Source organism: Limnobacter sp. G6BE5S, assembly GCF_058448965.1.
The window spans coordinates 285,746-343,084 of the sequence record NZ_JBZFLM010000004.1; the positions used below are offsets into that span (position 1 = coordinate 285,746).

Genomic DNA, 57,339 nt, shown 5'->3' on the forward strand with positions numbered 1-57,339 from the left:
GAACACTGGACTTGAAAAAACAAGGCACAGCGGTGTTTGTAGATGCTGCACGCTTCTTCTCGCTGGTGTTTGGTATTGATGAAGTCAATACGCGCCGCAGGTTTGAGGCAGTGGCCAAGCGTTTAAGTGTGGAAGAACAACGCCGGGACGCCTGGGTTAGTGCCTTTGAGTTTTTGCAAATGATGCGCCTTCGCATACAACTTGATGAAGGCGTGGCCGTTCCCAATTTGCCGGATCAACCCAACGTGGTGAACTACGATGTGCTGGATAACATTGACCGCCGCATACTGAAAGAGTGTTTCCGGGTGGGGCGCCGTTTGCAGCAGCGAATTGAAATGGAGCACATGCGTTGAGCACCACATTGCAGGGCCAATTGTTGCCCGCTCAAGGCTGGGCCAGCTACATAAAAACCCGCCTGGTTCAAACGCTGGATTTCTCCAGCCCTAACCCCGATCGATGGGTGGTGGTTGACGTAGAGTCATCGGGTTTGAACCCGAAAAAAGATCGTTTGATCTCAATTGCAGCCACAGCGATTGCTTTTGACTCGCAACGCCGCCCAAGAATTTCCTTGACCGATACTTTTGAGGTGGTGATAAAACAGCCCCCTGAAATTGTCGACATGATTGAATTTGAGGCCATCGACAAAAACAATATTTTGATTCACGGCATTGGCATTGGTGCGCAGCAAAGCGGTGTGAAGGCCGAGGTGGCTTTGTCTGAATTTCTTTGCTATGTCGGCAACTCGCCGATCATTGCATTTCATAGCTGGTTTGATGAAATCCTGATCAACAAAGCCATGCGCAAAGTGCTGGGCCGGGCAACCCACCGGCACTGGCTTGATCTTGAACATTTGGCCGCGGTGCTGCACAAGGAAAACCATCAACTACCGCTGGATGTCTGGATGCAGCGTTATGGCATTGAATGCGAACAACGCCACCAAGCCGCAGCCGATGTGTTGGCCACTGCGCAACTGCTCATGAAGTTGTGGCCCATGTTACAAAAACGAAAGGCCACTGACTGGAAAGAACTGAAAACCATTGTTGGTGGCCTGAAGACCCTGCCAGGCCGCAATCTACCCACATAATTGCCGGGCAGGGCTTGTCCGGTTTGGTCAATCCCTTGTTTTACGCTATTCTGCCGGGCTGAACATTTTGATTTGAAGTTGTCTGGCCATGCATGATTTTTCCAGTTACACGCTGATTATTGATGCCCGCTCGCCGCGCGAGTACGAGGAAGATCACATTCCTGGTGCAGTCAACATGCCCGTGGTGAACAACGACGAGTATGCAGAGGTCGGCACCCTTCACCGCAGCGACAAAATGGGCGCATACAGCATTGGCGTGCGTTATTCCTTGGCCAATATTGCACGGCACTTGACCGAAGACCTGCCCAAATACCCCAAAGACGGTAAGGTGCTGGTGTACTGCTTCCGTGGAGGCAAGCGGAGCAAACTGTGGATTGATGCGCTTGAAACCATTGGTTACGACGTACAAAAGCTCACTGGCGGCTGGAAAGCCTATCGACGCTGGGTGAATGAGCAGCTTGAAACAGCGCCCACGAAGTTTGACTACCACGTACTGAGTGGGCCAACCGGTTGTGGAAAAACCCGCCTGTTGTACGCCTTGCACGAAGCGGGTTGCCAAGTGGTGGATCTGGAAGCGATTGCCAGGCACCGTGGTTCGATTATTGGTGCCATTCCCGATACGCCGCAGCCCTCGCAAAAGTATTTTGATACCTTGCTGCTTGAGGAACTTGCCAAGCTGGATCCTTCCAAACCTGTGTGGGTAGAAGCTGAAAGCAAAAAGATCGGCAACGTTCAAATTCCTGCTTCCATGCTCGATTCCATGCGCAAGGGTAAAACCGTTCGTGTGCATGCGGACATGCAGCAGCGGGTTGAACTGTGGCGCCAGGATTACAAACACTTTGAAGAAGACCCGGAAGGCATGCTGGAACGCCTGCGTTTTATCCGTAGCCTGGTGGGTGGAAAAGAATTCGAAGAGTGGGGAAAACTGGCGGCTGACCGACAAATGCCGGAGCTGTTTGAGCGTTTGATGCGCAACCATTACGACCCGGCATACCGCCGCTCAATATTGCGCGAATATCCCAATATTGATGAGTCACCCCTGATTGACTTGAGCGACTTGTCGCCAGCCGGTTTGCTGCAAGTTGCGAAAAACATTCGAGCGCAATACGAGCATTGACTGAGCAATGCTCGAACACTGATTTTTTAGATCACCAGCAATGCCATTTTGCGACGTATGCCTTCCGGAATCGGCGTGGGTGTATTGTTGGCTTTGTTCACAAACACATGAATGAAGTAGCCCTGGGCGCACAATTCACCTTCGGCATTGAAAAGCCCCAATTCATAACGCACTGAACTGTTGCCCAACTTGCCCACACGCAGGCCTGCCATAACGGGTTCAGGGTAGGCCAGTGGCTTTAGGTATTTGCACTGGCTTTCCACCACAAAACCCACCACTTCGCCGTTGTGAATGTCCAGGCCACCTTCTTCAATCAGGTAGCGGTTCACCACGCTGTCAAAGTAGCTGTAATACACCACGTTGTTCACATGGCCGTAAATGTCGTTGTCGTGCCAACGGGTTTGAACCAGTTGCTGTAAGGGGTATTGAGCCAGTGTGGTCATGGTCGTTGTTGGTATTGTTTAGTAGGCTGCCTGGTATATGGCCAAGGCCTGGGCCTCGTTCACATCGCGTGGGTTGTTACTCAGCAAGCGGGTTTGCAGCATGGCGGCGCTGGCCATCACCGGCAAATCTTTTTCGGCAATGCCCACTTCGCGCAAGCCAACCGGCAAACCAGTGGAGGGCGACAGGGTTGCCGTGTAGTCAATGAAGGCCTGCGCCAGTTGTGCCTGGTTGTCACCATGGTGTCCCAGCTTCAACACCTGCGCCAATTCAGCATATTGCTGCTCGGCTGCGGGCAAGTTAAAGCGCAACACATGGGGCAACACCAGTGAATTGCTCAAGCCATGCGGCACATGAAATATGCCGCCCACTGGATAAGCCAAGGCATGCACTGCGCCCACGGGGGCGTTTGCAAAAGCCTGGCCCGCCATGCAAGAACCCAGCATCATCGCCTGGCGCGCCTCGCGGTTACTGGGGTCTTTGCACACGGTGTGAAGGTTCGCAGCCAGCAGGCGCAGCGCCTCACAGGCCAGAAAGTCCGCATAGGGATTTTTCAGACGTTTGCTGGTGTAGGCCTCAATGGCATGCACCATGGCGTCAATCCCGGTGGCTGCGGTGACATGTTGTGGCAGGCTAAGTGTCCAGTCCGCATCCAGAATGGCCAGGTCGCCGTACAGCACAGGCGAAACTACGCCCATTTTTGTATCCACACCCGTGGTTACAATTGAAATTGGAGTCACTTCACTGCCAGTTCCTGCCGTGGTGGGCACCAGCACCAGTGGCAACCGGTCGCTGTGTACATTACCCACGCCGTACATGGTGGTCAGTTCTTGCTTGCCGCGCGCCAACACAGCGATCAGCTTGGCCACATCCAGCGTAGAGCCACCACCAATGGCAACTACCACATCTGCATTGAAATCTTTTGCCAGTTGGGTCACACGGTGTACCAAGGCCTCGGGCGGGTCGGGTTCCACATCGTTGCAACTGTGCACGGCGTGGCCTGCTGACGCCAAATTGTCGCAAATGGTTTTGAACGCAGCAGTACCGGAAATAAAAGGATCCACCAGCATGAAGACCCGTGCGGTTTTTAGTCCGTGCTGCGTCAACAATGGGGCCAGCATGTCTGCCATTCGTACAGAGCTGCCCGATTCGCACACAATACGGTTGACGGTTCTAAATTCAAATGGGGCCATGCCGGTGTCTCCTCGCTGTTTTTTTGTATTTTAGCCTTTGCGCTTGGGGGTCCAGGCCCAAATGGCGCGAACAAAGATCGGTTCTTTGCTTTCGCCATCGGTAATGGTGACCGCCACATCCACTTCACCGCGTTCCTCGGTTTGCATCATGGTGATTTGTTCCTGCGTCAGCATGGCTTCGGCGCGCATATCGCCCGCTGCCCGTTTGCGGTAATCCACCTCCATGCGCTTGATCACGGGTATGGCATTGGCAGGTACGTTCAAGCCGACCAAAGCACCTGTGGCTGATTCAGCAATCATGATCATGGCCACAGCATGCACCGTACCAATGTGGTTTTGTACATAGGGGCGGTTTTTAATCACCACAATCGAATGGTTGGGCTCAATCCACTCAAACTTCAAACCACTGGTTTTGAAGTACTTCACGGCGCGCCCAAACAGCAGGGTAAATGCGCGGGTTTTTAAAGGTGTGGGCAGTTTGTCCACTTGCGCATACACTTTTTGCAGCATCGATTTTTCAGTCATTTTTTTGTTCTGCCTTTACAGGGTTACAGCCAGGCGAGTGGCTTGGTTAATTGCTCGTTTGGCGTCCAGTTCGGCAGCCACTGATGAACCGCCCACCAAATGCACGGGCACGCCCAAGGCCTCGATCGGTTCTACCAGTTCACGCAAGGGGTCCTGGCCAGCACACACAATAATGTTGTCCACTTCCAGAATTTGGGGGCCATGCGCACCCATCACATGCAAACCACGGTCGTCAATTTTCAGGTACTCAACACCCTGCATAAAGTGAACGCGGCGGCTTTTCAAGCTGGCCTTGTGCACCCAGCCCGATGTTTTGCCAAGGCGTTTGCCCAAGGGTTCGTCCTTGCGCTGACATAGCCACACCTCACGTGCAGGCTTGGGTGGTTCTGGCTGCACGCCATCAATACCACCTGCGTTCTTGGGGTCAAAGGTAATGCCCCATTCTTTTTTCCAGCTTTCCAGGTCCAGTGTGGGGGAAGGGTGGGCAAAGTCGTGCGTCAGGTATTCCGACACATCAAACCCAATGCCACCAGCTCCAATCACCGCCACTTTCTGGCCCACTTCTTTTTTGTGGAGCAGCACGTCGATGTAGCTCATCACCTTGGGGTGATCAATGCCTTCAATACCGGGCGTGCGGGGTTTAATACCAGTGGCCAGAATGACTTCTTCAAACTGTTCTTTTGAAATCAGCGCGGCGTCTACCCGCGTGTTCAAGCGAACGTCCACGTTCTTCAGTTCCAGTTGACGCTTGAAATAGCTGATGGTCTCAAAAAACTCTTCTTTGCCCGGAATTTGTTTGGCCATGTTGAACTGGCCACCAATTTCACTCGCTTTGTCGAACAGGCTGACGTGGTGTCCACGACGGGCCAGTTCAGTGGCCGCTGCCAGTCCTGCCGGGCCTGCACCCACCACGGCAATTTTCTTTTTGCGCTCGATCGGTTTGTCCACAATTTCAAGTTCATGGCAGGCGCGCGGGTTCACCAAACAAGAGGCACGCTTCAGGCTGAAGGTGTGGTCAAGGCAAGCCTGGTTACAGGCAATGCAGATATTGATTTCGTCGGCGCGGCCTTCTTTGGCCTTGATCGCAAAATCGGGGTCAGCCAACAGGGGGCGAGCCATCGACACCATGTCGCATGCGCCGTCGGCCAACAGTTGCTCCGCCACGTCCGGTTTGTTGATGCGGTTGGACGCAATCACGGGAATACGCAATTCCTTCCTCAGGCGCGCAGTCAGTTCAGCAAACGCCGCACGGGGTACAGACGTAACAATGGTGGGTACACGGGCCTCATGCCAGCCAATTCCGGTGTTCAGCAAGTTGGCTCCAGCGTCTTGCACAGCCTTGGCGATGTAACTGACGTCTTCCCAGGTGTTGCCACCTTCGACCAGGTCAAGCAGGGAATGGCGATAAATAATGATGAATTTCTCGCCCACGGTTTCGCGAATGCGGCGAACAATTTCAACCGACAAACGCGCACGGTTTTCAACTGAACCGCCCCAGCGGTCGGTTCGGTGGTTGGTTCGCTTGCAAATAAACTGGTTCAGAAAATAGCCCTCAGAACCCATCACTTCCACACCGTCGTAACCGGCTTCCTGTGCAATTTTTGCCGAACGTGCAAATGCCGCAATGGTTCGGCGAATGCCGAAGTCGCCAATTTCGCGGGGTTTGAACGGGTTAATTGATGACTTCACATTCGAAGCCGAGACGCTGAGCGGGTGATAGGCATAACGACCGGCGTGCAATAGTTGCATCACGATTTTGCCGTCGTGCTTGTGCACGGCTTCGGTCACTTTCTTGTGGTGTTTGATGGCACCGCTGCTGCTCAATTTTGAGGCAAAAGGATACAGCCAACCTTCCAGATTCGGAGAAAACCCGCCGGTCACGATCAAGGCAGTGCCGCCTTTGGCGCGCGCTTCAAAGTAGGCAGCAAATTTGTCGAATTCCTTGTATTTGTCTTCAAGGCCGGTGTGCATCGAACCCATCATGATGCGGTTACGCAATGTGGTAAAGCCAAGGTCGAGCGGAGAATTCAAATGGGGGAATGCGTCAGACACGTTACCGTCTCCTTAAAAATCGGTAGTTTTTTGTAATGTATTTACTTATGTTACTTAAAAGTAATTTTTATTGTTGGAGTCAGCACTCAAAATAGCACGATCGGTCAATTTTTTGCGTGTTTTATTCATGAAGAAATTACTGCGCCGCAATATTCAGGGGAACCTGTATCCCCGCGCTTTGTCCTAAACTGGTGTTTTACCCAGCAAGCGCTTTCCCCATGCAGTCTTTTCAATATTGGGCGCGGCAATCACGCCGTGCATCGTTCCGCATTTTGTTCGTGGCCTTGGTCTTGGCTGTGGCCGCGATATCCTCCGTGGGGGTGTTTTCAGCCCGCATCGAGGCGGCTTTGGTGCGCGACGCCAGCCAAATGTTGGGCGGAGACCTGGTCATTGAATCCAAACGCAATGTGGATGCCGCACCTTGGCTTTCCGTGCTGGATAAGCCGGAATACGCCAGTTTGAAGCAGGCGCAAAGCGTGGTGTTTCCCAGCGTGGTCCCTTCCGAGCGGGTTGATCTGCTGGTGTCTCTGAAAGCAGTGAACAACACTTATCCGCTGCGTGGACAAATGACAGTGCGCAACGCACAGGGGCAGGATGAAAAAGTGGCCAGTGGTCCGCCACAAGGCGAGCTTTGGGTAGACCAAGGCGTATTGGGTTCGCTGGATGTTCAATTGGGTGATGAAATTCAGGTGGGCGAAATTACACGCCCGGTAACGCGCGTCATTCTGGTAGAGCCTGACCGCGGCGGTGGTTTTGTTAATTTTGCCCCCCGCGTGATGATGAATACCGCCGACCTGGGCGAATCGAAGTTGCTGGGCCTTGGCTCGCGCGCCACCTGGCGAATTTATTTCACGGGCGCTCAACCCCTGGTTGACCAACTGATCACTGAACTCACTCCCCAGTTAACCCCTGTCGAGGAAATTGAAACCCTTGAAAACGGGCGTCCGGAGATCAGCAATACTTTAGAACGCGCCAATGATTTTCTGGCCATGGCCGCGCTGATCGGCACCATGGTGGCCTGCGTGGGCATTGCGCTTGTTGCGCATTTGTTTGCCAAAGAGCAGGCCAGCGAACTGGCCGTGCTGAAAAGCCTGGGTTACACGCCCAAACGCCTGTTGCGCATGTGGGTCATCGGCATGGGCCTGTTAACCCTGGGTGCAGGTGTGCTGGGTGTGGCCTTGGGGTGGGCGGCCCACTGGGGCTTGCTGGCCTTGCTGGCCGAACTGGTGGGGGTTGATTTGCCACTGGCCGGTTTGTATTACCTGCCTATGGGTATTTTGCTGTCAGCACTGCTGTTGTTCGGTTTTGCTGCGGTGCCAACCTGGTATGCCTTGCGTGCACCGGCAGTGGCAGTAATTCGTCATCAAACGCTTAAAAGCAGTGGCGGGCAATTGGTGTTGTCTGTGCTGTTTGGCGTGCTCACGGCAATTGCTGTGTGTTTGCTGATTGTGAACAATGTGGTGTTGGCCCTGTTGCTGTTCGCCGGCTTTGTTGGCACCTCCCTTGTGTTTGCCTTGTTGTTTTGGGGCCTGCTCAAGGCCTTGGCTTATTTCGGGCGGGGCAGGTCGTCCAAAGGTTCCAATATTGCGGTGTTTCAAAGCATGTCCAAACGTGCCAGCACACTGGTGTTGCAGGGTGTAAGCCTTGCGTTGGGCCTTGCCGCATTGTTGATGCTGGCTGTGGTGCAGGGTGATCTCATTGACCGCTGGCAAGAAGCCGTGCCCGAAGACGCACCCAATCGTTTTGTGTTCAATATTCAACCTGATCAAGTTGAGGGCGTGCAACAAACCCTGAATACGGCAAGCCAGAATCCCGTAAACCTGTATCCCATGGTGCGTGGCCGTTTAAGCGCCATCAATGGAGAAATCATTACTGCGGAAACTTTTGCTGATGAACGTGCCCGCAATACCGTGGAACGTGAACTGAACCTGAGTTTTGCCGATACATTGCCCACGCACAACACCCTTGCAGAAGGCGCATGGTTTGACGAAACGCAGGCCAAGGCCGAGGTTTCAGTAGAAGATGGTGTGGCCGTGCGCTTGGGGCTCGCCATGGGCGACAAGCTGACTTTCGACATTGCAGGCACACCGCTCACGGTTGAAATTACCAGTATTCGCGAACTGCGTTGGGATTCCATGGAAGTGAACTTCTTCATGGTGTTTCCGACCGAAGTGCTGGAAAGTTTCCCGCAAACCTGGATTACCTCGGTCAGTTTGCAACAAGACAAAGCCATTCCTGTGTCGCGTGAGTTGGTGCGCAGTTACCCCAACTTGACCGTGCTGGACACTGAACTGGTGATCACCCAGCTTCGCAAAATTCTGGGGCAGGTGGGGCAGGCTGTTCAATTTGTATTTCTGTTCACTGTGGCAGCAGGTGGCTTGGTGGTGGTGGCCTGCGTCATGACAGGTGCACGGGTGCGCACCCGCGAAGCCGCGATTTACCGCGCCATGGGTGCTTCTACTGCACAACTTCAGCGTGCCGCATGGCTCGAGCTTTCTGTGCTGGGTGCTTTGGCTGGCTTGGTGGCTGCAATAGCCGCCCAGGGGTTGGGCTGGGGCGTGGCGCATTTTGTGTTCGAGTTTGAATATTTCCTGTCGCCCATGCACATTGTTGCTGGGGTGGTGGCAGGTGCTGCGGTGTCGGTGGTTTTTGGTGCATGGTCAGTGAACAAGGTGTGCCGCGCACCGGTGATGCAAACCTTGAGGCAAGCCACCGCGTAAAGCATGTTACATGCCGGTACAATGTGGGTAGATTATCCGCATTACCCAGACCCAAATTCAGGCCGGCATGTCCATGAGCAACAACGATTCAAGCAGCACCAGCACCAACACAAGCGACGACGCGCAACCCAAGCCGCCCATTCTTTACTTCGGCGACACGCCAGAAGACCAACAGGTGGGGGTGCGCAAGCTGGTTGATCTGTTTTACGACGAAATGGATCAAAACCCCGATTTCGAGCGCATTCGCAAGCTGCACCCGGTTCATCTGAATCATTCACGCGAAAAGTTTTACCTGTTCCTGTCGGGCTGGTTGGGTGGTCCCGACTTGTATTCGCCCCAGTTTGGTCATCCGCGTTTGCGCATGCGCCACATGCCCTTTCCCATTTCCAGTGAGGACCGTGACCAATGGCTGTTGTGCATGGTCAATGCCTTGCGTGCCATGCAACTGCCCGAGAAAGTCATTGAAGGGTTGATGTTGTCATTTTTCCGCACAGCCGACTGGATGCGTAACAAACCCGATCCCGAGGGCAGCGCCAAGGGTTTGAACACCATTTCAATCAAGGGCGAGTAAGCATGGAGGCTTCACTGATATGGGCAGTTCTGGGGCTGTTGCTTGTGGTCCTGATCGGTCTTTTCCTGGTGTACCGAAAAATGTCAGCCGACAATTCGGCCGAGCTTGCCCAATTTCAACAACAGGTGTTGAGCAATCTTGATGAGCTCATGGATGCGCAGGCCCAGCAGCGTTTCGTCTCGGAAGAGTTGGGCAAGCAACTGCGTCTTGTTAATCAAGACATGGAAACACGGCAAGGAAAACAGTCTGAACTGCTACAGCAAACTTTTGCCCAAGCGCGCACCGAGAGTCAGCAGGCCGCACATGGTTTGCAGCAAATTATTGTGGGTCAATTCACGCAGGGCAATCAAATTCAATCTGAGAAACTGAACCAGTTTTCTGAAACCCTGCACCGCACCAACACCCTGATTCAAGATCAGCTTACGCAAATTCGTTTGTCGGTTGAACAAAAGCTCAAAGACATTCAAGACGACAATGCCAGCAAGCTGGAATTGATGCGTAAAACGGTGGATGAAAAACTGCACGCCACATTGGAAACCCGCTTGGGCGAATCGTTCAAGCAGGTCAGCGAGCGGCTTGAACAGGTTTACAAAGGTTTGGGTGAAATGCAAACCCTGGCCACAGGTGTGGGCGATTTAAAGCGCGTTTTAACCAATGTGAAAACCCGTGGCACCTGGGGCGAAGTGCAGTTGCAGGCATTGCTTGAGCAAATGCTGACACCGTCGCAGTTCGGCCGCAATATTAAACCTGTACCGGGCAGCAACAACATTGTTGAATTCGCAGTGCGCCTGCCGGGCAAGGAAGATGACCAACCCGTGTGGTTGCCCATCGACTCCAAGTTCCCCAAAGAGCAATACGAGCGCCTGCTTGAATGTTTTGACCGGGCAGATGCCGATGGCGTGGCCACCGCATCCAAAGCATTGGACATGGCCATACGCGCCGAAGCCAAAACAATTGCAGAAAAATACCTGGCCCCGCCTTACACCACCGATTTCGGCATTCTGTTTTTGCCCACCGAGGGTTTGTATGCTGAAGTGGTGAAGCGCCCAGGCCTGGTCGATGACCTGCAGCGTTTGCACCGGGTTACCGTTGCTGGCCCAATCACTTTGACCACGTTGTTGAATGCATTCCAGCTGGGCTTTAAAACGCTGGCATTGGAAAAACGTTCAAGCGAGGTGTGGACAGTGCTTAGCGCCGTCAAAACTGAGTTCAGTAAATTTGGCGATATTCTTGCCAAAACGCGCGATACCCTGGAAAAAGCCGCTAAAAATATTGAGGGCGCAGAAGTTCGTTCACGCGCCATGCAACGCAAATTGAAAGGCGTTGATGAGTTGCCCGAGAAAGATGCCCTGAGTGTTTTGGGGTTCAACGACTGCAAGGTGGACCCGCTGGATGATGACGATGCGCCCGCAAACACCTGACACCTTACCCCGCGTGGCATTGGTGGCCACAGGTGGCACCATTGCCGGTGCTTTGACCGAAGGATCGGAAACCTGGGCTTATGAATCAGCCCAACGCAGCGGTGAAAGCCTTGTAGTTGACATGCCCGATTTGTTGCGCCGCGCACAGTGGCATTTTGAGCAACCTTACAGCATTGGTAGTCAAAACCTGCAGCTGTCGCACATGTTGCAACTGCGTTCAGTTCTCTTGCGCTTGCTTCAATCGCCCTCGGTAGACGCGGTCATGGTGACGCATGGCACCGATACCATGGAAGACATGCTGTACTTCCTCCACCTTACATTGCCCACTTCAGCCTTTAGTAAACCTTTGCTGTTCACCGGCGCCATGTTGCCTGCCGATGCCGAACAAGCCGATGGTCCAGAAAACTTGCGTGGTGCACTGGCTTTTATCGAGCAATGTTTGATGGGTCGCCAGCCAAACAGCACCATGCCGTTTGGCTTGTTCATGCAGGGCTTGTTTACGCCTGCGGCATGCGTGGAGAAGCAAAGTACAGCGGGTTTCGATGCCTTCGACGGACCTTATTCTGTGGTGCCTGATTCAAATTGCCTGAACAGCCAGGAGGCGATGAGTTCGCCCTTGGATTCAGGGGCGCAAGGTCAGTTTTCAAAACTATTTGATGACGATGCAACCGGGCACCCCCTGTTCGAAGCCATGGAAGTCCCTGTGGTGTACTGCGTGCCTGGAAACGGTCCTTTGCGTCAATTAAATGACCTTTTGAGTCGCAAGCCTGCCTCTGTAATTGTTGCTGCACCGGGCCATGGCAACATTCCTGACGATTGTGTTTCAGTGTTACGCCGTTTGTTGCTCAATGGGGTCAGTGTGGTACGTGCAAGCCGAGTGGCCGAAGGTGGCGTGGAACAGGGTGGCGAATTCAGCGCTTTGGATGGTTTCAGGGGAGGCGGCAATACAGGCAATGCCGCAGTATTTTCTGAGTCGGGAAGTTTGAGCTTGAGCAAGTGTGCAATGTACGAGCGGCTGCGAGTGTTGGCCCGCAGCCTGATGGCCTAGCGATTATTGAATTATTCGACCTTGGCCTGTGCAAGATTCAAACCCTTTTTACCTTGGGTTTGCGCGGTGGTAAAAGGCATGTTTTGTTCACGAATAATTTGCCAAATGCCTTTGTCTTCTTTCCAGGTCAGTACTTTTTTTGAGCGTTCCTGATACGACTTCGCCTGATAATCCTGAACAAAACTGATTTCATATTCATCGGGTTTGTCGAAACTGGGAATGACTTGCAAGTCTGAAATTTCGATGTCGATTCCTTGCGCTTTCGAAATTCGATCACGCCGGTGACTTACCCAAGCTTCGTAGCTTCCTTCTTCAGGTTTGAAGTTGGGTGCATAGAACGCAATGTAGCTGTTCAGGTCTTTGTTTTCCCATGCTGAGGCCCACGCTTTCGTTTTGTCGATCAGGCTTTTTGATACTTCCGCAGGGTCACCAAATGCCGCCACTTGTTGAGTGGGGCCACCGTCGTTGAGCTGAGCCAACTGAATCGGGGGCAGGCTATTGCTGGCATCGACTGACTTCAGCGCCTCGTCGAATCCAATATTGGGCAAATCAAAATCTTCAAGATTAATCAAACTGGCCGGGCAGCCTTCTGCTTCCGCACCGCTCTGTGTTTGTTCTTTGTAGAACAAGACATTGCGTTTGGTGGGTTCGTCAGCGTTGACCAGCTCATCAACTGCAAACAGCGTGGTGAGTTGTCCTGTGGCCGCCAGCAGTTTCAGTTTTGAAATGCTTAAGTCCGCTTCAATATTGATCAGGGCGCGTTGCGCCTGATAGTACTCATTTTCCGCGCTCAGCAAATCGAGCAGGCTACGCCGCCCCACGGCGAATTGCTGCTCGTATGCGGCACGTGCTTTGGTAATTGCCGCTGCCTGCTCACGAAAGTAATTCAGTTTTTTTTGCGAACTGACCACGTCGAACAAGGAGGTTTGTGTTGACTGGCGAATGGCGCGGCAAATAATCAGCTTGTCGTCCAGGCTGCGAAGTCGTCGTTTGATCGCGGCATTTCGGGAGGCGTTGTCGGCACCGCCGCGGTACAGGTTAATTGTTGCCAGCAAGTCAATGGATGAAATTTGCCGCTCATCGAAGGTAGACAAGTAATTGCTGTACACATCTGTTTTCGCGCGCAGATCAAGGCGTGGGTGAAAGCCTTCGCTGGCTGCTGTCACTTCCTGCTTGGCGGTGGTAATTGCCGCGTTAGAGGCTTTCAGCAAGGGGTGGTTGTTCAGGGCGAACACCAGGCGTTCTTTGTTCTCGACTTCAAAGTTAGCGTTAACAACATATTCCCCTGCTTGATTCACAGGCCAAACCGTGTCTGTAATTCGCTGGTAATTTGCCATCGACGAAAATGTGTTCGCTTTCTCGGTCGCCAGGTTGCCCAAGGCCAAGGTGTATCGGCTGCGTGCCTGCTCAAGATCGGATTGACGGCTAACTCCGCTTTTCACTTTCTCTTCAATGCGGTTCATCAGGTCCTGGTGGTATTTCAGATTGTTTTCTGAAAGTAGAGTAAGGGCCTGAAACCGGGAAACGTCCACATGAGCACTGGACGCTTCAAAGGCCACCTGATTGGCCTTGTTGATGTATCGGTAATAACTTTGCATGGCCCCGGAATGGGCGGCCATGTAGCGGGCCTGAGAGGCAAACCCGTTGTAAAGGTTTTGGCGTGCCTCAATTCCATAGGAATTTGCGTTGTAGGTGCGTGTGTCCGAGTTCTCAATGCTGGTGCGTTCCCGACCTGCCGAACCCCGCGCATCGACCGTGGGCAGCAGGGTGCCAAAGACCACGTTTGCTTCCTCCATTTGTGCCTCAAGCGCATGCACATCGGCGTCTAGTGTGGGGCTGTTTTGCAAACCCCTGATTACGCTTTGTTGCAAGGGATTGGGCGTTTCTACGGCAGGAGTGGCCTGATTTTCCTGGGACCATGCAGCGGGCACGCTGAAAGTGAGCAGGGCGAGAAACATTGCTGCAGGCAAGGTTCTCAATGTGGTGTTTGGCGTGTGGCTTGTGTTCATGTTGGCTCGTTCGTTAAATTGCATCAGCACACCGCAACTGCGTCTTCGGCGGGTACACAGGATGAAGAGTCAAAGTCACTGGCGCTGAAACTTGAAGCCCATCCTGCTTTGCTTTGGGTGTGTTCGTTGGCTTGTTCCTGGGCATGCTCCAGATAAGCCTGCACTTTTTCTTGAGTGGCTTGTGCGACGGCATCGACCGAATATTCTTCGGAGGAGTATTCATAGTCGTGCATCTTGGTGTCGCCCGTGTCAGCGGCGTTTTCTGTGTAGTCTGTGGGGCAGTCACTGTCACTGACGGGTGTGTCAATTGACTCAACATTCATGTACACATGGGCGGTGTCGGTCAGGCAACCGTCGTCACCAATGGTGTAGCTGATAACGTCTTCACCACAAAATCCCTCGTTGGGCGTGTAGTGCAATTTGCCGTCCCTGATTTCAACTGTTCCGTTTTCTGCGCTCGCTTCGGTGATTTTCAATTCGCCACAGCCCAGGTCGTTGTCGAGCACGTCGACAATGACTGGGCAATCTACCTTGGTACTCGAACAGTCATTCACCGCATCTACTTCGGGGCAATCCGGATCGGTCTTGCATTCTTCCTGCTCATCTACTGGGGGGCAGGTGGGCGGTGCGGGGCATTCGCAGTCTTCCTCTTCGTCGACGGGTGGGTCTACGGGCGGCGGTTCTTCATTTTCATCCACGGGTGTTGGGGGTGGCATGTCTTTGCATTCCACACTGGCAGGACCTTCTTTTTCAACCACGCGGACCGTGTCGGTACCGTTTTCGCCCACTTCGCCATCCATGCTGGGTAGTGGGTCCTGGCTGACGCGTTCCACAACATAGCCTTCGCTCAATTTCGGAAGGTCTTCTGGCACATCGTTGTCTTGGGCTTCTACGGTAATGTATTTGCGAACAACATCTTTGTCAGGTGGGGTACCCGCATCGAAAGGCACAATTTCACCGGTTTTCGGTTTGATCAGCCATTCGGTTGGTCCTTCCAGGGGGCGAACCATTTCAGGGGCGGTAATCTGTCCATCGGTAAATGGCCCCAGTTGTACAACCACCTCGGTTTGCGGCTTGCGTTTCAGGGCAGGGCGCGGTTTTCTGGCCAGTCCCAGTGTACTTGGGTCGCATTCTTGGGCATTCACAACGGGCTTCTCGCTCATACGGGTCCTCGGATTCGATGTCATTGATAAGTGATCGAGTCGCGAGTTTGGTTCCAAATCCACTGTGTGCCAAACAGGTGATTGGGTCAGGATGGGCGAGAGTTAACTCTATGGAGTTATTTTGTAAGGTTGGCTTTGCTTCACTGTTCAGTGAAGGCTTGGATCGAACCCCGTAAAACCGGCTTGGTGAGGTAGGACAACACCGTTCGGTCTTCGGTCTCAATGCTCACATTGGCAACCATGCCAGGCATTAAACGGATTTTTTCGTGCACCTGCTGGCGTTGCACCGTGACTTTTACACTGAAGTAAGGTCGGCCAAATTCGTCAAGTAAACTGTCTGCGGAGATACTCTCCACGGTCCCTTCAAGTGCGCCGTAAATGGCATAGTCATAGGCGGTTACACGAATATTGGCATGTTGTTCGGGGCGAATAAATGCAATGTCTTTCGGATTAATTCGAGTCTCGAAAACCAATTGTTCATCAATCGGTACAATTTCGATCACTTCCTTTCCTGCAGGTACAACGGCCCCGCGGGTATTGTACAAAATGCGCTGTACAAGTCCGTCTACTGGGGTTTTCAATGTGGCCTGGTTTACCCGGTCGGAAAGTTCGATCTGGTTTTGCTCCAGACTGGCCAGTCGCGCTTTGACCTCGGACAGTTCAGTGCGCGCTTCATTGATTTGTTTCAAGCGAATTTCTTCAATTTTTTGGCGAGCTTCACGAATCGCGGAATGAAGCCGATTAGTCTGGGCATTGGCGCCTTCAAAGTCGCCTTTGGCTTTGGCCACATCGCGTTCAAGACGAAGCACTTCGATTGGTGACACCGCGCCACTTTTTAGAAGAGGCCGCATGCTGCCCAATTCTTGTTCGGATATTTCCAGATTGCGTTTGGCCGCAGTGGCATTACTTTGGGCTTCATCAAGCTCGCGTTGACGTTGATCAAGTTGCTGCTCATAAATTTGTGTCTGCGCAGCCCACTCTTGCAATTTGGTTTGCAGCAGCTTGGATTCTTGCATGTATAAATCGGGAAATTGTTGAACCAAAGCCGCAGGCAGATTCAGTGCGGTTTTGTTAAGTTGGGCCATTAACCTGGCTTCCCGAAATTGAAACGAGGCATCGATCGCCTCCTTTTCCTTCAGGCTTGATGAAAAGCGGGTGATGTCGATTTGCACCAGTTTGTCACCGGCTTTCACCAATTGGCCTTCGCGTACGAACACTTGGTTGATCACCCCGCCGTCCACGGTTTGAATCACTTGCAAGCGCTGCGAAGGCACTACCCGTGCTTCGCCATGCGCGGCCTGGGGCACTGTTGCAATCGCAGACCAGGCGAGCAAGGCCAGCAAGGTGAGCGCACAGCAGTGCACCAGTCGCCTGGTGATCACTTGTTGTTGTTGCCACAGCCGTGATTGTTCAAGCGCGGCTGTAGCAGGCATGTGGTTCGGCTCACTTTTCCCCGCAAACCAATGAATAATCCCCTTTATTGTGTTTTGAATACTCATTGTTTAATCTGCCTTTCTTGTTTGCGCTGCGTGGCAAGTGCGTTGGCGGCGTGCAGTACTTCAGGTTTTTCCCCTTGTGTGTGTATTTGCCCGTTGTGCATCAGAACCAAGCTGTTTGCGCAAGAAAGTAGCCCCAGTTTGTGCGTGGTAAACACCAGAATAGTTTGTTCCGGTAGTTGTTGCAGGTGTTGCATTAGCTGGTTTTCCATGTGTTGATCCAGACACACGGTGGGTTCGTCGAGAAGCACCAATTGCGGCTGACCAGCCAGTGCCCTGCACAGCGACACGGCCTGTTTTTGCCCAGAGGACAAATTGTTGCCTTGGCTTTCAATCACCATGTGAATTCCGTCGGGGTGCTGGTCTACCCATTCTTTCAGGCCCAGTTGCCGTAAAACTTTCCAGCAGTCTGCGGTGCCAATGTTTGGGCGCATGAAGCGAATGTTGTCGAGCAAACTACCCTTGATCAACACCGGAGGTTGGCTGGCATAGCCCACTTTGGATTGAAATTCACTGGCGTGAATATGGTCGACAGACAGTTTGTTGACCGCCAGTTGACCCAGGTCGCATTTCAGCTGTTGTGCCAGTAGTTTCAGCAGGGAGGTTTTTCCTGAACCTGTGGTGCCAATAACTCCGAGTCGGTCACCAGCATGGAGGTTCAAGCTCACGGCGCGAAGTATGAAGTCAAAGGGTTGTGCTGTAGTGTTGTTGCGCCCAGGCTTGAGCACACTGGCTGATTCAAGCGCAATGGCATCCACGCGTTCAAGCGCGTGACGTTGTGTTTTGGCTTGATTTTGCTGGCCTAAAAACTGGTCAAGTTCTTCGAAACTGGATTGGGCTGAATGCGTTTGCACCAAGTGCGCTTGCAGTTTTTGAATGGGGGCAAAGCAGCGCATGGTCAACATCGACACTGCGATCAATCCACCCACTGTGAGTTGTTTCTCAACAATGAAGTAAACCCCCAGCGAAATTGTAAGCACCCAACTGCTTTGCTGTAGCAGGTGTATGCGTTGGTTGACTGAAAAGAGCTGATCGCGCACAGCATTGCCGCTTAATCGCGACTTAAGTTGTAGTTTGTTGAGCAATTGGCTGTGAGCCTGTTGCACGCCATGGGCTTGAATGTTGTCCAGGCAGGCCAGTGAATCCAGCCATTGACTTTGAGTTTCGCGGCTTTGCCGCATCTGGATTTGCCCTAGCCGGGACATTGTTCTGTGCGAGGTTGCTACGAATAACAGTGTTAATCCAATAACGCCACCAGCGATCAATAAAAACGCTGGGTGAATCAGCGCGATTACTGCCAAAAACAGCACCAGAAAAGGCAAGTCAATCAAGGCCAGCAGGAATACACCTGTGATCAATTCTCGCAGTTGTTCAAACGAGCGAAGATGCTGTAGCAGCAAAGTGGGTTCTGTTTTGTGAATGGGTACATTCAGGAGTGCTTTTGACAGGTGTGTGGTGCAGCGGGCGTCAATTGATGTCGCGGCAATTTCCATCAGGCGGTGGCGGGCATGCTTTAACGCATGTTCAAACCCCAGGCAGAGGAATACACCCATCAGCAATGCAATCATTGATGCGTAGGCTTGGTTGGGAATGATCCGGTCGTACACCTGAAGCGAAAACAGTGGGCCAGCCAAGGCCAACAAGTTAATTAGCAGTGATGCGTAGATCACTGGCTTGAAGCTTCCGTTCTCGAAATTCAGCGCTTCGCGTAACCATGGGCTGTCGCGAAGTTGTTGCCAAAAGTGGAACAGGCCTGAGGGAGTGTGGTTGGTGTTGGCGTGGACGCTGTCGGGTTTGATCGAGTCAATTTGAAGCGCCCATTTCAAGGCGGTTTGCTCAGGATGACGTGCAATCAATTCTTCAAGCCGACCGCACTGGCCGTTGTGCAACATGGCCAGGGTGAATGGGCCCAGGTGTTTGATTTCCCCGGGCGACACCTCGTGAAATAGTTGCCGGGAAATATTGCAGGCGGAAAGATAGCCCAACACGTGATTCAGTTCAGCGTCGTCGCCAGACTCAAGCAGCTCGGATTGCAGTGCCCACTGGCTGGGCAGAAACTCCAGCCCTAACTCTTCCAGCACACTGCACAGGGTGTGTTGTAACGGTTTGATGGGGCGGGGGTCTTGGAGCATGTCAGGGGCCTGAATTCAAGAGCGCCCATGGTAGCGCCTGAACTTACCCCTGAAAATCACTCACTTGGTTCACTCCCCCGGGTGGGGTTCATTGGGAACTTAAATCAAGCCTTCAAACGGCAGGGCCAGCACCGAGTCGCCTGCTTTTAAGTCACCTTGATCATGGGCCAACACCAGCAAGCAATCGGATTCAGACATGCTGCGCAAAATACCGGAACCTTGTGCACCTGTAAGGTGTGCAATTGGAGAGCCTTGAGTCATCTCGAGTCGGGCGCGTTGATATTCGGTACGCCCCGGGCGCTTGCGCACGTTCTGCGCAAGTTTTGCGGTGACCATGGGAATTGGTAAGGTATTTGCGTGAGCCAATTTGAACAAGGCGTCACGAACAAATGCGTAAAAGGTGACCATGACCGCCACCGGGTTGCCAGGTAAACCAAACAGATATGCTGAATCACCTGTGTTTTTGTTGTGCACTTGACCAAAAGCCATGGGGCGACCGGGGCGCATGGCAATTTTCCAGAAATTCACGCTGCCCAGTTTTTCCATCACGTGTTTTGTGTAGTCGGCTTCGCCGACAGAAACACCGCCCGAAGTCACGATAACATCTGCCTGTTCCATGGCTTGAAGCATGGCTTGCTCAAGCGCTTCAGGTGAATCATGCACAACGCCCATATCCAGTAATTCAACGAATCGCAGGCGTGTCAGCATGCCCCACAATGTGTAGCGGTTGCTGTCATACACGCAGCCTTCATCCAGGGGTTGACCCAAAGATCGGAGTTCGTCGCCAGTGGAAAAAAAAGCCACCCGCAGTTTTCTGCGTACGGCAATTTCCGCGATACCCAACGAGGCAATTAAACCCAAGTCTGCTGGGCGCAGCACCTTACCGGCGGGCAGGGCAGGCTTCCCGATGGTCAGGTCTTCCCCCGCCAATCTGCGGTTGTCCCCGGCTTTGACGGCACCTGGCGGAAAGCTGATGGTGTCGCCACTGACGGTGGCATTTTCTTGAATCAGCACTGTGTCGCAATTCTCGGGCATTACTGCGCCAGTCATGATGCGCACGCATTCACCCTTGCCGCAATTGCCGTTGAAGGCTTTTCCGGCGTAAGCAGTGCCGACCATTTTCAGATTGGTAATGCCTGCAGCTTGAATACAGTGCCCGCTGAAAGCATAGCCGTCCATCGCGGAATTGTCGTGTGCTGGCACATTGATGGGTGACAGCAAGTCTGTTGCCAACACCTGGTCGAGCGCCTCTCGAATGGCTACGGTGCGTGTCCCGGTAATAGGCTGAAGAAGCGCCAGTATTTTCAGCCTTGCTTCATCGACCGTTTGAAAATCAGTTTCCATGCTTTGTTCTGCTACTCAGGATTTCTGCTCAAGCTCTTTAAGTTCGTCAAGGGTATTGACGTTGTGAAAAGCAGCCTCGTCGTCAAACTCGACTGCTTCATGAGGAATGTTGGCGTACCATGCGTCAATTTTTCGCCCACCCTTGCGTAAAAACTCTTCCATGCTGGGTAGCAACTCGGTGCGCATCATACAAAACACCGGGTGGTGTCGACCCTTGGTCGCGGCCACTGTCAACATCAATCCCACATTCTTTTCAAACGGTGCGCCCAGCTTTTCCACCAAATCCATTGGGAACATTGGCACATCACAAGGTACCGTGACCAAAAAAGGCACAGTGGCATAGCCAAGGGCGGTTTGCATACCTGCCAAAGGCCCTGCGAAATCGGGTTGTTGATCGCAGATGACAGGAATGCCAAACCCTTCGTATACACCGATATTTCTGTTGGCGTTAATGGTCATGCTGCCGACCTGTCCATTCAAACGCATCATTGCATGAAGCGCCAGCGGTGCGTTTTTGAAATTTCGAAGTCCTTTGTCAATGCCACCCATGCGACGGCCCATTCCGCCTGCCAGGATAACGCCAGTGATGTCATCAAGTGAAATACTCATGCGAATTGTGTGTTGGTTAAAGTGTTGAATCGATGCGTGCCACTGTAGAGCAGGTAGTGCTTGCCCTGACAGCGACCCAGCATAGTGATGTTCAGTTTTTGGGCGATTTCATAGCCCATTTGCGTCAGCCCGGATCGAGACACCAACACCGGTATGCCCATTTGGGCGCACTTGATCACCATTTCGGAGGTTAAGCGCCCGGTGGTGTAAAAAATTTTGTCTTCGCCAGTCATGCCGTGCAACCACATTTGACCGGCAATGGCATCCACTGCGTTGTGTCTGCCCACGTCTTCAACAAACAGCAATATCTCTCCGCGATTCTCGCCGCTGTTGGAACAAAGCGCACAACCGTGCACCGCACCTGCCTGTTTGTATATGGATTCGTGTTTCCTCACCTGGTCCATCACACCGTACAGCACGTCTTGCGACAAGTTGTAGGCATTGCTTAAATGTACCTTGTCCAGATCTTCCATCAAGTCGCCAAATACAGTGCCTTGACCGCATCCGGAAGTGGTTGTTTTCTTCTCCAGTTTTTGGGCTTTTTCTGTGGTTTCCCAAATTGTCTGGCCAGTGGTCTTCAGCACGGTAGAAGTAACTGCAACGCTTTCTGTTTCCCAATCCACGTGAATGGCTGAAATTTCCGATGGGTCGGAAACCAGTCGTTGATTGCGCAGCCAACCCAACGCCAAGGCCTCGGGTTGCGCGCCCAGAGTCATGATGGTCAGCAGTTCTTTTTTGTCGAAGTACAGGGTAAGCGGGTGCTCTCCGGAAATTTGAACGGGTACCTGTTCGCCACGTTCGTTGATTGCGGTAATTTCAACGGTGCTGGGAATGCTTGCATGGGTGGTTTGTATGTGTGCTGCCATAACTTGCTTCAATCAATTCCTCAGCCGCCGATGTAAGACATTTCGATTCTGTCTTTTGGCTGCGTGGTGTTTTCAGTTCGAATTTCGCTGTAGCGATCGGCCCGCACAGCCCACAGGTTTCTGATTGCATGATTCAGTTGTTCGCCAATTGCTTCAGGCAATGCGTTTGAACGAATCAGCGGTTTTAAATCATGTCCCTTGCTTGCAAACAGGCAGGTGTAAAGTTTGCCCTCGGTCGACAGGCGAATGCGTGTGCAATCTTTGCAGAAGGCCTGGGTTACCGACGAAATAACGCCAATTTCCCCGTTTCCATCGCTGTACTTCCAGCGTTCTGCAACTTCGCCGGTGTAATTCGCATCCAGCATTTGCAATGGGGATACCTGCTGGGAAATCATGTTCACGATGCGTGCTGAAGGCACCACCTCGTCCATTTTCCAGCCATTGCTGCTGCCTACATCCATGTACTCAATAAAGCGCAGAATGTGCGGTGTGCCCTTGAAGTGTTTGGCCATTGGTAGGACCTGGTCATCGTTCATGCCGCCTTTCACAACCATGTTTACTTTGATCGGCCCCAGGCCAGCCTCGTAAGCAGCCTCAATACCATCCAGTACCTCATTGACCGAAAAGTCGACATCATTCATTGCTTTGAACACGGCATCATCGATCGCATCCAGGCTAACAGTGACGCGGTTCAGTCCAGCCTCTTTCAATATTCTGGACTTTTTTCGAAGCAGGGTGCCATTGGTTGTCAGCGTAATTTCAACAGGCTTGCCGTTGGGTGTTTGCAAGCGGGCCAGCTTCTCGATCAGTATTTCGATGTTTTTGCGCAGCAACGGTTCACCGCCAGTCAGGCGGATTTTTTCTACACCCAAGGCCACGAATTGACGGGCCACCTGTTCGATTTCCTCGAAGCTGAGCAAGTCTTTATGCGGTAAAAACTGGTAATCCTTGTCGAAGATCGACTTTGGCATGCAGTACACGCAACGGAAATTACAGCGGTCAGTGACAGAAATGCGCAAGTCATGAAGCCTGCGATTGAAATGATCTTTTGCGGGTACTTCACTGCTTGCGGGCGCGCTGAAATTCAATGGAATTACGCGCGAATTGTCCTGGACCAGTTGAATAACTCGGTCTGTCATCGTTCAATCCCTCGCCCCATGGGGCAAACTCCTATTGTGATACTTGTGGTGTATCTTCTAATCTAATAACCATGAATTGTGCCCGTACTGGCGGGCACCGGCAACTCGCAGAGGTGTTTTTTGAGTGCAAATTTTTTGGTGCTGGGTGAACTGGCGATCAAAGTAAAAATCGGAAAAGTAATGCAACAGTCGCCCTGGCAGCCTTTTCGCTGGCAGGTTCTTGACATGTGTCCGGCGGAAGTACCCTTGGAACAAGGTGATGAAGAACTGGTGCAAACCCTTAAAGTTGAGGTGTACCAAGACCAATTGCAAGGCTATTTTTTAAACCTTGATACTGAAGTGCCCTATGTTTTCTTTTGCGTACGTTATCCCGAAGACAACAAGACCTTGAGACCATCGGTTTTTGAAGCAACGTTAAGTTATGACGAAGCCGCGCGCTGGATGGACTCGAATGAGGAAGTCCAAACGCTTCCATTGCCCGGCCCCGTGGCAAGTTGGCTTGCTGAGTTGGTGCAGGCGAGGTATCAACCCGAGCCCAAGCAGCGCCGGCGCCCACAGTCTTTTGTGAAACCTGGGGAGCGTAGTTAAAGCGATGAGTGATAATTTTCTAAGCAGGTGGTCAAAGCGAAAACTGGAGGCCAAAGAGCAGGAAAAACAACTTGAAAACCTCTCGGAGCCAATCCAAGGCGGCAGTGAGCTGAGCATTAAACAGCCCCCTGCTGAGTTGAATCGCGATTCCAGTGGCGATTCTGCGGTGGCGGTCTCGAAAGAGCCCCAAGTCGATATTCCTTTGCCCACCGAAGCCGATTTAACAAAAGTGGAGCAGGGCGGTGATATCAAGGCGTTTATGGTGGACAAAGTATCCGCAGAGTTGAAAAACAAGGCCTTCAAAGCTCTGTTTTCCCGCCCGGAATTCAATGTCATGGACGGTTTGGATATTTACATTGATGACTACAGCAAGTTCACTCCGTTGAGTCAGGAGGACATTGGCAAGATGACGTTGTCAAAGCAATTGTTGAGTCGCCCAGACCTTGAGTTACCGAAAATAGGTGACATAAAAGAGGGTTTGAATGCCTTGCCTGGGTCGGTTGATGAGTTGCCGGAAGTTCCAGCGCCTGTGCTAGACAAACCGGAAAACGAAGCACAGACCGGTGAAGAAAATACACAAACCGAGGGCGACCCGAGGGTAATCCCTAATGAATCGCAAGCCATTGATTCACAAGAACAGTTAACAGAACGATCGTTCGAAAATCTTCCAAAAAAATGATCTTCATTTGGTACATTTTGTCGTATCGATTGTCCATGTCGATACAGACAAAATGCACCACATGCCTTCCTTGTATACAAGCCCCTTCTCCTAGTCCAATGATTTTAAATAAGAAAAATTACGGGGTGGGTGTGGCACAAGTTTTGCAATTAATTGCCAAATAACCAAAATAGAAGTTTTAGATGACCAACTCGGATGTGTTTGTGTGTGGTTGCCAGGGAAGCGGCGAGACAGTTGACAAGGCGTTGAAAAACGTCAGCGTCGACGGAGTACGGTTTTTGTCCGCTCAGCGTGCTTGTCGCGATGGTATTTCCAAGATTCTTGATTCAAAAAACCGGTCCAGCGGTGCGCGTTGTTTCGTAGGGTGTACTCAGGAACAGGCGGTGTTCGAATCTGTTTCAGACACATCTTCAAACACCCAAACAATTGAATTCGTAAATTTGCGCGGATTGCTGAGAGGTCAGCCCGGCCCGCAGTCCTCTCCCGAGGCAGCCGCAGCCGTTGCGGCACTCGCCGCCTACGAAACTGAATTTCAGGTAGAACCCGTCCCGGCCGTGCTGTTCAAATCGCAAGGCCGCATTGCTGTTGTTTCGCAAACCGACAAGCAGCTTCACCATGCCCAAACGCTGGCCAACAACCTCACCGTTGATTTGTTGGTTGTTGATGCCTCTGGCGTTGTGTTGCCAGCCAAGCGTGATTTGAATGTGCTGGCATTGGCTGTTGATTCAGCCGAGGGTTACTTGGGTTCGTTCACCTTGAATACCCGAAAAACAAACCCTGTGGACATGGAAATGTGCACACGCTGCGGCGCTTGTGTTGATGCATGCCCAACAAAGTCGATCTCCAAAGACTCCTTTGCGATTGACCTCGGCAGTTGCGATCAAAGCGGTGCATGTATCAAGGCGTGTGGCGAGTTCAAAGCCATTTCTTTTTCCGACATGAATTTGGTTTCAGCGCGCGAATACGACATGGTCATTGACTGCACCATGCCGGGCTTGTTTGCTGATCGCCAAGCGCCTTTGGGTTATTGGCATGTGGGCGACAGCGAGCAACTCATGCTCGAAGCCATGCTGGACGCAGTTCAAACTGTGGGTGAATTCGAGAAGCCCAAGTTTTTTGATTACAAGTCGGGCATTTGCGCGCACAGCCGTTCGAACAAAGAGGGCTGCAGCAACTGTATCGACGCCTGCAGTACCAAGGCAATTCGATCTGCCGGTGAAAAAATTGAGGTAAATCCGCATCTTTGTCTAGGTTGTGGTGCCTGTACTACAGTGTGCCCAACCGGCGCAATTCAATTTGCATTGAGCCCCGCAACTGCGCAGGGGCGCGCGATTAAAACGGCTGTGAAAGCGTTTCGTGCAAATGGTGGAAAAAAGTTGGAATTGGTGTTTCACGGCCCAGACTTTGAACACAACTGGCTTGAGTCAGCCAAAAAAATGGCGGCAATCAATGCCGGCAAGTCCGCTTCCTCAGATTTTAGTTTGTTGCCCATCGAATTGAATCACAGTGCAAGTGCGGGCCCAGACTTGTGGTTGTCGGCCCTGGCTTTTGGTGTAGACAGAATTACGATTGTGCAATCTGCGCTGGAAGGGGCCCATTATGGTGAGCCGCTTGGCGCACAAGTAGGTTGGGTAAATACGCTGCTCGAAGCCATGGGTTTGCAGCGCCGTGTCCGCCTTCTTGCTGTTGGGCAAACCGAGCAGTTGTTCCAGCCGTCGAATTTGGTCGCTTCCGGTGTGCAAGCTGCCAGCTTCGAGCTGTCTTCCAACAAGCGAACCCGCATGGAGTTCGCTGTGGATCATCTGGCAGAGCACGCTCAAAAGCATGCTCAGCTCGATTTTGAAGAACCAATAGCATTGCCCGCTTCCGCACCCTTTGGTGCCGTGTTGGTTAACAAAGACAAATGCACGCTTTGCATGAGCTGCACCAGCGCTTGTCCAGCTTCAGCACTGATCGACAATCCCGAATTGCCTCAGCTCCGCTTCATTGAGCGGAACTGTGTTCAGTGTGGATTGTGTGTTGAAACTTGTCCCGAAAATGCAATGGAATTGGTGCCACAGCTGTTGCTTGGCCCGGCAGCTCGCGAAAAGCGTGTGTTGAACGAATCGCAGCCATTCCACTGCATCAGCTGTGGAAAAGCGTTTGGCACCAAGCACATGATCGAGAACATGTTTGCAAAACTGAGTGCGCACAGCATGTTTGAACGAAATGCAAACCGGCTGAAAATGTGCGCCGATTGCCGCGTAACTGACATGTATAGCGCCAAAGATGAAATGACCATATTTGAGGTGAAAAAATGACCACCCAGGTTCAACAGGATGACAACCTGATCGCCGGCGAAGACTGGGCTCGCGCCGATTTTTATGGCCTGTTGTCCCAATTGTTTTCCGGCAAGGTAAACGATGAGTTTCTGGCCCGTTTCCGTGAAATTGATCGCGGCACGCTCGACATTACAACACCGTTGGGCTTCGAGTTTTCCGAGCTCATTCGCGTGGTGGAGCAATTCGACAGCAAGAAAATCAATCAGGAATTTGTCGACAACTTCATTGGCGTGGGTCGCCCCGAAGTGATGTTGTATGGCTCGTATTACATGGCTGGTTTTTTGAACGAAAAGCCCTTGATTGCCTTGCGCGATGACCTGGCAAAGTTTGGACTGACCCGCGACGAAGCTTTGGTGGAAACCGAAGACCACATCGCTTTTCTGTGCGAAGTGATGCGTTATTTGATTTTGGCGGACGAGCCACCTGTGTCGTTTGCAGAGCAGCGTGCGTTCTTCCAGGCCCACATGGCGAGCTGGTATGGCCGCATGGCCGACGACATAGAGGCAGCCAGCAATACCGATTTTTACAAAACTGTGGGTCGTTTGGCTCGCGTGTTCTTTGATGTTGAAACACAGTCTTTCGATTTTGAAAGTGCCGTTTGATTGGAGGTGATGAGATGACCAAGAAAATGATAAGTCAAGACAAACCCAAGCTTGCACGACGCCAGTTCCTGGTGGGTGCCGGTGTGGGTGTCGCTGCTGCCGGTGCTGCACTGGTGGTAAGTAAACAACCTGAAGTGGCCGAACAAGTCGCTGCCGCAGGCACAGAAAAGAAATCGAAGGGTTACCAGCTCTCTGAGCATGTGAAAACCTATTACAGAACCTTGCTGGTGTAACTCAAGGAGACCAGGATGTTAAAGAGAAGAGACGACAAGACAGTGGCCAAAGTGATCCCAAATCACAACCACAGCCTGCTCAATAAAATTGGGTCGCGCTTGGGTGCCACAATGGACCGCCGCGCTTTCCTGAAGCGCTCCGGAATTGGCGTGGGTGCGGGTGCCGTTGCGGGCAGCCTGCCGTTTGGTATGGTCAAACGCGCTGAAGCGGCTGCTGAAGGCAGCACAGCTGGCGGCGCAATTGAAATCAAACGCACAATTTGTACGCACTGCTCAGTGGGTTGCGCCACCGATGCGGTAGTGCAGAATGGCGTGTGGATCCGCCAAAATCCGGTGTTCGACAGCCCCATTAACCTGGGTGCGCACTGTGCCAAGGGTGCGGCGCTTCGTGAGCACGGCCACGGTGAGTACCGTTTGAAATACCCCATGAAATTGGTGGACGGCAAGTACCAGAAAATTTCCTGGGACGAAGCGCTCGACGGTATCGCCAAGAAAATGCTGGCACTGCGTGAAGAAAACGGTCCTGATTCCGTATTCATCATCGGCTCTTCAAAGCACAACAACGAACAGTCTTACTTGCTGCGCAAGTGGGTATCGATGTGGGGCAGCAACAACTGTGATCACCAGGCGCGTATTTGCCACTCCACCACGGTGGCTGGCGTTGCGAACACTTGGGGTTATGGTGCAATGACCAACTCCTACAACGACATGCAGAACACCAAGTGCGCCTTGTACATCGGCTCCAATGCAGCTGAAGCGCACCCCGTGTCTGTGTTGCACATGCTGCATGCCAAGGAAACAGGCGCGAAAATGATCGTGGTTGACCCACGTTTCACACGCACTGCTGCGCGCGCAGACGAATACGTGCGTATTCGCTCTGGCTCAGACATTCCTTTCCTGTTTGGCTTGTTGCACCACATCTTCAAAAACGGCTGGGAAGACAAGAAGTACATCAACGACCGTGTCTACGGCATGGACCAGATCAAGGCTGAAGTGTTGGCCAACTGGACTCCTGATAAAGTTGAAGAAGCCTGTGGTGTGGGCGAAGCGCAAATGTACAAAGTGGCTGAGATGTTTGCCAAGAACCGCCCCAGTACTATTGTGTGGTGTATGGGTCAAACCCAGCACACCATTGGTAACGCCATGGTTCGCGCATCTTGTATTTTGCAACTTGCTTTGGGCAACATTGGTGTGTCTGGTGGCGGTGCCAACATTTTCCGTGGACACGACAACGTACAAGGCGCGACCGACGTAGGTCCAAACCCAGATTCACTGCCAGGCTACTACGGCGTTGCCGAAGGCTCCTGGAAACACTGGTGCCGCGTATGGGGTGTGGATTACGAATACATCAAGAGCCGCTATGCAGAGGGCATGACCACCAAAGCCGGTATGACCGTGTCGCGTTGGGTAGACGGTGTACTTGAAAACCCCGAGTTGATTGATCAGAAATCCGGCAACCTTCGCGGCCTGTTCTTCTGGGGGCATGCACCGAACTCACAAACCCGTGGTTTGGACATGAAGAAAGCCATGGACAAGCTCGACTTGCTCGTGGTTGTTGATCCTTATCCTTCAGCAACCGCCTCCATGGCAGCGATGCCCGGCGACCCTGCTGGCCTGAACCCCAACCGCGAAGTGTACTTGCTGCCTGCAGCCACACAATTCGAGTGTGCCGGTTCCTGCACAGCCTCCAACCGTTCACTGCAGTGGCGCGAGAAGGTGATCGAGCCCATGTTCGATAGCCGCACTGACCACATGATCATGCAGCAATTGGCAGAGAAGCTTGGGTTCGCAGACGAGTTCAGCCGCAGCTTCACACTGGTAAAGGGCAAGGGCGGCATGATGGAGCCAGAAATGGAATCCGTCTTGAAAGAGATCAACAGAGGCACATGGACCATCGGCTACACCGGTCAAAGTCCAGAGCGTTTGAAGCTGCACATGAAAAACATGCACACCTTCAACGTTCGCACATTGAAAGCCGAAGGTGGCCCATGTGATGGTGATTACTTCGGTTTGCCTTGGCCTTGCTACGGCACAGCCGACATCAAACACCCCGGTTCACCCAACCTGTACTCGACAGAAAAATCGGTCATGGACGGTGGCGGTAACTTCCGCGCCAACTTCGGTGTTGAAAAAGACGGTGTCAACCTGTTGGCCGAGGCTGGATCACACCCAGTGGGTGCTGAAATTACAACCGGTCACCCCGAGTTTACAGCCGACCTACTCAAGCAGTTGGGTTGGTGGGACGACCTTACCGAGGCAGAAAAAACCGAAGCCGAAGGCAAAAACTGGAAAACCGACCTGTCCGGCGGTATTCAGCGCGTGGCCATGAAGCACGGTTGCCATCCATTCGGTAACGCCAAGGCCCGTGCTGTGGTGTGGAACTTCCCGGATCCAGTGCCCAAGCACCGCGAGCCGCTGTACTCCACCAGACCCGATTTGGTTGCCAAGTACCCAACACACGACGACAAGGCAGCCTTCTGGCGCTTGCCGACCCTGTACAAGTCTGTTCAGGAAAAGAATGCCGACATTGGCAAGTCTTTCCCCTTGATCATGACTTCAGGTCGTTTGGTGGAATACGAAGGTGGTGGTGAAGAAACTCGTTCCAACCCATGGCTGGCTGAACTTCAACAAAACATGTTTGTTGAAATCAACCCCAAGGCAGCGAACGACCGTGGCATCAAACACGGCGATCAGGTTCGCGTGACTACACCAACCGGTGCGAAGATCCAGGTGCAAGCCTTGGTTACACGCCGTGTAGGCGCAGACACTGTGTTTCTGCCATTCCACTTCTCTGGACACTGGGAAGGCAAAGACCTTCTGCAGTACTACCCGGAAGGTGCGGCACCCGTTGTACGTGGAGAGGCGGTAAACACTGCGACAACCTACGGTTACGACGTGGTTACCATGATGCAGGAAACAAAGACCACCGTTTGCCAGATCGAAAAGCTGGTTTAAGCACTAATGCAAAGGAGATAACAAAATGGCACGAATGAAGTTTCTGTGTGATGCCGAGCGTTGCATTGAGTGCAATGGCTGCGTCACCGCATGTAAAAACGAACACGAGGTGGCTTGGGGTATCAACCGCCGCCGCGTGGTTACCATCAACGACGGCGAACCCGGAGAGCGTTCAATCTCCGTAGCCTGTATGCACTGTTCAGACGCGCCTTGTCAGGCCGTATGCCCAGTGAACTGCTTCTACAAGACCGATGAAGGTGTTGTGTTGCACGACAAGGACCTGTGTATTGGTTGCGGTTATTGCTTCTACGCCTGTCCATTCGGTGCACCACAATTCCCTCAGGAAGGTGCATTTGGTCAGCGTGGCAAGATGGACAAGTGCACATTCTGTGCAGGCGGTCCTGAAGAAGACGCTTCCGAAGCCGAGTTCGAGAAGTATGGTCGCAATCGCTTGGCCGAAGGCAAGCTGCCACTGTGCGCCGAAATGTGTTCAACCAAAGCCTTGTTGGCTGGTGACGGTGACGTAGTCTCCGACATCTTCCGCAATCGTGTGGTTGTTCGCGGCAAAGGCGCTGAAGTGTGGGGCTGGAGTTCTGCTTATGGCCAACCTGCCAAGGAGGGCGCGTAATTATGGCGCTTCGTAGCAAGTTGATCCTTTCCGGGGCCTTTGCGGGCCTGGTTTTGGCCACTGGTTGCTCACCCCTGGAAGATGCCAACGAAGGCAAGGGGTATGCAGGCAAGGCCGACACACCGGCTTATGTGACTGGCGGCGGTGAATTCACCGCCGGTGGTTTCAAAGCGGGTGACAAGGAAAGCTGGGCAGACAACCTGAACGTCCGAGCCAAAGCACAGAACGAATACGTTCGTACTGGCGATTCGGCAAAGGCCAAATAAGGAGAGTCAATCATGACACATTCAACCATTCGGGCTGCTGCAAAGCCAGGCATGAGCAAGGCGATGTTGGCCTTGTTCACCGCGCTGGTTTTCGCGGTGTGCTCACTGTGGTCAATGGGGGCCATGGCGCAAGATGCATCTGAACGCGCGCAAGCGCAAGTCCAGAAGCAGCAAACGCAGCCCCTGAACAACTCACCGGTTTGGTCCGACGTGGCGTCGGGTGATTCATTCACCACAGTCACCAAAGGCCGTGAAACCGGTGTGTTGATCAACAAAAGCGGTGAAACATGGCGCCAAATGCGCAATGACTGGATTTCCTACTATGGCGGCTGGGCCGTTGCAGTGGTTTTTCTGTTGATTGTTGGTGCTCACTTGGTCAAAGGTCCTGTAAAGCTGCCTGAGCCACGTACCGGTAAGTTGATTGAGCGTTTTACTTCGGCAGAACGTGTGGCCCACTGGACCATGGCATTCAGTTTCGTTGCCTTGGCGCTTACGGGCTTGTTGTTAATGTTTGGCAAGTATGTGTTGGCACCGTGGATGGGCTTAACGCTCAATTCATGGCTCGCCTCCATGAGCATTGTGATTCACAACTTTGTGGGTCCATTGTTTGCGGTCAGCATCATTGTGTTTTTCATCATGTACGTGAAAGACAATTTGCCAGAGAAAAACGACATTGAATGGCTCAAGAAGGGTGGTGGTTTGTTCGGTCATGCACCGGCAGGCCGCTTCAACATGGGCGAGAAGATCTGGTTCTGGGGTGGTGTCACGGTGCTTGGCCTCGTGGTGTCTGCAACTGGCCTTATTCTCGACTTCCCGAACTTTGACCAGGAACGTCTGTTGATGCAACAGTCTCATGTGATTCACGCCAGCGCTGCGCTGTTGTTCATCATCATGTCGATGGGGCATATTTATGTCGGTTCTATCGGTATGGAAGGTGCGCTTGAGGCCATGCGCGACGGCTATGTGGATGAAACATGGGCCAAGGCTCATCATGATGCCTGGTACGACGACATCAAGTCTGGCAAAATATCGCCAGTGCGCTCCAAAGAAGGTGCAACAGCCATGGGTTCTCAGGTGATGGCCCAGTAAAGGGAAATCAGTTCGATACGGTATGGCAAAAACCCACTCAGCAATGAGTGGGTTTTTTTATGGTTACCGGCATTGTGTATCAATAAAAAAACCCGATGGACTCTCATCCATCGGGTTTTTTACTCGGGTCATGGCTGACCTGAGAACTGCTTTAGTTTGAACCACTTCTGAATTCAGGTTTTGTTTCAACCAAAACCAGATTCTCGGAGGCAATCTGAACAACCGGCTTTCGCTCGCGTGGTGCTCGAACCGGCTTTGGTGTGGCTGCCAGATTCGACTGTACAAGCGACCATTTTTCATGGTCCGTTTCAACCCACAACATACCGGCGCTGCTCAACATTTGTTCCAGCTCAACCTTGTTCAGCTTTGCTGTTGGCTTTGCTGTCGGCTTTACCGTTGGTTCAACAACTGGTTTGGTTTCCAGCTCTGCCACAGGTTCTGCCACAGGTTCTGCCACAGGTTCTGCCACAGGTTCTGCCACGGGTTCTGCCACGGGTTCTGCCACGGGTTGAATGTTCGACACAGCTGCAGTATCCGCTGGGCTTTCAACAGGAGCTTGTACTGTCTCGGCCTTGGCCACAGTCTCTTGTTCCGTTGTCTCAGGCTTTGCTTCTTCCGCCGGTTGGGCTACTGCGGCGATCACTGATTGAACAGCTTGTACGTCTGCACCCAAAGCATTGGACTCATCGGGATTGTTTTCAGTAGAACCCATTTGTGTTGGTTCTGCAGGCAAACCCATTTCAGAAACATTCACGCCTGTTGCTGCAACCTGCTCAGTAGATTCTTCAGCGGTTTCTTCAGGGGTTTCTGAAGATTGCTCAGTGCCTGCGTTGTCACGGGCTGCCCCATCACGGTTGCCACCACGACCACGGCGGCGACGACGACGGCGTGGCTCATCGCCACCCACTTCCTCATCACTCCCATAAGACATGGTTTCGGCAATCTTGTTGGCCAACTCCTCGTCATCCGCTGCATCAGCGGCCTGGAAGGCGTCTTCTGATTGCATTGCCGCTTGATCCACGGCCACGCCAGTTTCACCTTCACCAGCGCCACGTCCACCACGTCCACGACGACGGCGGCGGCGTCCACCTGTGCGCTCGTTTTGTTCAGCGGATGATTCTGAAGCATCACCAGCAACAGCTTCCACCGCTGCCAAAGGCTTCACTTCAAGTACCTCTGCACCTGCCGTGCGTTCATCGCGCGGTTTGCCACGGCCACCACGGTTCTGTTGGCCAGAGCGTGTTTGCTGCGCATCAGCGGCTTTCACTTCGTCGCCAGTTGCTGTGCCTGTAGCCTCATCGTCACGACCACGGCCACCACGTCGGCGATTTCTTCCACCGCGACCATTGCGCTGATCATTTCGATCACCTTGAGACCGATTTTGTCCACGGCCACCACGATCATTGCTCTTCTGCTCGATGACCACTGCAGGTGCTTCAGCTGTGGTGTCACGTTTAAACCAAGCAATAATTCGTTGAATCAAGGAAGGCCCCGCAGGTGCAGCAACTGCAACAGCCCGTTCAGCTTTGGGCTTACGTTCCTGATGGGGAGGTGCGGGCTGGGTAGGAATTACTCCCTTGATCACCGCTTCCTGACGTTTAACCGCTTCGCCTTCAACTTTCTTCTCATAGTAGTTTGGCTCTTCCTTGGAAGTTGCCAATTCAAAACTCTGACGCGGATCTTCAAGACGCTCGTCATCATGGCGCAAGCGTGTTATTTCGTAATGCGGTGTTTCCAAATGTTTGTTTGGAATCAAGAGCACATTTACCTTCAAACGCGCTTCCAGCTTGTAGATTTCAGAGCGTTTTTCGTTCAGGAGGAATGTTGCCACGTCCACGGGAACCTGTACGTGCACACTGGCCGTACCTTCCTTCATAGCTTCCTCTTGCAGAATGCGCAATACATGCAGTGCTGTACTTTCTGTATCGCGAATCACGCCAGTGCCGTTACAACGCGGGCAAGTGGTGTGGGAACCTTCGTTCAGGGCAGGGCGAATGCGCTGGCGGCTCAATTCCATCAGGCCAAAACGGCTGATTTTGCCCATTTGCACGCGTGCACGGTCAAAATGCAGGCTGTCTTTAACCCTGTTTTCAACTTCTTTCTGGTTGCCGGTTTTTTCCATGTCGATAAAATCGATCACGATCAAGCCACCCAGATCGCGCAGGCGCAGCTGGCGAGCCACTTCTTCAGCAGCCTCCAGGTTGGTGCGCAAGGCGGTGTCTTCAATGTCAGTGCCGCGAGTCGAGCGGGCTGAGTTCACATCGATCGACACCAAAGCTTCGGTGTGGTCAATGACAATCGCGCCGCCAGAGGGCAGGGGAACCATGCGGCTGTAGGCCGTTTCAATCTGGTGTTCAATCTGGAACCGGCTGAACAGCGGAATGTCGTCGCGGTAGCGTTTCACCAAATTCATCATGTCAGGCATGACATGCTGCATGAATTGCTTGGCCTGGTCGTAGATTTCATCGGTATCGATGAGCACTTCGCCAATATCGGGGCTGAAGTAATCGCGAATGGCGCGAATCACCAAGCTGCTTTCCTGGTAAATCAGGAATGCGCCATTGGCTGATTTACCCGCGCCGTCGATTGCTGTCCACAGTTGCAACAGGTAGTTAAGGTCCCACTGCAACTCCTCAACCGAGCGACCAATACCCGCAGTACGCGCAATGATGCTCATGCCTTTGGGGTATTCAAGCTTGTCGAGTGCCTCGCGTAATTCCTGGCGCTCTTCACCCTCGATACGGCGTGAAACACCACCACCACGCGGATTGTTGGGCATTAACACCAAATAGCGGCCAGCCAGAGAAATAAAGGTGGTCAGGGCTGCGCCCTTGTTGCCACGTTCTTCCTTCTCGACCTGAACGAACAGTTCCTGGCCTTCTTTGACGACGTCTTGGATCCGGGCTTTGCCAGCTTCAACGCCTTCTTTGAAATACTGTCGGGAAATTTCCTTGAATGGCAGAAAACCGTGACGATCTTCGCCGTAATTGACAAAACAGGCTTCAAGACTGGGTTCTACGCGGGTAATGATGCCTTTGTAGATATTGCTCTTCCGTTGTTCACGGCCGGCTGTTTCAATGTCAATGTCGATAAGTTTTTGGCCGTCGACAATTGCGACCCGCAACTCTTCTGAATGAGTTGCGTTAAATAACATGCGCTTCATGCACACTCCAATGGCACCGCAGTGCGAAAAGAGATGCTGAAAAAGCGGAAGGAACAAAGAGATTCAAAAACGAATACAACAAAGCGCCGCTCGGCTTTAACCAAGAGCGGCGATTATACTAAGGCATTGATATTTAATAATAAATATTGGTTCAAATTTCACCTGCGTAAGGTGGGCCCGCGTCGTTTTTGTTAGTACCCAGCGCTTCTTGTGTGCGCTGGTGCGTAAAATTCTTTGTTTCCAGCTTAAGGCGGGCATTCAGCCGCGCGCCTCTTTTTCAGCCATCATTGCCACCATCCAGGGTAGGCGGCACACCCACTAAATAAAATCACGGTGGGGCGTATCCAGAACTGAATTCGGACGCTTCCCAAGCGATAATCCGATTATATGCTGAACCCGCTCAATTGGTAAAACAAAGAATTGAAAACACAGGAAAAACCCAATCCCGACAGGGCTGTTTTGCTCGAAATTGACGAAAAACATCAAGATCAGCGTTTGGACAACTTTTTGTGCAGTGTCTGCAAAGGCGTGCCCAAAAGCCACTTGTTTCGTATCATCCGCTCTGGCGAGGTTCGAATCAATCGAAAACGGGCCGAAGCAAAAACAAAACTATGTGTGGGTGATATAGTTCGAGTTCCACCCATTCAGGTGATAGAAAAACAAAGCCTTGAGTCCATTTCCTCAAGTAACACTTTAAATAAAACGCAACTACTAAAGGCAGCAGCAGATATTCCCGTGCTGTTTGAAGACGAGCACCTGCTTGTGGTGAACAAGCCATCAGGCATGGCCGTTCATGGCGGCTCGGGCTCTGCGTTTGGTTTAATTGAATGTATTCGGGCACTTAGGGCCGAAACGCATCAAGATTTAGAGCTGGTTCATCGAATTGATCGTGAAACCTCTGGAATCTTGATTATTTCTAAAAAACGAAGTGCTCTTAGAAAGTTACAAGAACAACTTAGAGCCAGATCTTGGAAAAAATATTACAAAACGCTTGTCTTGGGGCACTGGCCCAACGCGTTAAAGCAAGTGGATTTGCCTTTGTTGAAAACTCAGGCAGGCGAGAAAGAGGCACGAGTTTTTGTGGATGAAAGTGGCGACAAAGCCTGCACTAAATTCAAAGTAATTCAATGCTATAAGTCACCTTATTCAAACTTTACATTAATTCAAGCTCAAATTTTGACTGGCCGTACCCATCAAATAAGGGTTCACACCAGTGCCAACAAGTTTCCAATTGCTGGCGATGATCGGTACGGCAATTTTGAAATGAACAAACAATTGGCCAGGCACGGCTTGAAGCGCATGTTTTTGCACGCAGCTCGCCTGCAGCTGGTTCATCCAGCTACAAATGAAACTATAGTACTGGAAGCGCCTCTGGCCCCCGAATTGGACAGTTTTTTAAAATCGTTACAGGCAGTACAAAGCAGATGACCTACAAAATGGTGGTGTTTGATTGGGATGGCACCATACTCGACTCAACCGGAGCAATTACCCGGTCCATTCAACGTGCCTGTCTGGATGCAGGTTTGCCCGATCCTGGTGAAGAAATCGCTTCTTATGTCATCGGTTTGGGTTTGAGCGATGCCTTGCGTCATGCGGCCCCAGGCGCCAGTGAGTCTCAAATTGGCATGTTGGTTGAAAGTTATCGCAAGCATTATCTGAGCAAAGATCATGAGCTGGAGTTATTCACTGGCGCCGTGCCCCTGTTAAAAGAACTGAATGACATGGGTGTGATCTGCACAGTGGCCACCGGCAAAAGCAGGCAGGGTTTGAACAGGGCCATGGCGAATTCCGACACAGCCCGTTACTTCATGAGTTCGCGCTGTGCCGATGAATGCCACAGCAAGCCGCACCCACAAATGATTCTGGAGTTGATGGAAGAATTCAATACTGATCCAGCCCACGTTGTGATGATCGGTGACACCACACACGACTTGAATATGGCCGTGGCGGCTGGTGTACACGCATTGTCTGTTCAAACTGGTGCGCATCCGCCCAAACTGTTGAACCAGGTGCCTCATTTGAAATCCTTTCGCTCAATCAACGAGCTGGCCCCATGGCTGGTTCAAACCATCTTAGCTCGCTAATTCATCATGCAGCAAATTCAAGTATGTCAATCCAGTGATCTTGAAGAGGGTGGCAATGGCTATCGCTTCAGGGTTTTGTACAACGGCGAAGAAACCACAGCGTTTGCGGTGCGGGTCGATGATGCCGTTCGGTGTTTTTTAAATCGTTGCTCACATGTGCCGGTTGAACTCGACTGGAACTATGGTGAGTTTCTCGACGATTCCGGGCGAATTGTAATTTGTGCCACGCACGGCGCCAGCTATGACGCCACAGACGGAAGTTGCCTGGGTGGCCCTTGCGACGGTAACCCATTGGTGCGATTGAATGTCGAAGAAAAAGACGGTGCAGTGTACTGGACCCCGACCGAGTTAATTACGGTGCCAGCCGACGGCATTGAGGACTAAAAATGAGTGAAGAAAATAATCAATGGGAGCGCAAGCTTCTTGAAAAGCTTGCCTCAGAGGCGCTGGTCGAACAACGTAGAAAAAGGCGTTGGGGTATCTTTTTCAAGTTGATCGGCTTGGCATATGTAGGGATCTTGATTGCCTCCGTGTTGGGGTTTACTGCCACGCCAAGTCTGGAAGTGAGTCGTCACACCGCTTTGGTCGATCTTGACGGCGTAATCGCCAGCGATAGCCTGGCCAGTGCGGACAGAATCAACTCCAGCCTGCGAACCGCTTTCGAAAGCGAAGGCTCCGTCGGTGTCATTCTTCGCATCAACAGTCCAGGGGGGAGCCCTGTTCAGGCTGGCCTGATCAATGACGAAATCAAGCGCCTGAGGGCCAAATATCCCCAAAAACCTTTTTATGCAGTGGTTGAGGAGGTATGCGCCTCGGGTGGTTATTATGTGGCCGCAGCTGCAGACAAAATTTATGTGGACAAGGCCAGTCTGGTCGGTTCAATTGGTGTGGTCATGAATGGTTTTGGCTTCACTGGCACCATGGAAAAGTTGGGCGTTGAACGCAGATTAATTACCGCTGGAGAAAACAAAGGGTTTCTGGACCCGTTTAGTGAAGCCGATCCATATGAAACGGAATTCGCCAAGCAAATGGCCGAGGAAATTCATCAGCAGTTCATTCGGGTGGTGAAAGAAGGGCGTGGAGAAAAACTGGCTCAAAACCCGGAGCTGTTCAGTGGCTTGGTGTGGACCGGCGCCAAAAGTGTCGAATTGGGCTTGGCTGATGAGCTGGGGTCAATTGACACGGTTGCCCGCGACGTGTTGAAAGCCGAAGATATTCTGGACTACACCGAACAGGATTCTTTTGCCGAACGTTTTGCCCAGCGCGTAGGCGTGGTGTTTGGTCAGGGTGTTCGCAGCGTGTTTCCGGAATTTGGCGCTCGCCAAAGCCTCGGTTTTCAATAATTCAGGCAGATAACCATAAAAACAGGCAGGGCATCTTGCCTGGAGTGGGTATCCGCTTTTTCCACTGCCCCACAGTGCTGGTTTGAATGTGCTGATCATCGCCAGTCAAGTCCCAGCCAATACACAGCAATGTCGAGTCTGAAAGCTGTTTGAGTAGCGCTTCTATTAGCTTGTCGTTTCTGAATGGCGTTTCAATCACGATTTGAGTGCACTGTTGCGCTTTCGACTCCCGTTCTGTTTGCTTGATCCAGGCATCGCGCGGTCCCGGTTCTAGCGGTGGGTAGCCATGAAAGCGAAAATTCTGACCATTCAAGCCACTTCCCATTAAGGCCAACAGAATAGAACTGGGGCCAACCAATGGGTGCACTGGGCATTCAAGGCGGTGTGCAAGAGCAACAATTTCTGCGCCCGGGTCGGCTATGCCAGGGCAACCGGCATCACTCATGACCGCGATTGGCTCCCCAGTCTTGCAGCGCTGAATTATTTCCTGACGCTGCTGGGGGTTCAATTGCGCAATTTCAAGTATTTGAAGTTCGCGAATGGCCACAGGCATGTTGAATTGCCCAAGCGCAGCCCTGGCGGGTTTTGCGTTTTCAACCAGCCAGGTGTTGCATTGCTGCACCAAGGGCAGGTCGGCTGCCAGTAGGGGAAGTTTCGGGGTTTTCTGGCTTAAGGGGCTTGGGACTAAGTAAAGCATGTCAGGGCAGGGTCAGTTCAAACTGTCGAAGTGCATTGGCCACCTCAATTAAGGGAAGTCCGATCAGGGCGGTCGGGTCACTTGACTCAATTCGCTTAAGCAGGGAAATGCCCAAGCCTTCGCTTTTCGCCGAGCCCGCACAATCATAGGGTTCTTCTGCAATCAGGTAGCGTTCAATTTCAGCGGAATTCAGATCCCGAAATTCAACCGAGGTAGGTACAGTGAATTCAACGGTTTTTGAAGTTTCCAGGCAGTAAACACACACCGCTGTGTGAAACACAATTGTTTTTCCGCTCATGCTGCGTAGCTGCGCGCGCGCCCTGTCGTGGGTGCCAGGCTTGCTAATGGCGGCGCCATCAACGTCAGCAACCTGGTCCGAGCCAATGACAATGGCTGATGGGTGCTCTGCGGCCACAGCCATGGCCTTTTCTCTGGCAAGGCGCTTGCAGGTGTCCAGCGGAGTCTCCCCCGATTCGGGCGATTCATCAATTTGGGGCGATTCGCATCTGAAATTGATTTGAAGTCGGGTCAGTAGCTCGCGGCGGTACTTTGAACTGGAGGCTAAATAGAGTGAACGGGTCATTTGAATGGCGTGCTGGCTTTGACAGATTACGTTAGGCAGAGTATTATCGCGCGTTTCCTGCTTTTCTTATCTGCATGCGCCACAAAGGCCCATTAAAACAGTTTGATGAATTCGACGCTTGGTCGTTTTCTCGTTTGGGTGAAAGCATCCGCAGTGAAGATGTGACGTTTGAATTCCCAAGGCTGGCTGACGATGAAAACATTCTGGTCAGCGCAGTAGAGCACTGGGAAATATCCGGGCGTATCAACGCCAAGTCTGAAAGCGTTCTCCGGTTTAAAGGCCGGTTTAATGCCGAACTTTCTTGTGTAGTGTGTGGTTCAGGTGTGCCGTACGCCATCGACTTTGATCGTCATTTGATTCTAATGACCTCCGAGAGTCAGGCAGACAATTACGACGAAGACACGCTGAACGATGAAACTGACGTTGTTGCCTGCCCAGGTGCGATAAACTTGCGGGATTGGCTGGAAGATGAAATTTTGTTGGCTTGCCCAATGTTCCCCAAGCACGAGGCCTGCGCTGAAGAAGCCGGGCGAAGCTGGAGAGAAGAGGGTGCCGACCTTGAAGATACTGACGACCATCAGGATGACACTGCTGATGGTCCAATACAGGAAGTACAGCGTCCTTTTGCCAACCTGAGCGATTTGCTCAAGGGTAGCAAGAAGTAACACTTTTATACATGGAGCTTTAAAATGGCTGTTCAACAGAACAAAAAATCACCTTCGAAGCGTGGCATGCACCGCTCACACCAGAACCTGACAGCGCCCACCTTGTCCGCTGATTCTTCCTCTGGTGAAACACACTTGCGCCACCACATCAGCCCCAACGGCATGTATCGTGGCAAAAAAGTTGTAAAAACCAAAGCTGACGAGTAATTATTTACAAATCAACAAGGCAACTGCAGTCATGTTGCCATGAAAACCAAAAGGTCTAAGAACGGATGGTTCGCATAGCGATTGATTGCATGGGTGGAGACCACGGTTTGTCGGTCACCATCCCGGCCTGTTTGCGCTTTCTCAAGCAGCATCCCGATGTTCAGCTTGTGCTTGTTGGAAAACAAGCCGAGATTGAAGCGGCACTGGCCAAGAAAAAGGCGTTGGAGCATCCCCAAATTACCATTCGTCACGCAAGTGAAGTGGTGGAAATGGACGAGCCTCCAGCGCAGGCTTTGCGTAACAAGAAAGACTCCTCGATTCGAGTGTGTGCCAACCTAGTAAAAGACGGGTTGGCGTCTGCGTTCGTCAGTGCTGGCAACACCGGCGCCCTGATGGCGATTTCTCGTTTCGTTCTCAAAACCCTCGACAGCATTGACCGCCCTGCAATTGCATCTGCTTTGCCGAATATGAAAGGCAAAGGCACGCTCATGCTCGATCTGGGTGCCAACGTGGATTGCGAACCTGCTCACCTGTTTCAGTTCGCGGTAATGGGGTCAGCCTTCGTAAAAGGCACGGAAGGCATTGAAAAGCCGACTGTGGGATTGCTGAACATTGGCGAAGAGGTGATCAAGGGCAATGATGTGGTCAAAAAGGCCTCTGAATTGCTGCGCGCAAGCGAACTGAACTTTTACGGTAACGTAGAGGGCAATGACATTTATAAAGGCACCACCGACGTAGTGGTGTGCGATGGTTTTGTGGGCAATGTGGCCTTAAAAACCTCTGAGGGCCTGGCGCAAATGCTGGGTGACATAATAAAGACAGAGTTCAAGAGAGGCCTGTGGCCCAAAGTTGCTGCAGTATTCGCAGCGCCAGTGTTGCTTCGATTCAAAAAAAGGGTGGACCACCGCCGCTACAACGGAGCAGCATTGCTTGGGCTTAAAGGGATTGTGATCAAAAGCCACGGCTCGGCAGACGCCTATGCCTTCTTCTATGCGATCAAACGGGCTTACGATGCTGCCAACGGCAATTTGCTGGATAGCATCAGGCTCACCATGTCGCATTATGTGCCATTGGCCGCACCAGCGCCCAACAGCACTCAAGAGGCAGCAGCTTCTCCGGTCGAGGCGAAACCAGACCAAGTAATTTAATGTCTCATTACAGTGCAATCCTTGGCACTGGCGCAAGCCTGCCAAGGCGTGCGGTTTCAAACCAGGAGTTAACTGAGTTTCTTGCCGAAAAAGGTGTTGAAACCAGTGCTGAATGGATTGAAACGCGCACCGGAATCAAGCAAAGGTATCTTTGTGAGTCCGACGAAACCAATTGTCAAATGGCCAGTAAGGCCGCTTTGCAAGCCCTGAAGGCGGCTGGCGTCTTGCCTGATCAAGTTGACCTGATTGTGTTGGCCACTTCAACACCCGATCAGGTTTTCCCCTCGACCGCCTGTGCGGTTCAAGCTGAAATTGGCGCCAAAAAAGCCATGGCCTTTGATATTCAGGCCGTTTGTAGTGGCTTTGTTTACGCGCTGACTGTTGCTGATTCAATGATTCGTTCAGGTCAGGTGAGCAATGCTTTGGTGATCGGCTCTGAAGTGTTCAGCCGCTTGATGGACTGGCACGACCGCACCACCTGTGTGTTGTTCGGAGACGGAGCGGGTGCTGTATTCGTTCAAGCCAGCAAAGAGCCAGGCATTTTGGGTTGCAAGTTGCATTCAGATGGCACCCTGGGTTGTATTTTGAACACCACAGGTCGCATTGATGGCGGAAAAATTGTGGGAGACCCTTTTTTGCGCATGGATGGTCAGGCGGTTTTCCGGCAGGCTGTATCTGTACTCGGGAACAACGCGCTGGAATTGTTTGAAAGCCTGAATTTCAAGCTTGAAGACCTGGATTTTCTGGTCCCGCACCAGGCCAATGTTCGAATTTTGCATTCCATTGCGAAAAAACTGAAACTACCCGAAGACCGGGTCGTGATTACGGTTGGAATGCATGGCAACACCTCCGCAGCCTCCGTTCCCTTGGCTTTGAACCACGCAATTGAGCAAAAACAGATTAAAAAAGGCGATAACGTGCTCTTACAGGGTGTTGGGGGCGGTTTTACATGGGGCAGTGTGCTCGTTCGCATGTAAAATAGCGCAAATTGCAAATTAGATGAATTCCTCGAAAATGACAAAAAAAATCGCCTTCCTGTTCCCAGGGCAGGGTTCGCAATCTGTCGGCATGCTGAATGCATTCAAAGGCAACAGCGCCACAGCCAGCCTTTATGCCAATGCAGCGCTCGAGGCTGAGCAGGCCTTGGGTCAAGACCTTGCCGGGTTAATTGAACAAGGCCCCGCCGAGTCGCTGAATTTAACCACCAATACCCAGCCTGCCATGCTGATGGCCGATGTGCTGGTGTTGCGCGCTTGGCTTTCAGCCGGTGGTGCAGCCCCCCACTTGGTTGCCGGGCACTCTTTGGGTGAATATGCTGCACTGGTTGCAGCAGGTGTATTCAGTCTTTCCGAAGGTTTGGGACTTGTTCGTATTCGTGCCCAGGCCATGCAAGAGGCCGTTCCTGTTGGGCAAGGCGGAATGGCTGCCATACTCGGCTTGGCGGACGACCAGGTAAAGCAGGCTTGCCAGCAAGCCAGTGTGAACGGCGAAATCGCTGAGGCTGTGAACTTCAATGCGCCAAGCCAGGTTGTCATTGCGGGCAGTGCACAGGGTGTCAAGGCGGCTTGCGAGGCAGCCAAGGCACTGGGTGCCAAGCGTGCGCTCGAGTTGCCTGTTTCTGCGCCATTTCATTCCAGCCTGATGAAGCCAGCCTCGGTTAAATTGGCAGCTGCCCTGGCCAATACAAATTTCAATATCCCAGCGCTGCCTGTGTACAACAACATTGATGTGGCTGTAGAATCCGATCCCGCGAGAATTCGTGACGCACTGGTTCGTCAGGCTTATGGCCCGGTTCGTTGGGTTGAAACAATTCAAGCCATGTCTGCTGCCGGCACCACGCTTTTTGTTGAGTGTGGCCCAGGCAAGGTGTTGGCTGGTTTGGTTAAACGTATCAGTGATGTGCCCGTGGTCAATGTATTTGATCCGGAAAGCATTCAAGCGGCGCTTGGCGCCGTATAAAAGGGACTCACCAAATGACCATGTTTGATTTGACCGGAAAAGTGGCTTTGGTAACAGGTGCAAGCCGTGGGATCGGCAGGGAAATTGCCGTTACTTTGGGCAAGGCAGGTGCTACCGTGGTGGGTACGGCTACATCCGAAGCTGGCGCTGCTGACATATCAGAAGGCTTGAAAGCCGCTGGCGTGAAGGGTTTTGGAGCGGTGCTCAACGTGACTGATTCTGGAAGTCTTGAGCCCCTGTTTGCAAGAATTGCAGAAGAACTGGGCCAGCTGTCGATTTTGGTGAATAATGCCGGAATTACGCGTGACCAGCTTTCCATGCGCATGAAGGACGAGGATTGGGATGCAGTCATCGCAACCAATCTGTCGGCGGTCTTCAAGCTGTCCAAGCTGGCCATGAAACCCATGATGAAGGCACGAACTGGCCGCATGATTAATATCACTTCGGTGGTAGGTACAAGTGGAAACGCAGGGCAGGCCAATTATGCTGCAGCCAAAGCGGGCGTGGCCGGAATGACAAAAGCGCTCGCACGTGAACTGGGAAGTCGCAATATCACGGTAAACTGTGTGGCGCCCGGATTCATCCAAACAGACATGACTGATGCACTGAATGAAACACAGGTGGATCAGTTGAAACAACAAATCCCGTTGGGTCGTATGGGGCAGGTAGGCGACATTGCTGCGGCGGTGTTGTACCTGGCCAGCGATCAGGCGGGGTATGTAACTGGAACCACATTACACGTGAATGGTGGAATGTGGATGGGCTAATGGCAAAGCGTTTAGAATATGATCTGTCATATCGCTTTGCTATTCTCACTCGATTTTATTAAAAACCCACGGAGGCTCCGTAATGGAAAACATTGAACAGCGCGTTAAAAAGATTGTGGCCGAGCAACTCGGCGTAAAAGAAGAGGAAATCAAGAACGAATCTTCTTTCGTAGATGATCTGGGCGCTGATTCCTTGGACACAGTGGAATTGGTCATGGCTTTGGAAGAAGAATTTGAAACAGAAATTCCTGACGAAGAAGCTGAAAAGATCACCACAGTTCAACAAGCGATTGATTACGTTAAGACAAACTCTAAGTCTTAATGGCTGGATTTGAAGGGGCGTAGAGGAGACTCTGTCTTCCTCGGCCCCTGCCTGTTCAAGCAAAAATTGGATCAAGGGAGGGCTTGTGAGCCGTAGACGTGTTGTTATTACCGGTTTGGGCATCATCAGCCCTGTGGGTAATTCTGTTAGCGAGGCTTGGACAAGCCTGACCCAAGGCAAATCTGGCATTTCGACCATTAGCAGGTTCGAAACGGAAGCGCTGACTGCAAAAATCGCCGGCGAAGTCAAAGGCTTCGACGTGGCCGAGTACATTCCAGGCAAGGAAGCCGCCCGCATGGACACGTTTATCCATTACGGTTTGGCGGCAGGTATTCAGGCATTCAAAGATTCCGGTCTTGAAGTGACCGAACAAAATTCTGAACGAATTGGCGTGAGCATTGGCTCGGGCATTGGCGGTTTGCCAATGATTGAAGACACCCATTCCGATTTGATCAACAAAGGCTATCGCCGCATTTCTCCGTTCTTCGTTCCGGGTAGCATCATCAACATGATTTCCGGCCACATGTCCATTATGTATGGCTTGAAGGGTCCGAACATTGCCATGGTGACTGCCTGCACCACGGGAACCCACTCCATTGGTGAAGCTGCGCGCATTATTGAATACGGTGATGCCGATGTCATGATTGCTGGCGGGGCCGAGTCAACTGTGTCTCCGCTGGGTATTGGTGGTTTTGCGGCCATGCGCGCCTTGTCAACCCGAAACGATGACCCCACAGCGGCGAGTCGCCCCTGGGACAAGGACAGGGATGGTTTTGTGCTGGGCGAGGGCGCTGGTGTACTGGTGCTTGAAGAATACGAGCATGCCAAAAAACGTGGCGCAAAAATTTATGGTGAAGTTGTGGGTTACGGCATGAGTGCCGACGCAAGCCACATGACTGCCCCCTGTACAGACGGCGACGGCGCAGCGCGCTGTATGAAAGCCGCTTTGCGCAACGCTGGCATGAATCCCGACGATGTGGACTACGTGAATGCGCACGGTACATCGACCCCATTGGGCGATGTGGCTGAAACCATGGCAGTGAAGCGTGCCTTGGGTGATCATGCTTACAAAACAGTCGTGAACTCAACGAAAAGCATGACGGGACACCTTTTGGGTGCTGCTGGCGGCATCGAGGCTGTGTTTACGGCGCTGGCAGTTCACAACCAGATTTCTCCGCCTACGATCAACCTGATTGAAGCTGGTGAGGGCTGTGACCTTGACTACTGTGCGAACACAGCCCGCGAAATGAATATTAAGCTGGCTTTGTCTAACTCCTTTGGCTTTGGCGGTACCAACGGTACTTTGGCCATTGCACGGGTGTAACGGGGCGCTCCTTGTCAAACACACGGTCGGGCAGCATGTTGAATGAATTCACATTCGCTGCCCGAGTTGTATCTGCTTCGCTCAAACCTCAGCGGCTTGTGTTCACATTCACTTCCGAAAGTGATTGCAATGCGCATGTCAAATTCGACCCTCGCTTTTTTCTATGTGCCTCAACATCCACGGGCAGTGAGCACCACATGGTCTCCTTTTACCGGGCTTGGGTTTTACCGTTCGGCATATTCCTGTTTATGGAACAATCCGCCTTGCTGAAAGCCAAGGTGGTGTTTGTGTCTGCGTCTTCGCTTGCATTTCGGCCATTGTGTGTTGTGGCATGTCGACTTCAATCTCATGAAATCGCAGAAAAACCGTCACTTTCCAGCTACTTTTGGAGGATGAATGTCCTCCGATAAAGACGATGATCTATTGATCGTTCAACGGGTTCAGGCCGGTGACAAGCTTGCATTCAACTTGTTGGTGAACAAGTACCACAGGCGCGTGGCGCGCTTGCTCACCCGCATGGTTCGCAATCAGGAAGACATCGAAGATGTGGTTCAGGAAACCTTTATCAAGGCCTACAGGGCCATTGGTAATTTTCGGGGTGACAGTGCCTTTTATACCTGGATCTACCGGATCGCGATCAATACAGCAAAGAATTTGTTGGTCACGCAGGGGCGGCGTCCTTCTACCCTGAGAGAATCAAATGACGGGGACAGTGAAACTTTTGAAGACAATGCTGCTCTTAGTAACATTGATACGCCGGAATCGCTTTATCAGACCAAGCAAATCGGAGAGGCGGTCAATGAGGCCATGGCTGCGTTGCCTGAAGAGTTGCGGTCCGCAATTGTCATGCGTGAGATCGATGGCCTGAGTTATGAAGAGATTGCCGCGGCAATGGATTGCCCAATTGGTACGGTTCGATCACGAATCTTCCGTGCCCGAGAATCCATTGCAGCAAAAATCAAACCTTTGTTGGAACCCAAAGGCAGCAAGCGTTGGTAAACCGGTGAGTGTGCAAATGAACAGAAACGAACAAATTTCCGCGATGTTGGATGGCGAGCTTGATGAAGTCGAGCTTAAATTCCTTCTCAATGCCATTGGTGCCGAAGAGGCCCAGACCTGGCAGGGCTATTGCGCTGTGAGCGACTTGATTCGTTCGAGCGAGATGATTGCGTTTCACTCTCCGGATTTGCTTGCACGGATCGAATCCAGTATTCAAAATGAACCGACCGTGATCGCGCCAGTACTGGCCGTTCAGCTTGAGCGCCAAACCGCATTGCAACGCGTGTTCACAGCCAGCCGCTCGCGTCGCTTGCTGGCATCGATGGCCGCTGTGGGTTTTTTCAGCTTTGCGCTTAATCAGGCTATTCCGCCTGTGGACAGTCAGGTGCAAATGGTACGAACACAAGCCATCGAGAATACTTTCACTGACGCAGAACTCGCGCTGTGGCAAGAATATTTTATGGCCCATCAACAAAACAGCATTCGAGGCGGATTGTCTGCTGTGTCTCCGATGGCCCGGGTTGACGCAGAACGCCCAATGCTGGACAACACCGAGCGGGTTATCGTTAATAATTCGGGTGCAGGTGAGTGGATGAATGTGTGGGAGCCTTCTCCCCACAGCACAGACCCCACTGTGCGATTTAACTATGTTTCTTCCAGCCGCTAAGTGACATTGAACCCATGAAGATGTACCGCCCGTTTCACTTTGCCAAACATGTTGCAACCGGCGTATTTTTGGCCTCGGTGGCTTTTTCCGCGCAGGCTGAACAAAGCCTTTGGAACTTGGTATGGGCCAGCCACGATCAAGCCAAGTCGCTCAGTTACTCTGGTTTGTTGATCACAGAATCAGGTAAACATTCTCAAACCAGCAAATTGCTGCATCAAGCCACAGCTGGCGGGGAATTTGAAGTACTTGAGCGTCTGGATGGCCAGCCTGCCAAATGGATTCGGCACAATGATCAAATTCAATGTGTCATTCCCGATCGCAAAATGATTCTTACCGAAAGGCGTCACACTTCGATTGCGTTCCCTCGGGTATTTGCAGGCGCAGACGGTTCAAATTCCCTCGAGAAGTTTTACACGATCAGTGAGTTGCCGGGGCGTCGCGTTGCGGGCAGGGCTGTTCGGGTGTTAAAGCTGGTGCCCAAAGACGATTTGCGTTACGAGTACCGCCTGTACGTTGATCGTGAGAATAAACTTTTAATGCGATCTGAATTGTATTCTCCGCAGGGAGAAATTCTTGAAAATGTCGGTTTCAAGGAAATTTCCTTTGAACCTTCGCTCGTTGAAAATCCGGCTTTGGTCAAAGCAGGGCCTGGTTGGCGAATCAGTAGTACCGAGGTGCGCACCTTAAGCTCTGCTGAATTGATCTATGATTTACCCGATCTGGCGTTTGGATTTAAAAAGGCGGACACTGTTTGTCGTGTGAAATCCAAAGACGATCAAATTCATCAAACGGTTTACTCCGATGGTCTGTCGACTTTGTCGGTATTTGTTCAGAAAGTTCAGGCTGGTCATTCGATGCCCCAAGTGCCCATGAGCCACGGGGCCGTCATGTCCAAGTCTGAGACTCAGGGAGAGCACCTGGTCACCGTACTGGGTGAGGTTCCCGAGAAAACCTTGGGACTTTTTCTGAAGTCCATTCGTTGGAAATCTCAATAACAAGGAAATTTTTAAATGAGATCTGAAGTGTTGAATTCCCGAAATATTGTAGTGATGGCCTTTTTTTTGCTGGCCACGGTGTTTTTTGCCTGGTCAGTGCCAGCCCACGCGCAAACCACCTCACGCGGCTTGCCTGACTTTTCCGATTTGGTAGACCGAGTGGGTCCTGCAGTGGTGAATATTCGAACCACGCAAAAGGTTAGTCAAAACCCTCAGGGGTTTCCTGGTTTTCCAGGTATGGATCCCAATGATCCATTTTTTGAGTTTTTCCGCAGATTCATGCCTCCCGGCACGCCAATGCCCGGGCAACCTGGCCAGGCTCCACGTGGTGGGCAACAGGCCCCTGAGCGTGAAGTACCCAGTGGCGTCGGTTCAGGCTTTGTAATTGATTCAGACGGTTATCTGCTGACGAATCACCATGTCGTAGACGGCGCTGAATCGATTATTGTGACTTTTCCGGACAAGCGTGAATTCAAGGGCAAAGTGATCGGATCGGACCAGCGTACCGACGTGGCGTTGGTGAAAATCGAGGGTAAAAATCTTCCTTTCCTGAAAATTGGAAATGTCGCCAACACCAAGGTGGGTCAATGGGTCGTGGCAATTGGTTCGCCTTTTGGTCTTGAAAACTCGGTGACGGCAGGTATTGTTAGCGCCAAGGGGCGTGACACTGGCGAATATTTGCCCTTTATTCAAACCGATGTGGCGGTGAACCCGGGCAATTCCGGTGGCCCCTTGCTGAACCTGGATGGTGAGGTCATTGGTATCAACTCCCAGATTTACAGCCGTACTGGCGGTTTCATGGGCATTTCTTTCGCGATTCCAATTGATGAAGCCATGCGTGTGGCCAAGCAGCTGCGCGACACGGGCAAGGTAAGCCGTGGTCGAATTGGTGTGGGTATTGGCGAAGTTGATAAAGATGTGGCCAAGGCCTTGGGTCTTGATTCTGCAATGGGCGCCTTGGTTGGGTCTGTGGGCAAAGACAGCCCGGCTGACAAAGCAGGTGTGATTGCGGGTGACATTATCTTGCGATTTGACGGCAAGAAGGTCGAGAAAGCTTCGGACTTGCCACGTATCGTGGGTGAAACGAAACCAGGCAGCAAGGTTAATATGGTTTTGTGGCGTAAGGGCGCTGAGAAATCAGTGTCGATTACTGTCGGAGAATTCGAGAACGAAGCCGCGTCACCAGCAGCTGCGCCAGTCGAGAAACCCAAGCCAGTCGAATCTGACAAGTTGGGTTTGACTGTGACCGATCCCACAGCTCAGGAAAAGTCTGCACTGAACCTGACAGGTGGTGTGGTGGTTCGCAATGCTGTTGGCATGGCCGCGTCTGCCGGCATCGTTGCTGGGGATGTAATTTTGCGTATAGGCCGAACTGATATCACTTCTGCCAAGCAGTTTGCTGATTTGGTGAAGGCGATTCCAAAAGGGCAAGCGGCGCCCATGTTGGTGCGTCGCGGTGAAAACTCTTTCTTTGTGGTGCTGACACCCTGACCATTACTTCCGAACAACTCGGCAGGCCTTGCGAAATATGCTGTAAAGCAAGGCCTGATCGGGTAAAATGACACGTTACCGAAATTTCCAGGGGGCCAAGAAGCCCCCTTTTTAATGATGCAAATGCAGCACATACGCAATTTTTCGATCATCGCCCACATTGATCACGGGAAATCTACGCTAGCCGATCGCCTGATACACAAATGCGGTGGCTTGAGCGATCGGGAAATGGATTCTCAAGTGCTTGATTCCATGGACATTGAGCGGGAGCGTGGCATCACCATCAAGGCGCAAACTGCCGCACTGACTTACAAAGCCAAAGACGGCAATACCTATTTGCTCAATTTGATTGACACGCCGGGGCACGTTGATTTTTCTTACGAAGTGAGTCGCTCACTGTCCGCATGCGAGGGCGCATTGCTGGTTGTGGATGCTTCTCAGGGTGTGGAAGCACAAACTGTGGCCAACTGCTACACGGCCTTGGACCTGGGCGTGGAAGTGTTGCCCGTGTTGAACAAAATTGATTTGCCACAAGCCGATCCAGAAAACGCGAAGTCTGAAATTGAAGATGTGATTGGCATTGATGCCTCAGAGGCCATTGCGATTTCAGCCAAAACCGGTTTGGGTGTAGATGAGGTTCTTGAGTTGATTGTCAACAAGGTGCCACCCGCTCGCGGTAGTCGCGATGCACCTTTGCAGGCTTTGATTATCGACAGCTGGTTCGACAATTATGTGGGCGTGGTAATGCTGGTTCGCGTGATCAATGGCGTGCTTAACCGCAAAGACAAGATCAAGTTGATGGCCACGGGTGATACCTACATTGCCGACGATGTGGGTGTGTTTACCCCCAAGTCGGTTGCGCGTGAATCGCTTTCAGCTGGTGAAGTAGGCTACATCAATGCCGGCATCAAGCTACTTGAAAGTGCCAAGGTTGGTGACACGGTTACTTTGGCGGGTAAGCCCGCTGACAAACCCTTGCCTGGTTTCAAAGAGGTGCAGTCGCAAGTGTTTGCAGGCTTGTTCCCTGTTGAATCCAACCAATATGAGGCCTTGCGCGAGGCGTTGGACAAATTGCGCTTGAACGATGCCGCTTTGAATTACGAGCCTGAAGTATCGCAGGCCCTGGGGTTCGGTTTCCGCTGCGGTTTCTTGGGCATGTTGCACATGGACATTGTGCAAGAACGCCTTGAGCGTGAGTTCGACATGGATTTGATTACCACTGCTCCAACAGTGGTTTATGAAATCAAACAGCGTGATGGCACCATTCTGCGGGTGGACAATCCCTCCAAGATGCCTGACCTGAGCAAGGTCGACGAAATTCGCGAACCGATTGTGATTGTGAATTTGTTGATGCCTCAAGAATATGTGGGCTCAGTAATGACCCTGTGTACAGGCCGTCGCGGTACGCAAACCAATATGGTTTACCACGGGCGCCAGGTGCGCATTACGTTCGAGATGCCGATGGCTGAAATCGTGCTCGACTTTTTCGACAAATTGAAATCAACCTCGCGTGGCTATGCCTCAATGGATTATTCCTTTAAGGAATACAGGCCTGCGGACATTGTGAAAGTTGACATGCTGATCAATGGTGAAAAGGTGGATGCGTTGTCGATCATGGTTCACCGCGGCAATGCTGTGTATCGAGGCCGTGCAGTGGCAGGCAAGATGCGGGAAATCATTTCTCGCCAAATGTTTGATGTGGCAATTCAAGCAGCCATTGGCGCCAATATTATTGCCCGTGAAACAGTAAAGGCTTTGCGTAAAAACGTATTGGCCAAGTGTTACGGTGGCGATATTTCCCGCAAGAAAAAACTGTTGGAAAAGCAGAAAGCAGGCAAGAAGCGCATGAAGCAGGTTGGTAATGTGGAAATTCCACAAGAAGCGTTTTTGGCCATTCTCCAAGTGGAAGACAAATAACAATGAATTTTTCTCTGATTCTGTTTTTGCTGGTGTTGTTCACCGGCTTTTTCTATGTGCTTGACGTGTTTGTGTTCAAGCCAAAACGAAAAATGGCGGCAGAGCAAGCGCTTGTCGGCGCAGGCGGGAACACTAATCTGAATGGTGACGCCGAGAAGCGAATTCGCCAGCAATACATGAAGCAGCCATTGTGGCTGGAATACAGCGCAAGCTTTTTCCCGGTTATTTTGTTCGTGTTTGTGTTGCGCTCTTTTGTTGTCGAGCCGTTCAAGATTCCGTCAGGCTCAATGATTCCCACTTTGCTGATCGGCGACCTTATTCTGGTGAACAAATTTACCTACGGTATTCGTTTGCCCATTGTCGACAAGAAGATCATTCCATTGAATGATCCACAGCGTGGAGATGTCATGGTCTTTCGTTATCCACTTGATCCATCGCTTGATTACATCAAGCGTGTGGTGGGTGTGGGTGGCGATGTGGTCGAGTACCGTAACAAAAAGCTGTCCATCAACGGCCAGGCCGTGCCTGTAAAAGAACTGGACAAATATTACGATCCAAATAGTTTTTCGTATTCTCTTCAGTTTCAGGAAACCTTGGGTGGCAAGACGCACCGGATGCTCAACGATGAGGATGCGCCACCGTATGTGATTGGTGCACAGACCTTCAAGAATCGTGACAACTGCAAATACGATGTGACCGGTTTTCGTTGTGTGGTGCCGCAAGGACATTACTTCATGATGGGAGACAATCGGGACAATTCCAGCGACAGCCGTATTTGGGGGTTTGTTTCTGATGAGCAAGTGGTTGGCAAGGCATTTTTGGTGTGGATGAACTTCAATGACTTTTCCCGAATTGGCTTGTTCCATTAAAGCCAGCTGGAGGTATTGAGTGGACAGTTCAAAGTATTCAAATCTTCAGGCTGCATTGGGGTATTCGTTCAAAGATCAGGCGCTGCTGCGGCTCGCTTTGACTCACCGAAGCTACAGCAGCCTCCACAATGAGCGCCTGGAGTTTCTGGGCGACAGTGTTTTAAATTGTGCAGCCTCTATTCTTTTATTTGAAACTCATCCAGACATGGACGAAGGGAAAATGTCGCGGGTGCGTTCGCACCTTGTGAAACAGGATTGCCTGGCCATGGTGGGCCGTAACCTGTTGTTAGACCAGTATCTTTTCTTGGGTGCGGGCGAGCTGCGTAGCGCCAAGGCCATTAAGGACAGCATTATTGCCGATGGACTGGAGGCTCTGTTTGGGGCCATTCTTCTGGACTCCGGTTTTGAAGCGGCTCGCGATTGTGTCATTCGCCTGCTCAAGCCCGTGATGCTTGAAACACCGATTGAGTCCATGGGCAAAGACCCCAAAACCCGCTTGCAGGAATTGCTTCAGGGTAAACGTTTGAAGCTGCCCATTTACCGCGTGTTGGTAGAGGGTGGTACATCGGCTAGCCCTGAGTTCAGTGTTGAGTGTTCAGTGGACGATCTTGAAATTACCAAGGTTGGACAAGGGCACTCCCGCCGGGTGGCTGAACAGCACGCCGCACAAGCGGTGCTTATCGAATTGCTTGAACGGGAGTATTCTGATCCCAATCAAGCCAGCAGGAGGCAATAACATGGCCGAATCAAAATGCGGCGTGATTGCCGTGGTGGGGCGCCCAAACGTGGGCAAGTCCACCCTTATGAACGGAATGATTGGCGAACATTTGTCGATTACGTCCAGCAAGCCACAAACCACTCGTCATCGGGTGCTTGGGGTTATGACTGAGACCATCAAGGACGTGCCGACCCAGTTCATTTTCGTAGACACGCCGGGCTTTCAAACCAAACATTCAAATGCTCTGAACAAGACCATGAACCGTGCCGTGCTCACTGCCTTGGCCGATGTCAATGTCATCTTGTGGGTAATCGAGCAGGGCAAGTTGACCCCGGCAGACATGAAAGTGCTGGAGTTGTGCCCCAAAGGTGTGCCACTTGTGGCCGTGGTGAACAAGGTCGACTTGCTGGAAAAGAAAGCGGAAATGTTGCCTTTTCTTCAGAAGGTGAGTGGGCAACGAAATTTTGATGCGATTGTGCCCCTGAGCGCGCAAACCATTAAAAATCTGGATGCATTGAAGGAAGCTGTTTCTGCTCTGTTGCCAGAGCAGCCCTTCTTTTATGACGAGGACACCTTGACGGATCGCCCCGAGAAGTTTCTCGCGGCTGAGCGCATTCGGGAAAAGCTGTTCCGTTTGGTGGGCGACGAGTTGCCTTACACCTGCACGGTGGTGATCGACAAATTCGAGATTGAGGAAGGTCGTCGGGTTATTTATGCATCCATTCTGGTGGATCGCTCTTCTCACAAAGCCATGATTATTGGCAAGGGTGGGGAAAAACTCAAACGAATCGGCTCGGAGGCGCGCCAGGACATGGAGCGCCTGTTTGGTGGCAGCGTACACCTTGAAACCTGGGTCAAAGTACGCAGCGGTTGGGCCGACAATGCAACCCTGCTTCAAAGCCTGGGGTATGAATAACACGCGATCCAGCACTGATTTTGCTTATGTACTGCACAGCGTGCCGTACAAAGAGACCAGCTTGATTGTAGAGCTGTTTTGCAAAGAGCATGGGCGTTTGCCCGTTGTTGCCAAGGGGGCGAAAAGACCGCACTCGGGCTTGCGTGCTGTGTTGGTCAGTTTTCAGCCACTTTCAGTGCGTTTTGCCGGGAAGTCTGACGTAAAAACCTTGACGCAGGCAGAATGGCTGGGCGGTTTGATGTCGCCTGATGGCAAAGCCTTGTTTGCAGCTTATTACCTCAATGAGTTGTTGATGCGCGGACTGAGTCGGGAAGACACACACCCTGATCTGTTTGATCTTTACCAAAATACGCTTGTTGGTCTTGCCGGCGGCGACGACATGAATGTGTGTATTCGCCAGTTCGAGGTGGGCCTGCTCCAATCACTTGGCTATGGCCTTGATTGGCAGCACGACAGGTTTGGCAATGGGATTGATCCTGATCGTCACTATGTGTGGCTGGATCAGGAAGGTTGGGCTCCCTCGGACGGGGGAGCTGTAAACAATTCGGTGAACAGCAGCGTTGAGCAGCTTGTCCAAGGCTCATGGATTGCTGAAATTCAAAGCGGTCTTTGGTCAAAGTCTGCTGCGAGTGCCTTAAAACCGATTACCCGGAAGCTGTTGGGGACGCACATCGCGCCCAACGGTTTGATGTCTAGAGTCTGGATGGAGCATTTGTTAAGAACATGATTGAACTTGGTGTAAACATTGATCACGTTGCTACGATTCGCCAAGCCCGCAGGGGACATGAACCCGATCCATTGAGGGCTGCCTTGCTTGCGGAGGAATACGGAGCCGACGCAATTACGGTGCATGTGCGCGAGGACCGCCGCCATATGCAAGATGACGATGTGCGCCGCATTCGACCTTTGATCAGTACGCGTATGAACTTTGAGTGTGCTGTGGTCGAGGAAATGATTCGCCTGGTCGAGGAAGTGAAGCCTCAGGATGTGTGTTTTGTGCCAGAGCGCCGGGAAGAAGTAACTACTGAAGGCGGGCTGGATGTGATTGGTGGCTTTCATTTGATCGCGCCAGCAGTTGCCCGGTTGAAAGACCAGGGCATGCGAATTTCACTGTTCATTGACCCGGATATGGATCAAATAGAAGCGGCCTTGAAATGCGGCGCCGATGCGATTGAATTGCACACTGGTCGATATGCTCATGCCGTGGGTTCGGCGGTTGACCTTGAATTGTCCAGAATCAGGAAATCTGCCAATTTTGGTGTGGCGGAAGGTTTAAGGGTCAATGCCGGACATGGCTTGAATTATGACAATGTGGGGCCAGTCGCTGCCATAGAAACCATCTCGGAGTTGAATATTGGTCACAGCATAGTGGCCAACGCGGTATTCATGGGTTGGGAAGGTGCAATCAAGAAAATGAAAGAATTGATGGTTGCTGCGAAGTTAGAAGCGATTCGCCCTCGATAGGGTATAAACAGGTTTAGATGCCTTCATGATCGACGATATTTTAGGTTTGGGCTGCGACATTCTCGAGGTCGATCGACTTGAGGGTTTATTGCGCAAGGGCAGGGACGTTTTTATCAAGCGTGTGCTTACTGTTGCTGAAATTGATGAGTACGAGCGCAGATCTGACAAATCAGCAATTCGGGGCACGCTGTTTGTGGCGACCCGTTATTGTGCAAAGGAAGCTTTTTCCAAAGCCATGGGCACGGGTGTTGGCGCAGATTTTTCATTTCAGGATTTGTCGGTTTTGAATGGCGAGTCGGGGGCGCCTTTTTTGATTTACTCCGAACGCCTGCAAAATTGGTTAACGTCTCGCAGGGCTCATGCAAAAATCTCAATCAGTGATGAAAAAAATTACGTGATGTCCACGGTAATTCTGTTTTCAAAACAATAATTTATATTAAGGAATTCATACAATATGTTAGGTCCATTCATCATTGGTTTAACGGGTTTAACTTTGTCCAGAGAAGACATTGCTCGAATTCAGAACCCGGCTGTTGGCGGACTTATTTTATTTACAAGAAACTTTGAAAGTAAGGCGCAAATTATTGATTTAGTGGAATCAATTAGGTTGAATGGCGGTTTGAATAAACCAGTTTTTGTGGATCACGAGGGTGGGCGCGTACAGCGATTCAGAGATGGCTTTACTGCCATTCCGTCAATGCGGCAAATTGGTCAAAGGGCCGAAACAGATTTCGACGATGCTGTACTTTT

At 51.8% G+C, this 57,339-nt stretch carries 55 protein-coding genes (2 of these 55 only partly in view); 40 read left to right on the top strand and 15 right to left on the bottom strand.

Annotation, left to right across the window (positions count from 1 at the left end):
- From ACVL1J_RS09325 to mnmH, 3 genes are all read left to right on the top strand, one after another.
- Positions 1-353 carry the 3' end of a DUF294 nucleotidyltransferase-like domain-containing protein gene (locus ACVL1J_RS09325; RefSeq protein WP_341236621.1) on the top strand. It extends 1,609 nt beyond the left edge of the window, so the window shows 353 of its 1,962 coding nt (coding positions 1,610-1,962); its start codon lies off the left edge, out of view; it ends in the stop codon at positions 351-353.
- Complete coding sequence (locus ACVL1J_RS09330) at positions 350-1,084, top strand: 3'-5' exonuclease (protein WP_341236622.1); 735 nt, start codon at positions 350-352, stop codon at positions 1,082-1,084. Before ACVL1J_RS09325 ends, ACVL1J_RS09330 begins: the two co-directional genes overlap by 4 nt.
- An 88-nt stretch (positions 1,085-1,172) precedes the next feature.
- A complete protein-coding gene (gene mnmH, locus ACVL1J_RS09335) occupies positions 1,173-2,201 on the top strand; it encodes a tRNA 2-selenouridine(34) synthase MnmH (protein WP_341236623.1) in 1,029 nt (342 codons plus the stop codon).
- Positions 2,202-2,227: 26 nt separating this feature from the next.
- On the opposite strand, the gene ACVL1J_RS09340 is transcribed toward mnmH, so the two are convergent.
- From ACVL1J_RS09340 to ACVL1J_RS09355, 4 genes are read right to left on the bottom strand one after another with little or no spacing between them, the layout of a single operon-like run.
- Positions 2,228-2,644, bottom strand: a complete 417-nt coding sequence (locus ACVL1J_RS09340; protein WP_159570530.1) for an acyl-CoA thioesterase — start codon at positions 2,642-2,644, stop codon at positions 2,228-2,230.
- Between the two features lie 18 nt (positions 2,645-2,662).
- The gene (locus ACVL1J_RS09345; RefSeq protein WP_341236624.1) at positions 2,663-3,835 is read right to left on the bottom strand and encodes an iron-containing alcohol dehydrogenase; all 1,173 of its coding nucleotides are present in this window, start codon (positions 3,833-3,835) and stop codon (positions 2,663-2,665) included.
- A gap of 30 nt (positions 3,836-3,865) precedes the next feature.
- Positions 3,866-4,360 carry a DUF4442 domain-containing protein gene (locus ACVL1J_RS09350; RefSeq protein WP_159570524.1) on the bottom strand — a complete coding sequence of 165 codons (495 nt, stop codon included), beginning with the start codon at positions 4,358-4,360 and terminating at the stop codon, positions 3,866-3,868.
- 15 nt (positions 4,361-4,375) lie between these two features.
- Entirely contained in the window at positions 4,376-6,412 is a 2,037-nt protein-coding gene (locus tag ACVL1J_RS09355; protein ID WP_159570521.1) for an NADPH-dependent 2,4-dienoyl-CoA reductase, read from the bottom strand.
- Positions 6,413-6,630: 218 nt separating this feature from the next.
- Between ACVL1J_RS09355 and ACVL1J_RS09360 the strand changes: the two genes are divergently transcribed.
- The 4 genes from ACVL1J_RS09360 (at position 6,631) to ACVL1J_RS09375 (ending at position 12,172) form a co-directional block, all read left to right on the top strand.
- Positions 6,631-9,132, top strand: coding sequence for an ABC transporter permease (locus tag ACVL1J_RS09360; protein WP_341236625.1), 2,502 nt, complete (start codon positions 6,631-6,633; stop codon positions 9,130-9,132).
- 73 nt (positions 9,133-9,205) lie between these two features.
- The gene (locus ACVL1J_RS09365) at positions 9,206-9,703 is read left to right on the top strand and encodes a group II truncated hemoglobin (RefSeq protein WP_394672450.1); all 498 of its coding nucleotides are present in this window, start codon (positions 9,206-9,208) and stop codon (positions 9,701-9,703) included.
- 2 nt (positions 9,704-9,705) lie between these two features.
- On the top strand, positions 9,706-11,124 hold the full coding sequence (locus ACVL1J_RS09370; RefSeq protein WP_341236627.1) for a DNA recombination protein RmuC: 1,419 nt from the start codon (positions 9,706-9,708) through the stop codon (positions 11,122-11,124).
- Positions 11,105-12,172: an asparaginase domain-containing protein gene (locus ACVL1J_RS09375; protein ID WP_341236628.1), complete on the top strand. Its 1,068-nt coding sequence runs from the start codon at positions 11,105-11,107 to the stop codon at positions 12,170-12,172. Before ACVL1J_RS09370 ends, ACVL1J_RS09375 begins: the two co-directional genes overlap by 20 nt.
- Before the next feature lie 11 nt (positions 12,173-12,183).
- Here the strand turns inward: ACVL1J_RS09375 and ACVL1J_RS09380 are convergent, their stop codons facing one another.
- From ACVL1J_RS09380 to moaA, 8 genes are all read right to left on the bottom strand, one after another.
- Positions 12,184-14,181 (bottom strand): TolC family protein, encoded by a 1,998-nt coding sequence (locus ACVL1J_RS09380; RefSeq protein ID WP_341236629.1) that lies wholly within the window; start codon positions 14,179-14,181, stop codon positions 12,184-12,186.
- Between the two features lie 23 nt (positions 14,182-14,204).
- Complete coding sequence (locus ACVL1J_RS09385) at positions 14,205-15,344, bottom strand: Ig-like domain-containing protein (RefSeq protein WP_341236630.1); 1,140 nt, start codon at positions 15,342-15,344, stop codon at positions 14,205-14,207.
- A gap of 140 nt (positions 15,345-15,484) precedes the next feature.
- Positions 15,485-16,777, bottom strand: a complete 1,293-nt coding sequence (locus tag ACVL1J_RS09390; RefSeq protein ID WP_159570500.1) for an HlyD family type I secretion periplasmic adaptor subunit — start codon at positions 16,775-16,777, stop codon at positions 15,485-15,487.
- Positions 16,778-16,839: 62 nt separating this feature from the next.
- Entirely contained in the window at positions 16,840-18,972 is a 2,133-nt protein-coding gene (locus tag ACVL1J_RS09395) for an ATP-binding cassette domain-containing protein (RefSeq protein WP_474562466.1), read from the bottom strand.
- 99 nt (positions 18,973-19,071) lie between these two features.
- Complete coding sequence (gene moeA / locus ACVL1J_RS09400) at positions 19,072-20,316, bottom strand: molybdopterin molybdotransferase MoeA (protein WP_341236632.1); 1,245 nt, start codon at positions 20,314-20,316, stop codon at positions 19,072-19,074.
- Positions 20,317-20,331: 15 nt separating this feature from the next.
- Complete coding sequence (gene mobA, locus ACVL1J_RS09405; RefSeq protein ID WP_159570491.1) at positions 20,332-20,925, bottom strand: molybdenum cofactor guanylyltransferase MobA; 594 nt, start codon at positions 20,923-20,925, stop codon at positions 20,332-20,334.
- Positions 20,922-21,791 (bottom strand): formate dehydrogenase accessory sulfurtransferase FdhD, encoded by an 870-nt coding sequence (locus ACVL1J_RS09410; RefSeq protein WP_159570488.1) that lies wholly within the window; start codon positions 21,789-21,791, stop codon positions 20,922-20,924. Before ACVL1J_RS09410 ends, mobA begins: the two co-directional genes overlap by 4 nt.
- A gap of 20 nt (positions 21,792-21,811) precedes the next feature.
- Positions 21,812-22,930, bottom strand: coding sequence for a GTP 3',8-cyclase MoaA (gene moaA / locus ACVL1J_RS09415; RefSeq protein ID WP_341236633.1), 1,119 nt, complete (start codon positions 22,928-22,930; stop codon positions 21,812-21,814).
- A 78-nt stretch (positions 22,931-23,008) separates the two neighbouring features.
- Here moaA and ACVL1J_RS09420 point away from each other — a divergent pair, with 78 nt between their 5' ends.
- The 9 genes from ACVL1J_RS09420 to ACVL1J_RS09460 all read left to right on the top strand — a co-directional run bounded on the left by ACVL1J_RS09420 (position 23,009) and on the right by ACVL1J_RS09460 (position 32,291).
- Positions 23,009-23,518 (top strand): DUF3305 domain-containing protein, encoded by a 510-nt coding sequence (locus ACVL1J_RS09420; protein WP_491665312.1) that lies wholly within the window; start codon positions 23,009-23,011, stop codon positions 23,516-23,518.
- 4 nt (positions 23,519-23,522) lie between these two features.
- On the top strand, positions 23,523-24,197 hold the full coding sequence (locus tag ACVL1J_RS09425) for a DUF3306 domain-containing protein (RefSeq protein ID WP_491665313.1): 675 nt from the start codon (positions 23,523-23,525) through the stop codon (positions 24,195-24,197).
- A 182-nt stretch (positions 24,198-24,379) separates the two neighbouring features.
- Positions 24,380-26,497: a 4Fe-4S binding protein gene (locus ACVL1J_RS09430; protein WP_341236636.1), complete on the top strand. Its 2,118-nt coding sequence runs from the start codon at positions 24,380-24,382 to the stop codon at positions 26,495-26,497.
- Positions 26,494-27,120 (top strand): TorD/DmsD family molecular chaperone, encoded by a 627-nt coding sequence (locus ACVL1J_RS09435; RefSeq protein WP_341236637.1) that lies wholly within the window; start codon positions 26,494-26,496, stop codon positions 27,118-27,120. Before ACVL1J_RS09430 ends, ACVL1J_RS09435 begins: the two co-directional genes overlap by 4 nt.
- Before the next feature lie 14 nt (positions 27,121-27,134).
- Complete coding sequence (locus tag ACVL1J_RS09440; RefSeq protein ID WP_341236638.1) at positions 27,135-27,353, top strand: twin-arginine translocation signal domain-containing protein; 219 nt, start codon at positions 27,135-27,137, stop codon at positions 27,351-27,353.
- A gap of 15 nt (positions 27,354-27,368) precedes the next feature.
- Positions 27,369-30,308, top strand: a complete 2,940-nt coding sequence (locus ACVL1J_RS09445; protein ID WP_341236639.1) for a formate dehydrogenase subunit alpha — start codon at positions 27,369-27,371, stop codon at positions 30,306-30,308.
- 25 nt (positions 30,309-30,333) lie between these two features.
- A complete protein-coding gene (gene fdh3B / locus ACVL1J_RS09450) occupies positions 30,334-30,936 on the top strand; it encodes a formate dehydrogenase FDH3 subunit beta (protein ID WP_159570467.1) in 603 nt (200 codons plus the stop codon).
- 2 nt (positions 30,937-30,938) lie between these two features.
- Entirely contained in the window at positions 30,939-31,202 is a 264-nt protein-coding gene (locus ACVL1J_RS09455; RefSeq protein ID WP_159570464.1) for a hypothetical protein, read from the top strand.
- A gap of 12 nt (positions 31,203-31,214) precedes the next feature.
- A complete protein-coding gene (locus tag ACVL1J_RS09460; protein WP_159570461.1) occupies positions 31,215-32,291 on the top strand; it encodes a formate dehydrogenase subunit gamma in 1,077 nt (358 codons plus the stop codon).
- Positions 32,292-32,442: 151 nt separating this feature from the next.
- On the opposite strand, the gene ACVL1J_RS09465 is transcribed toward ACVL1J_RS09460, so the two are convergent.
- Positions 32,443-35,454 (bottom strand): Rne/Rng family ribonuclease, encoded by a 3,012-nt coding sequence (locus ACVL1J_RS09465; RefSeq protein ID WP_491665314.1) that lies wholly within the window; start codon positions 35,452-35,454, stop codon positions 32,443-32,445.
- A gap of 420 nt (positions 35,455-35,874) precedes the next feature.
- On the opposite strand from ACVL1J_RS09465, the gene ACVL1J_RS09470 reads away from it, so the two are divergent.
- Genes ACVL1J_RS09470 through ACVL1J_RS09485 form a run of 4 tightly spaced genes read left to right on the top strand, consistent with a single transcriptional unit; the run spans position 35,875 to position 38,881 of the window.
- Positions 35,875-36,882, top strand: a complete 1,008-nt coding sequence (locus ACVL1J_RS09470; RefSeq protein WP_341238180.1) for an RluA family pseudouridine synthase — start codon at positions 35,875-35,877, stop codon at positions 36,880-36,882.
- On the top strand, positions 36,879-37,538 hold the full coding sequence (locus ACVL1J_RS09475; protein WP_341238181.1) for an HAD-IA family hydrolase: 660 nt from the start codon (positions 36,879-36,881) through the stop codon (positions 37,536-37,538). The genes ACVL1J_RS09470 and ACVL1J_RS09475 overlap by 4 nt, the downstream gene beginning before the upstream one ends.
- 6 nt (positions 37,539-37,544) lie before the next feature.
- The gene (locus ACVL1J_RS09480; RefSeq protein WP_159570449.1) at positions 37,545-37,922 is read left to right on the top strand and encodes a Rieske (2Fe-2S) protein; all 378 of its coding nucleotides are present in this window, start codon (positions 37,545-37,547) and stop codon (positions 37,920-37,922) included.
- Positions 37,923-37,924: 2 nt separating this feature from the next.
- Complete coding sequence (locus ACVL1J_RS09485; protein WP_159570446.1) at positions 37,925-38,881, top strand: S49 family peptidase; 957 nt, start codon at positions 37,925-37,927, stop codon at positions 38,879-38,881.
- 1 nt (position 38,882) lies between these two features.
- On the opposite strand, the gene ACVL1J_RS09490 is transcribed toward ACVL1J_RS09485, so the two are convergent.
- Positions 38,883-39,578, bottom strand: coding sequence for an SAM-dependent methyltransferase (locus ACVL1J_RS09490; RefSeq protein WP_159570442.1), 696 nt, complete (start codon positions 39,576-39,578; stop codon positions 38,883-38,885).
- Between the two features lies 1 nt (position 39,579).
- Positions 39,580-40,161 (bottom strand): Maf family protein, encoded by a 582-nt coding sequence (locus tag ACVL1J_RS09495; RefSeq protein ID WP_341238182.1) that lies wholly within the window; start codon positions 40,159-40,161, stop codon positions 39,580-39,582.
- A gap of 74 nt (positions 40,162-40,235) precedes the next feature.
- On the opposite strand from ACVL1J_RS09495, the gene ACVL1J_RS09500 reads away from it, so the two are divergent.
- From ACVL1J_RS09500 to nagZ, 20 genes are all read left to right on the top strand, one after another.
- Entirely contained in the window at positions 40,236-40,826 is a 591-nt protein-coding gene (locus ACVL1J_RS09500) for a YceD family protein (RefSeq protein ID WP_394672435.1), read from the top strand.
- Between the two features lie 24 nt (positions 40,827-40,850).
- Complete coding sequence (gene rpmF / locus ACVL1J_RS09505; protein WP_008249122.1) at positions 40,851-41,033, top strand: 50S ribosomal protein L32; 183 nt, start codon at positions 40,851-40,853, stop codon at positions 41,031-41,033.
- Between the two features lie 65 nt (positions 41,034-41,098).
- A complete protein-coding gene (gene plsX, locus ACVL1J_RS09510; protein WP_159570433.1) occupies positions 41,099-42,181 on the top strand; it encodes a phosphate acyltransferase PlsX in 1,083 nt (360 codons plus the stop codon).
- Positions 42,181-43,158, top strand: a complete 978-nt coding sequence (locus tag ACVL1J_RS09515; protein ID WP_159570430.1) for a beta-ketoacyl-ACP synthase III — start codon at positions 42,181-42,183, stop codon at positions 43,156-43,158. Before plsX ends, ACVL1J_RS09515 begins: the two co-directional genes overlap by 1 nt.
- A 37-nt stretch (positions 43,159-43,195) precedes the next feature.
- Positions 43,196-44,140: an ACP S-malonyltransferase gene (gene fabD, locus ACVL1J_RS09520; protein WP_341237519.1), complete on the top strand. Its 945-nt coding sequence runs from the start codon at positions 43,196-43,198 to the stop codon at positions 44,138-44,140.
- A gap of 14 nt (positions 44,141-44,154) precedes the next feature.
- Positions 44,155-44,907: a 3-oxoacyl-ACP reductase FabG gene (gene fabG, locus ACVL1J_RS09525; RefSeq protein ID WP_341237520.1), complete on the top strand. Its 753-nt coding sequence runs from the start codon at positions 44,155-44,157 to the stop codon at positions 44,905-44,907.
- Between the two features lie 82 nt (positions 44,908-44,989).
- Positions 44,990-45,229 carry an acyl carrier protein gene (gene acpP / locus ACVL1J_RS09530; RefSeq protein ID WP_008249131.1) on the top strand — a complete coding sequence of 80 codons (240 nt, stop codon included), beginning with the start codon at positions 44,990-44,992 and terminating at the stop codon, positions 45,227-45,229.
- Positions 45,230-45,314: 85 nt separating this feature from the next.
- Positions 45,315-46,553, top strand: coding sequence for a beta-ketoacyl-ACP synthase II (gene fabF / locus ACVL1J_RS09535; protein WP_159570421.1), 1,239 nt, complete (start codon positions 45,315-45,317; stop codon positions 46,551-46,553).
- Between the two features lie 396 nt (positions 46,554-46,949).
- Positions 46,950-47,552, top strand: coding sequence for an RNA polymerase sigma factor RpoE (gene rpoE, locus ACVL1J_RS09540; protein ID WP_159570418.1), 603 nt, complete (start codon positions 46,950-46,952; stop codon positions 47,550-47,552).
- Positions 47,553-47,568: 16 nt separating this feature from the next.
- Entirely contained in the window at positions 47,569-48,219 is a 651-nt protein-coding gene (locus ACVL1J_RS09545; RefSeq protein ID WP_341237521.1) for a sigma-E factor negative regulatory protein, read from the top strand.
- Between the two features lie 14 nt (positions 48,220-48,233).
- Positions 48,234-49,214 (top strand): MucB/RseB C-terminal domain-containing protein, encoded by a 981-nt coding sequence (locus tag ACVL1J_RS09550; RefSeq protein ID WP_341237522.1) that lies wholly within the window; start codon positions 48,234-48,236, stop codon positions 49,212-49,214.
- A gap of 15 nt (positions 49,215-49,229) precedes the next feature.
- Complete coding sequence (locus ACVL1J_RS09555) at positions 49,230-50,705, top strand: DegQ family serine endoprotease (RefSeq protein ID WP_341237523.1); 1,476 nt, start codon at positions 49,230-49,232, stop codon at positions 50,703-50,705.
- A gap of 123 nt (positions 50,706-50,828) precedes the next feature.
- Positions 50,829-52,622, top strand: a complete 1,794-nt coding sequence (gene lepA / locus ACVL1J_RS09560) for a translation elongation factor 4 (RefSeq protein ID WP_159571784.1) — start codon at positions 50,829-50,831, stop codon at positions 52,620-52,622.
- Positions 52,623-52,624: 2 nt separating this feature from the next.
- Entirely contained in the window at positions 52,625-53,491 is an 867-nt protein-coding gene (gene lepB / locus ACVL1J_RS09565) for a signal peptidase I (protein WP_394672433.1), read from the top strand.
- Between the two features lie 19 nt (positions 53,492-53,510).
- Complete coding sequence (gene rnc / locus ACVL1J_RS09570; RefSeq protein ID WP_159570403.1) at positions 53,511-54,227, top strand: ribonuclease III; 717 nt, start codon at positions 53,511-53,513, stop codon at positions 54,225-54,227.
- Between the two features lies 1 nt (position 54,228).
- Entirely contained in the window at positions 54,229-55,125 is an 897-nt protein-coding gene (era, locus tag ACVL1J_RS09575; RefSeq protein ID WP_159570399.1) for a GTPase Era, read from the top strand.
- The gene (gene recO, locus ACVL1J_RS09580; RefSeq protein WP_474562482.1) at positions 55,118-55,852 is read left to right on the top strand and encodes a DNA repair protein RecO; all 735 of its coding nucleotides are present in this window, start codon (positions 55,118-55,120) and stop codon (positions 55,850-55,852) included. Before era ends, recO begins: the two co-directional genes overlap by 8 nt.
- Positions 55,849-56,589, top strand: a complete 741-nt coding sequence (locus ACVL1J_RS09585; RefSeq protein ID WP_159570393.1) for a pyridoxine 5'-phosphate synthase — start codon at positions 55,849-55,851, stop codon at positions 56,587-56,589. Before recO ends, ACVL1J_RS09585 begins: the two co-directional genes overlap by 4 nt.
- 25 nt (positions 56,590-56,614) lie before the next feature.
- The gene (acpS, locus tag ACVL1J_RS09590; RefSeq protein ID WP_341237525.1) at positions 56,615-57,019 is read left to right on the top strand and encodes a holo-ACP synthase; all 405 of its coding nucleotides are present in this window, start codon (positions 56,615-56,617) and stop codon (positions 57,017-57,019) included.
- Between the two features lie 24 nt (positions 57,020-57,043).
- On the top strand, positions 57,044-57,339 hold the 5' end (the start) of the coding sequence (nagZ, locus tag ACVL1J_RS09595; protein WP_491665315.1) for a beta-N-acetylhexosaminidase. 727 nt of this gene lie beyond the right edge of the window; only the first 296 of its 1,023 coding nucleotides appear in the window; the start codon lies at positions 57,044-57,046; its stop codon lies beyond the right edge, outside the window.

What these genes read in the sequence shown, in the direction of transcription:
- mnmH (WP_341236623.1), top strand. Translation starts at nt 1,173, where the DNA reads ATGCATGATTTTTCCAGTTACACGCTGATTATTGATGCCCGCTCGCCG.
- ACVL1J_RS09340 (WP_159570530.1), bottom strand. Translation starts at nt 2,644, where the DNA reads ATGACCACACTGGCTCAATACCCCTTACAGCAACTGGTTCAAACCCGT.
- ACVL1J_RS09345 (WP_341236624.1), bottom strand. Translation starts at nt 3,835, where the DNA reads ATGGCCCCATTTGAATTTAGAACCGTCAACCGTATTGTGTGCGAATCG.
- ACVL1J_RS09350 (WP_159570524.1), bottom strand. Translation starts at nt 4,360, where the DNA reads ATGACTGAAAAATCGATGCTGCAAAAAGTGTATGCGCAAGTGGACAAA.
- ACVL1J_RS09360 (WP_341236625.1), top strand. Translation starts at nt 6,631, where the DNA reads ATGCAGTCTTTTCAATATTGGGCGCGGCAATCACGCCGTGCATCGTTC.
- ACVL1J_RS09365 (WP_394672450.1), top strand. Translation starts at nt 9,206, where the DNA reads ATGAGCAACAACGATTCAAGCAGCACCAGCACCAACACAAGCGACGAC.
- ACVL1J_RS09370 (WP_341236627.1), top strand. Translation starts at nt 9,706, where the DNA reads ATGGAGGCTTCACTGATATGGGCAGTTCTGGGGCTGTTGCTTGTGGTC.
- ACVL1J_RS09375 (WP_341236628.1), top strand. Translation starts at nt 11,105, where the DNA reads ATGCGCCCGCAAACACCTGACACCTTACCCCGCGTGGCATTGGTGGCC.
- ACVL1J_RS09380 (WP_341236629.1), bottom strand. Translation starts at nt 14,181, where the DNA reads ATGAACACAAGCCACACGCCAAACACCACATTGAGAACCTTGCCTGCA.
- ACVL1J_RS09385 (WP_341236630.1), bottom strand. Translation starts at nt 15,344, where the DNA reads ATGAGCGAGAAGCCCGTTGTGAATGCCCAAGAATGCGACCCAAGTACA.
- ACVL1J_RS09390 (WP_159570500.1), bottom strand. Translation starts at nt 16,777, where the DNA reads ATGCCTGCTACAGCCGCGCTTGAACAATCACGGCTGTGGCAACAACAA.
- ACVL1J_RS09395 (WP_474562466.1), bottom strand. Translation starts at nt 18,972, where the DNA reads ATGCTCCAAGACCCCCGCCCCATCAAACCGTTACAACACACCCTGTGC.
- moeA (WP_341236632.1), bottom strand. Translation starts at nt 20,316, where the DNA reads ATGGAAACTGATTTTCAAACGGTCGATGAAGCAAGGCTGAAAATACTG.
- mobA (WP_159570491.1), bottom strand. Translation starts at nt 20,925, where the DNA reads ATGAGTATTTCACTTGATGACATCACTGGCGTTATCCTGGCAGGCGGA.
- ACVL1J_RS09410 (WP_159570488.1), bottom strand. Translation starts at nt 21,791, where the DNA reads ATGGCAGCACACATACAAACCACCCATGCAAGCATTCCCAGCACCGTT.
- moaA (WP_341236633.1), bottom strand. Translation starts at nt 22,930, where the DNA reads ATGACAGACCGAGTTATTCAACTGGTCCAGGACAATTCGCGCGTAATT.
- ACVL1J_RS09425 (WP_491665313.1), top strand. Translation starts at nt 23,523, where the DNA reads ATGAGTGATAATTTTCTAAGCAGGTGGTCAAAGCGAAAACTGGAGGCC.
- ACVL1J_RS09430 (WP_341236636.1), top strand. Translation starts at nt 24,380, where the DNA reads ATGACCAACTCGGATGTGTTTGTGTGTGGTTGCCAGGGAAGCGGCGAG.
- ACVL1J_RS09435 (WP_341236637.1), top strand. Translation starts at nt 26,494, where the DNA reads ATGACCACCCAGGTTCAACAGGATGACAACCTGATCGCCGGCGAAGAC.
- ACVL1J_RS09440 (WP_341236638.1), top strand. Translation starts at nt 27,135, where the DNA reads ATGACCAAGAAAATGATAAGTCAAGACAAACCCAAGCTTGCACGACGC.
- ACVL1J_RS09445 (WP_341236639.1), top strand. Translation starts at nt 27,369, where the DNA reads ATGTTAAAGAGAAGAGACGACAAGACAGTGGCCAAAGTGATCCCAAAT.
- fdh3B (WP_159570467.1), top strand. Translation starts at nt 30,334, where the DNA reads ATGGCACGAATGAAGTTTCTGTGTGATGCCGAGCGTTGCATTGAGTGC.
- ACVL1J_RS09455 (WP_159570464.1), top strand. Translation starts at nt 30,939, where the DNA reads ATGGCGCTTCGTAGCAAGTTGATCCTTTCCGGGGCCTTTGCGGGCCTG.
- ACVL1J_RS09460 (WP_159570461.1), top strand. Translation starts at nt 31,215, where the DNA reads ATGACACATTCAACCATTCGGGCTGCTGCAAAGCCAGGCATGAGCAAG.
- ACVL1J_RS09465 (WP_491665314.1), bottom strand. Translation starts at nt 35,454, where the DNA reads ATGAAGCGCATGTTATTTAACGCAACTCATTCAGAAGAGTTGCGGGTC.
- ACVL1J_RS09475 (WP_341238181.1), top strand. Translation starts at nt 36,879, where the DNA reads ATGACCTACAAAATGGTGGTGTTTGATTGGGATGGCACCATACTCGAC.
- ACVL1J_RS09480 (WP_159570449.1), top strand. Translation starts at nt 37,545, where the DNA reads ATGCAGCAAATTCAAGTATGTCAATCCAGTGATCTTGAAGAGGGTGGC.
- ACVL1J_RS09485 (WP_159570446.1), top strand. Translation starts at nt 37,925, where the DNA reads ATGAGTGAAGAAAATAATCAATGGGAGCGCAAGCTTCTTGAAAAGCTT.
- ACVL1J_RS09490 (WP_159570442.1), bottom strand. Translation starts at nt 39,578, where the DNA reads ATGCTTTACTTAGTCCCAAGCCCCTTAAGCCAGAAAACCCCGAAACTT.
- ACVL1J_RS09495 (WP_341238182.1), bottom strand. Translation starts at nt 40,161, where the DNA reads ATGACCCGTTCACTCTATTTAGCCTCCAGTTCAAAGTACCGCCGCGAG.
- ACVL1J_RS09500 (WP_394672435.1), top strand. Translation starts at nt 40,236, where the DNA reads ATGCGCCACAAAGGCCCATTAAAACAGTTTGATGAATTCGACGCTTGG.
- rpmF (WP_008249122.1), top strand. Translation starts at nt 40,851, where the DNA reads ATGGCTGTTCAACAGAACAAAAAATCACCTTCGAAGCGTGGCATGCAC.
- plsX (WP_159570433.1), top strand. Translation starts at nt 41,099, where the DNA reads ATGGTTCGCATAGCGATTGATTGCATGGGTGGAGACCACGGTTTGTCG.
- ACVL1J_RS09515 (WP_159570430.1), top strand. Translation starts at nt 42,181, where the DNA reads ATGTCTCATTACAGTGCAATCCTTGGCACTGGCGCAAGCCTGCCAAGG.
- fabD (WP_341237519.1), top strand. Translation starts at nt 43,196, where the DNA reads ATGACAAAAAAAATCGCCTTCCTGTTCCCAGGGCAGGGTTCGCAATCT.
- fabG (WP_341237520.1), top strand. Translation starts at nt 44,155, where the DNA reads ATGACCATGTTTGATTTGACCGGAAAAGTGGCTTTGGTAACAGGTGCA.
- acpP (WP_008249131.1), top strand. Translation starts at nt 44,990, where the DNA reads ATGGAAAACATTGAACAGCGCGTTAAAAAGATTGTGGCCGAGCAACTC.
- rpoE (WP_159570418.1), top strand. Translation starts at nt 46,950, where the DNA reads ATGTCCTCCGATAAAGACGATGATCTATTGATCGTTCAACGGGTTCAG.
- ACVL1J_RS09545 (WP_341237521.1), top strand. Translation starts at nt 47,569, where the DNA reads ATGAACAGAAACGAACAAATTTCCGCGATGTTGGATGGCGAGCTTGAT.
- ACVL1J_RS09550 (WP_341237522.1), top strand. Translation starts at nt 48,234, where the DNA reads ATGAAGATGTACCGCCCGTTTCACTTTGCCAAACATGTTGCAACCGGC.
- ACVL1J_RS09555 (WP_341237523.1), top strand. Translation starts at nt 49,230, where the DNA reads ATGAGATCTGAAGTGTTGAATTCCCGAAATATTGTAGTGATGGCCTTT.
- lepA (WP_159571784.1), top strand. Translation starts at nt 50,829, where the DNA reads ATGCAGCACATACGCAATTTTTCGATCATCGCCCACATTGATCACGGG.
- lepB (WP_394672433.1), top strand. Translation starts at nt 52,625, where the DNA reads ATGAATTTTTCTCTGATTCTGTTTTTGCTGGTGTTGTTCACCGGCTTT.
- era (WP_159570399.1), top strand. Translation starts at nt 54,229, where the DNA reads ATGGCCGAATCAAAATGCGGCGTGATTGCCGTGGTGGGGCGCCCAAAC.
- recO (WP_474562482.1), top strand. Translation starts at nt 55,118, where the DNA reads ATGAATAACACGCGATCCAGCACTGATTTTGCTTATGTACTGCACAGC.
- ACVL1J_RS09585 (WP_159570393.1), top strand. Translation starts at nt 55,849, where the DNA reads ATGATTGAACTTGGTGTAAACATTGATCACGTTGCTACGATTCGCCAA.
- acpS (WP_341237525.1), top strand. Translation starts at nt 56,615, where the DNA reads ATGATCGACGATATTTTAGGTTTGGGCTGCGACATTCTCGAGGTCGAT.